The sequence below is a fragment of the Delftia sp. BGA-UO-ETr-SB1 genome (assembly GCF_059567865.1).
Map to the genome: position 1 here is coordinate 2399146 of NZ_JCAQOW010000006.1, position 57671 is coordinate 2456816.

General features: G+C 63.9%; 29 protein-coding genes (2 of these 29 only partly in view). 14 read left to right on the forward strand and 15 right to left on the reverse strand.

Features of this window, described 5'->3' with window-relative positions; all coding sequences use genetic code 11:
- The 3 genes in view from AC57B5_RS29505 to AC57B5_RS29515 are tightly spaced (at most 20 nt apart) and all read right to left on the reverse strand, a layout consistent with a single transcriptional unit that may run on beyond the window.
- Positions 1-825: the 5' portion of a Bug family tripartite tricarboxylate transporter substrate binding protein gene (locus AC57B5_RS29505; protein ID WP_496400842.1), read on the reverse strand. 192 nt of this gene lie to the left of the window's left edge; only the first 825 of its 1017 coding nucleotides appear in the window; it begins with the start codon at positions 823-825; the stop codon falls past the left edge of the window.
- A gap of 20 nt (positions 826-845) precedes the next feature.
- The gene (locus AC57B5_RS29510) at positions 846-1649 is read right to left on the reverse strand and encodes a hypothetical protein (protein ID WP_496400843.1); all 804 of its coding nucleotides are present in this window, start codon (positions 1647-1649) and stop codon (positions 846-848) included.
- On the reverse strand, positions 1646-2701 hold the full coding sequence (locus AC57B5_RS29515) for a zinc-dependent alcohol dehydrogenase (RefSeq protein WP_123695119.1): 1056 nt from the start codon (positions 2699-2701) through the stop codon (positions 1646-1648). The genes AC57B5_RS29510 and AC57B5_RS29515 overlap by 4 nt, the downstream gene beginning before the upstream one ends.
- Before the next feature lie 129 nt (positions 2702-2830).
- Here AC57B5_RS29515 and AC57B5_RS29520 point away from each other — a divergent pair, with 129 nt between their 5' ends.
- On the forward strand, positions 2831-3751 hold the full coding sequence (locus tag AC57B5_RS29520; RefSeq protein ID WP_192366534.1) for a LysR substrate-binding domain-containing protein: 921 nt from the start codon (positions 2831-2833) through the stop codon (positions 3749-3751).
- Between the two features lie 47 nt (positions 3752-3798).
- Here AC57B5_RS29520 and AC57B5_RS29525 read toward each other — a convergent pair whose 3' ends face one another.
- The gene (locus AC57B5_RS29525) at positions 3799-4119 is read right to left on the reverse strand and encodes a hypothetical protein (protein WP_496400844.1); all 321 of its coding nucleotides are present in this window, start codon (positions 4117-4119) and stop codon (positions 3799-3801) included.
- 417 nt (positions 4120-4536) lie between these two features.
- On the opposite strand from AC57B5_RS29525, the gene AC57B5_RS29530 reads away from it, so the two are divergent.
- The 8 genes from AC57B5_RS29530 (at position 4537) to AC57B5_RS29565 (ending at position 39489) form a co-directional block, all read left to right on the forward strand.
- Complete coding sequence (locus tag AC57B5_RS29530) at positions 4537-4983, forward strand: hypothetical protein (protein WP_157059697.1); 447 nt, start codon at positions 4537-4539, stop codon at positions 4981-4983.
- Between the two features lie 65 nt (positions 4984-5048).
- Positions 5049-22244: a CARDB domain-containing protein gene (locus AC57B5_RS29535; RefSeq protein WP_496400845.1), complete on the forward strand. Its 17196-nt coding sequence runs from the start codon at positions 5049-5051 to the stop codon at positions 22242-22244.
- Entirely contained in the window at positions 22244-33082 is a 10839-nt protein-coding gene (locus AC57B5_RS29540) for an RHS repeat-associated core domain-containing protein (protein WP_496400846.1), read from the forward strand. Before AC57B5_RS29535 ends, AC57B5_RS29540 begins: the two co-directional genes overlap by 1 nt.
- Positions 33070-33546, forward strand: a complete 477-nt coding sequence (locus AC57B5_RS29545) for a hypothetical protein (protein WP_496400847.1) — start codon at positions 33070-33072, stop codon at positions 33544-33546. Before AC57B5_RS29540 ends, AC57B5_RS29545 begins: the two co-directional genes overlap by 13 nt.
- Before the next feature lie 272 nt (positions 33547-33818).
- Entirely contained in the window at positions 33819-34910 is a 1092-nt protein-coding gene (locus AC57B5_RS29550) for an RHS repeat-associated core domain-containing protein (protein ID WP_496400848.1), read from the forward strand.
- Between the two features lie 306 nt (positions 34911-35216).
- Positions 35217-35657 (forward strand): hypothetical protein, encoded by a 441-nt coding sequence (locus tag AC57B5_RS29555; RefSeq protein WP_496400849.1) that lies wholly within the window; start codon positions 35217-35219, stop codon positions 35655-35657.
- Between the two features lies 1 nt (position 35658).
- A complete protein-coding gene (locus AC57B5_RS29560; protein WP_496400850.1) occupies positions 35659-36063 on the forward strand; it encodes a hypothetical protein in 405 nt (134 codons plus the stop codon).
- Between the two features lie 567 nt (positions 36064-36630).
- Positions 36631-39489: a midcut-by-XrtH protein gene (locus AC57B5_RS29565; protein WP_496400851.1), complete on the forward strand. Its 2859-nt coding sequence runs from the start codon at positions 36631-36633 to the stop codon at positions 39487-39489.
- A gap of 236 nt (positions 39490-39725) precedes the next feature.
- Here AC57B5_RS29565 and AC57B5_RS29570 read toward each other — a convergent pair whose 3' ends face one another.
- The 5 genes from AC57B5_RS29570 to AC57B5_RS29590 all read right to left on the reverse strand — a co-directional run bounded on the left by AC57B5_RS29570 (position 39726) and on the right by AC57B5_RS29590 (position 45781).
- Positions 39726-40994 carry a ferritin-like domain-containing protein gene (locus AC57B5_RS29570; protein ID WP_496400852.1) on the reverse strand — a complete coding sequence of 423 codons (1269 nt, stop codon included), beginning with the start codon at positions 40992-40994 and terminating at the stop codon, positions 39726-39728.
- Positions 40995-41002: 8 nt separating this feature from the next.
- Positions 41003-41869: a phosphate/phosphite/phosphonate ABC transporter substrate-binding protein gene (locus tag AC57B5_RS29575; protein WP_207443897.1), complete on the reverse strand. Its 867-nt coding sequence runs from the start codon at positions 41867-41869 to the stop codon at positions 41003-41005.
- 63 nt (positions 41870-41932) lie between these two features.
- Positions 41933-43042, reverse strand: coding sequence for an acyl-CoA dehydrogenase family protein (locus AC57B5_RS29580; RefSeq protein WP_012206305.1), 1110 nt, complete (start codon positions 43040-43042; stop codon positions 41933-41935).
- Between the two features lie 297 nt (positions 43043-43339).
- Positions 43340-44569 carry a sensor domain-containing phosphodiesterase gene (locus AC57B5_RS29585; protein ID WP_013801771.1) on the reverse strand — a complete coding sequence of 410 codons (1230 nt, stop codon included), beginning with the start codon at positions 44567-44569 and terminating at the stop codon, positions 43340-43342.
- Positions 44570-44986: 417 nt separating this feature from the next.
- Positions 44987-45781, reverse strand: a complete 795-nt coding sequence (locus tag AC57B5_RS29590) for a helix-turn-helix domain-containing protein (protein WP_496400853.1) — start codon at positions 45779-45781, stop codon at positions 44987-44989.
- Positions 45782-45876: 95 nt separating this feature from the next.
- Between AC57B5_RS29590 and AC57B5_RS29595 the strand changes: the two genes are divergently transcribed.
- On the forward strand, positions 45877-46593 hold the full coding sequence (locus AC57B5_RS29595; RefSeq protein ID WP_496400854.1) for an aspartate/glutamate racemase family protein: 717 nt from the start codon (positions 45877-45879) through the stop codon (positions 46591-46593).
- A 124-nt stretch (positions 46594-46717) separates the two neighbouring features.
- Here AC57B5_RS29595 and AC57B5_RS29600 read toward each other — a convergent pair whose 3' ends face one another.
- A complete protein-coding gene (locus AC57B5_RS29600; protein ID WP_496400855.1) occupies positions 46718-48100 on the reverse strand; it encodes an aminotransferase-like domain-containing protein in 1383 nt (460 codons plus the stop codon).
- Positions 48101-48275: 175 nt separating this feature from the next.
- Between AC57B5_RS29600 and AC57B5_RS29605 the strand changes: the two genes are divergently transcribed.
- Positions 48276-48509: a hypothetical protein gene (locus tag AC57B5_RS29605; protein ID WP_012206300.1), complete on the forward strand. Its 234-nt coding sequence runs from the start codon at positions 48276-48278 to the stop codon at positions 48507-48509.
- A 73-nt stretch (positions 48510-48582) separates the two neighbouring features.
- Here AC57B5_RS29605 and AC57B5_RS29610 read toward each other — a convergent pair whose 3' ends face one another.
- From AC57B5_RS29610 to AC57B5_RS29620, 3 genes are all read right to left on the reverse strand, one after another.
- Positions 48583-49809: a PQQ-dependent sugar dehydrogenase gene (locus tag AC57B5_RS29610; protein WP_310636603.1), complete on the reverse strand. Its 1227-nt coding sequence runs from the start codon at positions 49807-49809 to the stop codon at positions 48583-48585.
- A 126-nt stretch (positions 49810-49935) separates the two neighbouring features.
- The gene (locus AC57B5_RS29615; protein WP_496400856.1) at positions 49936-50349 is read right to left on the reverse strand and encodes a VOC family protein; all 414 of its coding nucleotides are present in this window, start codon (positions 50347-50349) and stop codon (positions 49936-49938) included.
- Positions 50350-50445: 96 nt separating this feature from the next.
- Positions 50446-50835, reverse strand: coding sequence for a MerR family transcriptional regulator (locus AC57B5_RS29620; RefSeq protein WP_496400857.1), 390 nt, complete (start codon positions 50833-50835; stop codon positions 50446-50448).
- A gap of 74 nt (positions 50836-50909) precedes the next feature.
- Here AC57B5_RS29620 and AC57B5_RS29625 point away from each other — a divergent pair, with 74 nt between their 5' ends.
- Together AC57B5_RS29625 and AC57B5_RS29630 are read left to right on the forward strand one after the other, a co-directional pair.
- Positions 50910-52019 (forward strand): SDR family oxidoreductase, encoded by a 1110-nt coding sequence (locus AC57B5_RS29625; RefSeq protein ID WP_496400858.1) that lies wholly within the window; start codon positions 50910-50912, stop codon positions 52017-52019.
- Positions 52020-52031: 12 nt separating this feature from the next.
- On the forward strand, positions 52032-52976 hold the full coding sequence (locus AC57B5_RS29630) for an oxidoreductase (protein ID WP_225613960.1): 945 nt from the start codon (positions 52032-52034) through the stop codon (positions 52974-52976).
- 46 nt (positions 52977-53022) lie between these two features.
- Here the strand turns inward: AC57B5_RS29630 and AC57B5_RS29635 are convergent, their stop codons facing one another.
- Both AC57B5_RS29635 and AC57B5_RS29640 read right to left on the reverse strand, forming a co-directional pair.
- Positions 53023-54471 carry a DUF1501 domain-containing protein gene (locus tag AC57B5_RS29635; RefSeq protein ID WP_063325694.1) on the reverse strand — a complete coding sequence of 483 codons (1449 nt, stop codon included), beginning with the start codon at positions 54469-54471 and terminating at the stop codon, positions 53023-53025.
- A 31-nt stretch (positions 54472-54502) separates the two neighbouring features.
- A complete protein-coding gene (locus AC57B5_RS29640; RefSeq protein ID WP_496400859.1) occupies positions 54503-56407 on the reverse strand; it encodes a DUF1800 domain-containing protein in 1905 nt (634 codons plus the stop codon).
- A gap of 356 nt (positions 56408-56763) precedes the next feature.
- On the opposite strand from AC57B5_RS29640, the gene dbpA reads away from it, so the two are divergent.
- On the forward strand, positions 56764-57671 hold the 5' portion of the coding sequence (dbpA, locus tag AC57B5_RS29645) for an ATP-dependent RNA helicase DbpA (RefSeq protein ID WP_034395575.1). It continues 493 nt past the right edge of the window; only the first 908 of its 1401 coding nucleotides appear in the window; the start codon lies at positions 56764-56766; the stop codon falls past the right edge of the window.

The window sequence follows — 57671 nt, forward strand, 5'->3', positions numbered from 1 at the left end:
CATGGAGGCCGGCGCCATCACGGCATTCCACACCTCGATGTCCACCGCGCCCGCACCGATCTCGCGCATGGACGGCACGCCGGGCGCCAGCGGGCTGCGTTCGCTGGAGGTCACGGCCAGCGCCGCCAGCTTGCCCGACTGCACCAGCGGCATCACGGTGGAGGCCGGCAGCAGCGCCATCTGTACCTGGTCGCCCAGCAGGGCGTTCACCACGGCCGGGCCGCCGTTGTAGGGCACATGGGCCAGTCGCAGGCCCATGGATTCCTTGATCAGCTCGGCCCCCAGGTGCGTGCCCGAGCCCTTGCCGACCGAGCCGAAGTTGAACTGCCCGTTCTCGGAACGCAGGGACTGCAGGTAGGCCGCCGTATCGGTGGCGGCGGCGCGCGGCGCCACCCAGACCAGCGGCGCCGATCCGATCATGGCGATGGGCGCAAAGTCCCGCCCCGGGTCGTAGGGCAGCCGGGCGTAAAGGTATTTGGAACTGGTCAGCGGGCCATTGCCGATCACGCCCAGCGTATGGCCGTCGCTGGCCTTGGCCACGGCATCGGCGCCGATGTTGCCGCTGGCGCCGCCCTTGTTCTCCACCACCACGGGCTGGCCCAGGGCGCGGCCCAATGGCTCGGCCAGCAGGCGCGCCTGCACGTCGGGCGAGGAGCCGCTGGCATAGCCCACGATCAAGCGCAGCGGGCGCGTGGGCCACGCATCCTTGTCGCCTGAGGCATGGGCGGGGAAGACCGGTGAGAGCGCGGCAGCGCACCACAGCAGGGCGGCACGGCGCGTTGACGGCTGCAGCAGTGGCTGCCTGCTTGTCTGGGGCTTGTTCATGTTCTTGTCTCCTGGAATGTTCATCTGCAATCTGGCTTCAGCGCGAAAAATACCGGTCCATGGGTCCCAGGCGCGGCGGCAATCGGGAGTGCGGGCGCTGTGACACATCCGCAGGCAGGTCCCCCGCGCACCACCTGGCTTTGCAGCACAAAGGATTCGGCCTGCGCGCCCGGCAGGCTCCAGGGCGCAAGCCGCTCCAGCAGCCACTGCGCACCCTGGCGCGCGCCCTCGGCCGTGCAATGCTCGGCCAGCAGCACCACCGTGGTCTGGCCGGCCACGGCCTGGGCAATGCGTTCGCCGCCCACGGGGTAGGCCAGGTCCAGCGCGGGCGGCACGGCGCCCGCGCTGGCGCGCACCAGCAGGGCGCTGTCCTCGGCCTCGGCCAGCGCCTGCGTGGCTGCGGCGGACCAGCCGGGCAGGTCGGCGGTGGTGGCGCGCACCGCCACCAGGTGCGCGGCGGTGGAGGCGCCTGCCGTTGCCACCAGCGCGCAGGGCCGGCGCACAAAGGCGCTCAACCGGGGCCGCATGCGGGCGGACCAGGGCGTGGGATGGGCGACCACATCGGCATACTGCGCCGTCTGCAGCGCATCCAGCCCCTGCAATCCATAGACCGTGAAGTAGCTGCTGCCTGCGGCAGATGGCGCACCGCCTGCATCCGAGCCGCCTGCATCCGAACCGCGTACATAGCGGCGCCCCCACAGAAATCCCGGCAGGCCCACGCGCTCGGGCACATGTTCCATGGCGTGCCAGGCCTCGTATTCCTCACGCGCATCGCTGCGGTCCAGTCCGTTCCACAGCGCAAGAAAGGCGTTGCTGCCACTCATGCCTGGTGCTCCGGCTGCACCAGCACCTTGCTGGCATGGCGCGCGCGCGCCAGCGCAAAGCCTTCCTCGGCACGCGACAGCGGCACGCGGTGCGTGATCATCTGGCGCAGCAGGGGCTGGTGCTCCTGCATGAAGCGCACGACCTCGGGCCAGGCGCTCTCGGGCGCGCGGTAGGAGCCGCGCAGTTCCTGATGGTTGCGCACCAGCGCCGTCAGGTCGATGGGCACGGGCGCTGCATGGATTCCCGTGATCACCAGCACGCCATGCACCTTGAGCGCGCGCAGCGCCGGCGCAATCACGGCGGCCGCGCCCGTGGCCTCGATCACGGCATCGAACCGGCCCCGGGCCAGATAGGGGGCAAGGGCCGCATCCATATCGCTGCCCTCGAAGTCCAGCACATCGTCAAAGCCCATGGCGCGCAACACCGCCAGGCGCGGCGCATCGCCATGCCCGGCCACCACCACCTGGGCGGCGCCTGCGGCCCGCGCAAACAGCGCAATGCCCTGGCCGATGTTGCCCGGCCCCAGCACCAGCACGCGGTGGCCGGGGCGCACGCCGGCCGTGCGCACGGCCTCATGGCTCACGGTCAGCGGCTCGGCCAGCGCGGCCACGTCGCCCTGCACACCAGGCGGGACCGGCACGCAGTTGCGCAGCGGCACGGCGGCCCAGGGTGCAAAGCCGCCATTGCGCAGCACGCCAATGCCGCGCCGCGTGGTGCAGCCATCGAAGTTGCCGCTGGTGCAGGCCGCGCAGCGGCCGCAGGTGACCGAGGGCCGCACGGCCACCATCTGGCCCACGGTCAGGCCCGGGGCCAGGTTCCCGGCACCTTCGCCCAGCGCGGCAATCTCGCCGCTGAACTCGTGGCCGATCGTCACGGGCAGGGCTGGGGTCAGGAAGTGGTAGCTGCGGGTCCATTCGGCAATGTGCAGATCGGTGCCGCACACACCGGCCGAATGCACGCGCAGCAGCACTTCGCCAGGGCCGGGCGCGGGCATGTCCGCTTGGGTCAGTGTCAGGCCGTGGCTCGGCTCGGTCTTGCGCAGTGCTTGCATGGCGTGGGGGCCGCTGGCCCGTTGGAAATTGGCGATGGCGGCAGTGTCTCCATACGCCAGAGGTATGTCCAAGACTGAATTAGTATCTGAAGCATACGAAGCAAGTATGTTTTCAAAGGGTGAACACCTATGGAATTGCGCCACCTGCGCTATTTCGTCGCCGTGGCCGAGCAGGGCAACGTCAGCCGCGCCGCTCGCAAGCTTTTCATTGCCCAGCCGCCGCTGTCGGCCCAGCTCAAGCAGCTGGAGGAAGAGGTGGGCGCAGCCCTGTTCACACGGCTGCCGCGCGGCGTGCGGCTCACGCCTGCGGGAGAGTCCCTGCTGGAGGACGCGCGCGCCATTCTTGCGCGCGCCCAGCAGGCCCCGCTTCGCGCCCGCGAACGCCAGCAAAGCCGCCAGGGCGTGGTTCGCCTGGGCCTGGTTCCGTCGGCCATGCACTCGGTGCTGCCCGGCCTGCTGCGCCGCATTGCCGACGCCGGCTGGAACCTGCGCGTGGAAGCCCGCGAGATGATCACCTCGCAGCAACTGCGCGCCCTGCGCGCCGGAGAGCTGGACCTGGGCTTCGGGCGCCCCGGCAAGGGCGAGCCACTGGCCGAGGAAGTGGCCGGCATGGACGATCCCTACTGCCTGGCCATGGCGCCGTCCCACCCGCTGGCGGCTGGCGAAGGCGCGCTACCGCTGCAGTCGGCTGCGCATGAGCCCTTCGTGGGCTTTGCGCGCTACGAGGACGCCGACTACTTCGACCGCACCGTGGCCCTGTGCCTGGACGCGGGCTTCACCCCTTCCATACGCCACGAGGCTGGCCAGTTCGTCAACGTGCTCGCCCTGGTGGCCTGCGGCCTGGGCGTGGCCATCGTCCCCTCGTCCTTTGCCTCGCTGTACCGGGGCAAGCTGGTGTTCAGGCCGCTGCAGGAATCGCGCTACCAGAGCCGGCTGGCGGTGCTGGCCGTGGCCGGGTCGGCTGACGGCGAAAGCGATGCAGGACGCGTGGCGCAGGCTGCCGCGCTGGAGTTGAAGCAGTTCGGGCGGAGATTGGCGCGGCTGCGATAGCAGGGTGCAGATGTCTTGATGGGCATGCTGTGCGCAGTCTGATGCTTTCACTGAGGAGACAGGGCGGGGCGGTAAAAAGCGGCACGGTGGCTCTGTTCGACCTTGCTGCAATAAAGATAGCTGTCGAGCCCGTTCGGCAAACCCCAGCGAGTCCATTGCACTGGATAGACAATCAATGAGCCACCGGATTTTTGATGAATTTGGTCACTTCGCCCGAGCTGCCCAAGCCAATGGCCTGAAGATTGTTCTGGTGGAATTGCATAACTCGATGGTATGCTTGCATACAAAGCGTTACGAAAGACGCGCTTTGTGCTTCCAATACAAGATTTTCGTAAACCCATGGATTGAGCCCTTGAGGCGATTTCCATGGGTTTGCGCGTTTCAGACTTATGTACATCGCCACAGGCATGCCAGGGATGGGGGCTTGCCGATCTTGGCGGATGGCCTGATGTGAACGTCCTTTTGACGTGTATGCGCCTCCAGTGAGAGGGATGGCGCTGCATGCGCGTAAATGGGTCCGGTCATGCGCATGGGCTGTTGGGATTTATCGAGGGTTTCGATGGATGGATTCTTGAGCCAAGGGCTCAAGTGGTGCGCTGCTGTGCAAGAAGCTTTGGCAGCGCACATCAAAGAAATTTAACGACAGTCAGGTTTTTTGATTAGTAAGCTAGCCAAAAAAAGGCGCCGGGGAGGAGAGGATGGGAAATATCAAGAGAGGCATTCCAGCCATTTTTTCGCTGGCAATGCCTGGGCCATCGTGGGCCCGTGGAGATGTGTGGCCAGGCATGGCTGCAGTAGTCAGGGGTATTGCAGTTACGGCTGCGCAGATGCTGATCGCGCTCGCAGTATTTGCCCTGCCGCTGATCTCCACGGCCCAGACCGGGCAGCAAGATGGGTCTGCCGCCGCCCGGGATCGTTGGCGCTGGGCGACAGCAGATCAGGCCGAGTTGCAGGTGGTTGCGCTGGATGCGCGGCGCCAGCAGGTCGTGGTCAAGGCAGCTGGAGCGGAACTGGCCATACTCCGGCAAGGCGCCCAGGTTCCCCGTCTGTCTGTGTCGCTGGAGTCCGTATCCGGCAACACTGCCGTGTTCCGTCCCATGAACGTGCCCGGGCGTGAGTCTGTCGAGCGTATCGAGATCACTTCGACCGATGGCCGCCAGATGACCCGGAAAATCCAATCAGCGGCCCCTGCGCGGTCCATGACAAGTGGATGGATGGTTGTGTCGCCATGATGCGGGCGGCAGTGGAGAGCCTCCTGGCTGCAAGGGCCCCCTGCGGGCAAATGGACCAACGGGTGATGCAGTGGCTGCGCAATGCAGCGGCACTGCTCCTTCTGGTACTGCTGGCAGGCTTTTTACAGACCGCGGCCGCGTCGTCGCAGCATCAGCAGGCTTCTGCCACTGTCCGGAAATCTTCGACCGATGAGCCGGGCATTGCGCGCTTCCTGCGCGATGACAAGGGTGTCAGCATCATCGAATTTTCCGGCAAATACGGTATTGACCTGCCTGCACCCGCCGAAACGGTGGGAAAGGAATTCTTTCGCACGCATGCCGATGTCTATGACTTCCTTGTGGTGTTTTCGAGCTTCGAATACCCCACTGGCTCAGCCGACGGAGAGAACGCGCTGGCTTTTCACCGGGGCGTGCGCAACGACACCGCTGGCATAGGCATCAAGCAATTTGACAACTCACAGGCGTATGGCAGCAAGGGCGTGTTGCAAAGCTATATCGACATGGCAGCGACCTCCCGCTGGACAAGCGCAACGTCCAGTGCCGACTATGAATCCATGTTGTCCACATTCGCGCATGAGATGCAGCACCGATGGGCAAGCCATGTCAAATTCCGGGACTGGAATGGGCAGATCAGTTCGGGGCTGCTCGGCAAGGATGGCTCCCATTGGAGCTACCTGTTGGAAAGCCATGGTTCGGTTCTTTACGGTGCGAGTTGGCGTGACAACGGCGATGGCTCTTTCACGGCGACGGATGCCGAAAGCACCTTCAGCCCGCTGGATCTGTACCTGGCCGGATTGATCGACAAGACGAAGGTGCCTCCCTTTTTTCTCATCGAGGCTCCCGACATCGATGCCAATGCACTGCCCCCTCCAGTGGGAACCACCATCCGGGGCACCAAGCGCATCGTCACGATAGACGACATCATCGCGGCCGAAGGGCCGCGCGTTCCCTCTGCCGATGTTTCACAAAAGACGTTCCGGTTCGGCTTCATTTATCTGGTCAGGCCCGGTGAAACCATCAATCCCGCAGACCTGGACGTGGTGGTGCAGGCCCGCAGGCAAGTCGGCATGCGCTACAACGCACTTACCCATGGCCTGGGAACCGCCAACGTCTTTGCTGAACCGCCGAACACCACCTCGCCAGGCGTGCCCGGCACCACCTTGCCTCCGGGTGTTCCGGGAACGGGCAATCCCGGCAACAATGCGGCCGGCCTGTCCTGGCTGAAAGCCCAGCAACGGTCCGATGGATCTTTCATGGACGCAGCGGGACTTGCGCCGCGTGACACGCTGCTGGCCCGCGCGTACCTGCGAACCGCCGACCCCGCTCACAGCGGACTGGGGCCGGCCGGAGCCTGGATAGCGGCCCGCCAACTGGGCAACACCGATTTTCTGGCCCGAAGGCTGATAGAGAGCACCGCCGGCGAGCGCCGGGCCGAGGATGTCTCTGCCCTGCTGGCAGCGCGCAATGGCGATGGCGGATGGGGTCTGGGCGAACGCCTTCGCAGCAACCCGCTGGACACGGCGCTGGCCATACAGGCCCTGCGCCTGGCCAACGCCGATGAGGGCGTGATCCGGCCTGCCGTGGACCTTTTGCTGTCATGGCAGAACCTGGACGGCGGCTGGGGCAATGCGGCCGCAAGCCCCAGCCGTGTCCATGTCTCGGCGCAGGCGCTCAAGGCCCTGGCCGGCCTGGCCAATGCCCAGCCGTCCATCGCCAAGGTCCGTCCTTTTCTCAAAAGCCGGCAGAACGCCGACGGCGGCTTTGGCGACGGCGCCAGCTCCATTCACGACACGGCCCATGCCTCCATGGCCATGGGCGCCGCCGGCTTCGGCTCGGAGATCGACCTGTCCGCAGCGCAGCGCTTCGTTGCCGAGAACCAGCGGATGGATGGAAGCTGGCAGGGCAGCGTCTACAACACCGTGCTGGCACTGCAAATGCTGCGCAGCGCGGCCACCGCCAATCTGGCGATCGGAAACCTGCAGGCTTCTCCGCTGCCGATTTTCGATGGACAGCGGGTCACCCTGTCCGCCAGGGTCGTCAACGCGGGCTCCCTGCAGTCCCAGGCCAGCACGGTGCGCTTCTTTGATGGCGACCCCGCCGCAGGCGGTGTGGCCATCGGCGCACCCATCCCCATTGCGGCCCTGGTCGGTGGAGATGGCACCACTGTGCAAGCCACCTGGAACACGACATCGCGTGCCGGACCACGCACGGTCTTCGCTGTCGTGGATTTCGAGCAGCTGACCGCCGACCTGAGCCGGCAGGACAACATCACCTCCTTGCAGCTGATGGTGGAAAGCGCCAACCCACTAGCGGACCTGCTGCTGGGTGATGGCGATGTGCTGGCCACTCCTTCGACGGTGACCACCCTGCCGGCTACGATCCAGATCGATGCGCTGGTCAGCAACGCCGGCATGGCCGCCGTGAGACAGGCCAAGGCCGTGCTGTGGAGCGGTACCGGGGCCACCCGCGTGCGTGTTGCCGAAACCACTTTCGATCTGGCCGCACGCGCCACGACGGCACTGCAGTTCAAACCCACGCTGTCCGAGCCCGGCACCACGGTCTATACCGTGGAGCTGGACCCCGATGGGCTGCTCAAGGAAGCCTCGCGCGCCAACAACAGCAGTTCCGCCACGGTCAGGACGGCAGGCGGCGTCTCGCTCGCCGTGAGCAAGGCGGACATCTCGCTGAACCCGGTCGCGCCACGGCCCGGCGCAGACGCCATGTTTGCCGTGCGCCTGCGCAATGCCGGCACGCTGGACTCGGCGTCCTTCAATGTGCGCTACAGCATCAGGTCCGGTGCAGGCACCACGGCGCTGATGACCAATGTGGTGCAGATCGCCGCAGGCAGCGCCGTGGAGCAGCAGATCCCCTGGCGCGCAGGTCCGGGCGGCGACTACAGCTTCATCGTCGAAATGGATTCCGAGAAGAAGAGCGGCGACAGCGATGCCTCGGACAACACCGCAGTGCTGGACTTCAAGGTGGCCGCGAAGGCCGGCCTGAATCTGGCGGTCAGCTACAGGGACCTGGCGTTTTCGCCGAGCCCGGCGCTGGAAGGCTCGATCATGGCGCTCAATGCGCTGGTGCGCAACGTGGGCGACGTGGATGCCTCCGGATTTGAAGTGGAGTTCTTCGACGGCGATCCAGCCGCTGGAGGTATTTCCGTCGGCGCCACGCGGGTGGCATCTCTTGCTGCCGGTGCCAGCACCAGTGCGACCGTGAACTGGGAAGTTCCCACGGCCAGCGAACGCCTGATTTTTGCCGCGGTCGATCCGAAGCGCTCGCAGCCCGAGGAGATCACGCTCGACGATAACGTGGCCTTCACCTCCTTGAAGGTGTTGACACTGCCGGATTTTACGGTTTCGCAGGGCGCGTTGACCTTGAGTCCAGCCCAGCCTCAGTCCGGCGAAGCCACCCGCCTTGCCGTGATCGTCTCCAACCTGGGTGAACAGTTGGCCTCCGACGTGGTTTTTAGCCTCTTCAACGGCAACCGGGACCAGGGAATCAAGCTGGCGCCGGATGTGGTATTGCCCAGGCTGGCTGGCAAGGCCACCGCAACGGTGCAGTTCGCATTCAATGCCCCTGCCATGGCGGATACAGCGTCCTTCACCGTGGTGGTGAACCCCGATTTCGCCATCAAGGAGCGGGTGCGGGACAACAACGTTGCGACCATCACCCTAGGCGCCCAGAGTGGAAACTTCTCGTTGTCGGAAAAAATCATCTCGCCCAATGGAGACGGTACCAAGGACAGCACCGTGATGACCTATCGCCTGCCCACGGCGATGCCGGTGACCGTGCAGGTCATGGATGACAAGGGTAGAGCGCTGCGCACCGGCCGGCCGCGGGATTCCGGGCCTATCGGTTCATGGCAATGGGACGGCCTGGACGACGACGGGCGGCTGGTTCAGGACGGCATGTATGAACTGACAGTGCGCAATGCAGACGGCATGGCTCTGGGTAGCGACACCGTAGAGGTGGACACCAATCGCAGCCCGTTGCTCGCGGCCATCGGCACGCCTATGGGCATGAGCGCGGCTTTGACCTGTGGAATTTGGCAGATGCCAACCGATCTTGTTCCCATAGGCAATGGTGAAGGTTTTTTCCTGGCATATCCCTGGGATTGGGAAACGGATCGTCCAGCTGGCATCTATCGATCGGATGAGTGGGGGCATAACCTGCGCTTGGTCATGAGAGGGCTAAGCGACAGCAATGGCACTATGTGGGGAAAATTCGTTTCCAATGCTCAGGGAACAAAAATAGTCGGTCAGAATTTAGTTGCTTCCCCTCAATTGGTCATTTTAGGTGGAGAAGGGGAGGGTTTAAGAGGTATTCCCACTGATGACGTCTTCGGCCTCAAGGGACTCGTCAATAACGACAGCGAAGTGCTTGTCGAGACAAGTCGTGATGGCCTGGCGACGATTGATATTGTCAATGGACGGCGAACCTTGGTGATTCCCGGTGCGAAAGAAGCAAGGGTGTCGCCTGACAGGATGAGGTTCATCGCGCTGGGGAATGAGATTAGCCTGGCTAATCTTTCGAATCATACAGTTAGGGAATTGCCGCCTGCGGAAAACTATTACTGGTCTCCCAATGGATTATTTCTCATGGGGAACACGGAAAAATCCTGGTTGATATTCGATGCGAATGGTAATTTCTTCAATGAAATTAAGATTCCAGAGGATATTGGGTTAACGGTGGGGTGGGATAGGCGGCTAATGAATGTTTGGGCAGAAGATTCTTCAGAATTCTATATTCCGACTGCCGCAAGATGCAGGGATCTGGGAGATGGTTATTCTGTAGAATGCGAGGCCACGATCCAGCGTGTGAATGCTTCTTCAGGTAAAAGATCGGAGATAGCTTCTTTCAAAAATGTATTTGATTCACGCAATGAGCAGCTTGTTATATCTTTCGTGTACCGTGTCATACCTGGGCGATATGAATTGCTAGTGTCTGTTTTCACGCCTGGTGATGAGAGGAAAGATAATGATAAAACCTACATAGTTGATTTGCGAAGCCCTCATGCAGTTTCTGAGATGATATTTGATGGGAATCCGTATAGACCCAATTGGCAGGATCAGCCTCCAGATTTCAACTGGAAGGATAATTGGTTCGTGGAGCAAGGAAGGGCTATCAGTTACGAAGGCAGCCTTCCTGCTTCATGCAATCGTTATGGAGGGGGCCGTAAAGTCTTCCGCTCGATGGCCAATCTGCAGACAGATCTGGTGTTGTCGCGGCGTGGCGATGGCGTATCAGTCAAGATTCAGGGAGGTGTCGCCGACAAAAACTTCGCGCGGTACTGGCTGGAGTACGCCAGTGATGAGGCACCTGACGTCTGGCATCCCATCATTCCTCCCAGCACCACGGCAGTTTGGGACAAGGATCTTGCAATCTGGGTCACACCGGGTTCTGGCCGGTATACCGTACGCCTGACAGCCGAGGACCTTGCCGGCAACCGCAGGCAGAAGCTGCGTCGCATTGCGATTTCCCAGTCGGGCCCCCCCATCACCAATATATTGCGTGAGCCAGATTTCATTTCACCCAATGGTGACGGCGTCAGGGACGAGATGAAGCTCAGTTACCGCGTGCTGGAGTCCGTGAACCTGGAGTTCCGCATCTTCAATCGCCAGGGTACCCTGGTGCGATCGATATCCCGAAACCATCCGGCCGGTGGCATGGACGCTGCACTGTTCTGGGATGGCCGTGACGATAATGGTCTTGTGGTAATTGATGGGGAATACAGGATAAATGTTGCTGGTTTTGATTTCTTTGTGAATGTGGACAATTCGGCTCCCGTCATCCATGTGCTGAAAAGTGGTCCTCCGTTTTATACTCACAATATACCTCCGGCGCGCTCTACCGAACTGCGATGGTCGGTATCCGATACCAATATGGAATCGATTCAGCTGGAGGTCGGTAATGGGGCGTCTCCCACCCACTGGAGTCCTTATCAGGGCGATCAGAAGATAATCTCCAATCTCAATGGTGGTGGCGCAGTCTATTTGTCGCTGGCTGATTATGTGGGAAGGCGCTACCGGTTGGCTGTTGTAGATCTGGCGGGAAATCGTACGGTGGCTCAGTTCGATCCGCCACAGCCTGATGTGAAATTACTATTGGCAGGTGGAATCCTGGGCCGGGATCTTGAGGACGATGAGGACCCGCCTTCTCCCACGATGCATGGGGTGATGGAAAACCGGCAACTTCTGGATCTCCGACCTTCAGCGGGGGTCGCCATGATATTTGCCGAAACCCTTAACGAACCGATAGTGGCGGTTTCTGTGCAGTTTAACGAGGACGTCCTGGCTCAAAAGGGGGAGTGGCTTGAAAAAGCCGTTGACAAGGTCTATCCCATCAATAATGGGCAGCAGGTACCTTATGTTCATAATAATGGTTTGGATGGGAATGAATTAAAGGTATTTTGGGTGGCCGATCGTTCGGAATTGGATTCCAATGTTGGCATTCCGCAGAATTATGGATTGGTTGGGTTTTTCAATAAAAATATCGCTTCAGATAGGGGAATGCGTCTGCGGCTCAAGCTGACAGGTAAAAGTGGTTCCCAATATTTGACAAATGAGATTGTTGTCCAGGATACGCATTCCATTGGAATGGATGGATCCATCAGTGATGATTCAATGCTGGCGGGTGGGGTTTACTTGAAAACATCGCGTGCAGCCCGCAAGCTAGAGGTATTTGTTTCAAGCTTAAATGATCCTTATTTCTCTGTAGAGCGCCGTATCTACACACAGGAACTGAATTCGATCGTCCCGGATGGCAGCGTATTTTCGTTTTCCCGTGAGGGACGGTATGTTTCCTGCGCCAACTACAAGCTACGCGCTGTGGCTACGCTGGACAATGGGCAGGAACTCGGTGCCACCCGTGTGGTGAGCAGCTGCGGGGGCGTTGAGTTCAAGGCGCGGCCTGATTTTTCTACTTGCGGAAAAAATGCTCCCCATCGTATGCAGGGATTTGCTACGCCCATACCAGGAAAATCGAGTGATGTACCGTTGCTTTCCATGGAGGTCTATGCGGAGCACTCCAACGGAAGCCGCCAGTTGATTTTCAATGTGGTCAATCCGACCTATCAGGACTACGAATTCACTTTTGACCATGGCGCCTTGCCGGAGGGGCAAGTCACGTTGAAGGGCATCACCACTGATAGAGATGGCATCAAGCGCAGCGGCTTCTTTGTGGTTCCGGTCGACCATACGCCCGCCACTCTGAGGATCACTTATCCCCAGCAGAATCAACGCGTATGCGCAGTCCCCGAACTGCACAAGCGTGGTGTTGGCATTGCGGATACCATCGTCAACGCCTTGCGGCCTGTGGTGGAAATCGATGATGCGGCCGGCTTTGACTATCTGCAGGAATTCCAACCGGGCGACGGCAGCAACGAGGCCTCTTGGGAGCCTGTGGCGGGATCCCTTTCCAGCCTTGTTTTTCCGGATCCCAGGGACGATTCCAGAAGGTTCAGTGTGGCTTGGCCCTACACCTTGAAGGAGTTTGCCAAACCCTCTAATGCCCAGCAAGAGCGCCCATACATGAGTCGTCAGCGCATTGCAGGTCCGCTGGGGCCGATTGTCAATATCTCTGGCCAAGTGACAACGCGCGTGACGACATACGACTGGTCTGGCGCCATGGCGTGCAGGCAGGTCAGTTTCTATCTGGATGGAACGGTGGAGGTCGGCGCGGCTTCCGTGGACCAGCGCTTGTTTTCGCCTGGAACCTCCAGCAGTCTCGGCAGTGTGGCACTTGCCATCAATCCTATGGAGCCGCTGTCCGTGACAGTGCTCGTGCGCCGCGTCATCGTCAATGGTGACAGATGGTATCTGGAGACCGGGTCGGTACGCCGGCTGGTGGCTGGCCTTGCCGTGCCTGCAGGACAGCGGGAGTTCGTCTGGGATGGAAAGGATGATACTGGCAACCATGTTTCGGATGGCTACTACACCTTCGATATCCAGTATGAAGACAGTTGCGGCAATCTGGAGGCGCCCAGCCCCGGCAATGATCTGGATGGCCCGCGCAGCAAGTTGATGGTCGAGGTGGACAGAACTGCGCCGGAGGTGCGTCTTGACAGGCCTCTGGCAGGCGATGTCACCAGTTCTTTCCTGGACATTCTTGGCAGTACCAAGGACAAGAATCTGCGGCACTGGGTATTGGACTACAGCGTGGAGAAGGCGCCGGGCGCCTGGATGTTGCTGGCTTCCAATACACGGGGAGTGGATCCGAATATGCTGCTGGCCACTCTGAATGCCACTTCGCTGGAGGGCGTGGTGACGTTGCGCCTGCGTGCGGTGGACAAGGTGGAGCTGGAGTCCGAGTTGACCCGCGATCTGCGCCTCAAGCCCCGTACGGAATTGATCCGGAAATTCGCAGTGTCCCCCAGCCCGTTCTCGCCCAATGGCGACGGCCGCCGCGATGCCCTTCACATCGTCCAGGACATGTTCCAGCCAGCGGCTGTGGATGTGGACATCAAGCGTGATGGTGTCACGGTGCGGCATCTGCTCGCGCAGTACTCGGCGATGCCGGGTGAAAAAACTGTCACGTGGAATGGCCTGGACGATGCGTCAAAGCCCGCGCCTGACGGTGTGTACACCGTGGAACTGCGGGCCACTTCCAAGGCAGATCAGACCAATGTCCAGGTCGAGGAAAAGACGGTGCTTCTCGACGGCACGCCGCCGTTGTTCACGCTGGATTCCGTGCTGAATCCCTTCATGCCCGGCAATGCGGCATTCATTGCTTCATTGTCCGATCGATCCCTGAGTGGATATCAGGTCCACATCGAAGGGCCGCTGCCTAGCACCCGGCGCCTGTTGCTGGCCGAAGGCTCGGAAACCTTCACCAAAATGCCGCTGGGAATGCTAAGCCAGCTGGGCGTGGATGACGGCCTGTACCGTATTACGGCGCAGGCGAGCGACGAAGCGGAGAATGCCGTCAGCTTTCAGACGCCGGTTTTCGAACTCGACTCCAAGGTGCCAGCAGTTTCATTTTCCAATCCGGCGCCTGGCACCTTTGTCAGCCGCGTGCGCCCGGCTGATATCTCGGGCCTGCTGGATGATCGCAATCTGTTCAGCGCCGAACTGAAGATCGGCGACAAGAGCGTGTTCGCGCCACCAGTTTCGTCGTCGCCAGCGGTGTTGATCTTCCCCTTCGATGGCGCGGCCTTTGCAGATGGCAGCCATGCCATGCAGTTGATTGGTACGGACAAGGCGGGTAATGTGGGCTTGGCCAATGCCGGCATCAATGTGGACAACACGCCGCCCGTGGCCCTGATCACCTCGCCTGCGGCCAATGCCCCGATCGGCACAATGGTGCCGGTGGTGGGAACCGCGAGCGATGCCAATATGGAGTCGTGGAAGCTCGAGCTGGGCAGCGGCGTGGGCCAGAACCTGCAAAGCCTGACGATCATCGGTAGGGGGGCTGGCAATCTCGTCAATGCCGAACTGGCACGGTTGGCGGGCCTGCCGCCAGACGGGCCGGCCACGCTGCGTCTCACGGTGGTGGACAAGGGCGGCAATGCAACCGTTGCCGATGTCCCCCTGCAGATCGATGCGACACCGCCCCAGGCGCCTGTGCTGGCAGGCCAGCGTGAGCAGCGCAATGCCGTGCGTCTGAGCTGGTTGCCTGTCGGCGACGCCGCACGCATCGTGGGCTACCACCTGTATCGGAATGATGTCCGGGTCAATCCGCAGCCCCTGGCCAGCCTGGAACATCTGGACGCCGGCCTGGTGGATGGAACCTACTCCTATACGGTGACCGCACTGTCGCGCGGCGGTGCGGAAAGCGCGCGCTCCAACGTATTCACCATCGCGGTCAAGGCCTCGGGGCCGCTGGCGCAGATCAGCAAGCCTGCAGCCAATGCAGCGGTGGGTGGGCTGGTCTCCATCGAAGGCAGTGCCTACGCGCCCGTGAATTTCCGTGCCTATCAGGTGACTGTCGGTGAGGGTGCCTCGCCCACGGCCTGGAAGGAGCTGCGCACCTCTCCCCTGCCGGTGAGGGGCGATGTGCTCGCGACCTGGTCCACTGCAGGCCTGGCCGAAGGTGCCGCCTACAGGCTCCGCCTCTTCGCAGAAGATATCGAAGGAGGTGTTTCCACGGCCGAGGTGGATGTGACCATCGACAACCGTCCACCGGCCAAGCCCCTGGGCCTGCGTGCGCAATTGTCCGGCCTCAACGATGTGCGCCTGGACTGGACGGCCAGTACCGAAACGGACCTCGCCGGCTATCTGCTGTACCGCAACGGGCAACTGGTGAACCAGACCAACCCCAACGACAGTTCCATCCGCCCATATCTGCTCGATGGCACCACCTATCTGGACAAGGCGCTGCCGGATGGCCGCTTTGTCTACACCATGGTGGCGGTTGACAAGGCAGACAACCAGAGCAGGCCTTCCGATCCCGCCAGCGTGACGGTGGACAACCGTGCGCCCCAGGCGGTGATCGTCGAGCCGGCCAATGGAGCCAGTGTCGATGGCGTGGTGTATGTGAAGGCACAAAGCCCGGACACCGACATCGCATCGGTCCGCTTCCAGTTCAAGGCAGCGGCCGAGGCGGCCTGGACCGACATCGGCAGCGCCAGCACCAAGCTGCCCTACAGCGTTGACTGGGATACCAAGGCGCTGGCCAACGGCGACTATCAGTTGCGCGCGGTGGCTACTGACTTGGGCGGCCGGACCGATGCCGCTCCTCCTGCCATCACGGTGCTGCGCAAGAACCTGCGCAGGCCCGAAGCGCCTTCCGAACTCACCACAAGGGTCGACGGCGGCGATGTGCACCTGAACTGGAAGGCCAGTGCCAGCAGCGATGTGCGCGGCTACCATGTCGAACGCATCGACCCCAAGGCGACGCAGGAGCAGGACCGCGTCACGCGCCTGACCACGGCACCCGTCGCGGTGACCACCTTCATGGATGCCGACAGGCCTGACGGCAGCCACCAGTACCAGGTGCTGGCGGTGAACCAGGATGACAACGCGTCAGACCCATCGGCGGCTGCCACGGCCCGCGTCTATACCCCGCTGCTGAAGCAGCCTTACACGCCGGTGGCGCGGGCGCAATCGCGCCTGGCCGGTTCCTCTTCCCATGGCTCGGGGCCCGTGGAGTTGGTGGTGGAGACGCAGGCAGGAGAGCGCACCAGCCTGTCCCTGACGCCCGATGCACAAGGCAAATTCGGCGTGGACGCCGTGCCGCTGGCAATGGGGGTCAACACTCTGTCTGCCAGGCAGACCGACGCTGCAGGCAACCGCAGCAAGGCCGCAAGCGCCCGCGTGGCGCGGGGCGACCTGCCTGCCGCTCCAGCCACCGTCACGGCGGTGGCGTCCGGGAGCGTGTACCAGGCCACCTGGGCTGCCAGCACCAGCGCTGATGTGGCGGGCTATGTGGGCCAGCTCGATGGCAAGCCCGCAGCGAAACCATTGGAGTTCGTCCGCGCAACGGCCAGTACCAGCGAAGACTCCTACTATGTCCCGGACCTGGCCCTTGATTCGGATGAAGCAACTGCATGGAAGCCTTACAGGCTTGACCTTCGTCCGAGCATGGAGCTGGAATTGGCGCAAAAGCAGTTGCTGTCCCAGGTGTCCGTCGTCTGGAATGGCAGTGCGGGCATGGAGCCTCCAGCCTACTACGCGATAGAAGCCTGGGATGGCTTTGTCTGGGCTCCGCTGAAGGAGGAGACGGCCAACACGTCCAGAAGCCTGCAGCTCGTGCTGGACCCTCCTTACTACACGGATCGCCTTCGGATTGTTCTGGCCGCAGTGTCAGATGCCGGCAGTGCAGGCTCCAGGTCGGTGAGTGACGTGAAAGCCATGTCGCTGCCTGTGGTGCCGGGCACTTCAGCCGAGGTGGCTGCACCTGACGGCGTGCATACGGTCTCCGTGCGGACCCTCAGCACCCTGGGCCTGCTGGGCGAGCCCACCAGGGCCAGCCCCGGCGGTATCGGGGATTTCACGCCCCCGCCGCCCGTGATGGCCAGCGTGGATCTGACGGGCAACCTGGCAACGGTCAGCTGGACCGAGAGCGTGGCCGCCGACCTGGCCAGCTATGAGGTGCTGCGCAATGGGGTGGTGATCGCCACCGTGCCTGCCGGCGAGCCTCTCCGCCTTGTGGACGGTCCGCTGGACAACGGACGCTACGCCTACACCGTGCGTCCGCTGGACCAGACCGGCAACGTGGGCCAGCTGTCCAACGAAGCCGTGGCCGTGGTGAGCGTCGAGCAGCCTGGCACGCCTGTGCAACTGTCGCTGGAGGTTTCCGCAGGCGGTGGCGAGCTGCGCCTGAAATGGCTGGCGCCTTCCTCGGGCCCGGGCCCTGTCTCCTATACGGTTTACCGTTCCACCACGGCACATGGCCCATACAGCCTGCTGGGTATGACGGAGGTCGGCACCCTGGCGTATGCCGATGCCACGGTCCTCCAGCGCGTGCGCTATTACTACGTGGTCCGCGCGCGCAACGCTGCGGGCATCGAAGGCGCATCCTCCAACGAGGTCAATGGCATGGTGCAGCCGCAGGCCGCCGTCATGGCACCGGTGATATTCCATCCTACGGACAGCATGCATCCGATAGAAGTAGGGCAGGACACCACCGCTGTGCGTGCATTCGGCGAGCCCGCCATGCAAATGGCCTTGAGCCGTGATGGCGTGGCCGTGGGAACGGTGACCGCATTGGCGGCCCTGAAGTCGTCGTTCATCACGACTTTCCTTTTGGACGCGCTAGTCCCTGCTCCTGGGGCAGACCTGGTGGCGACAGTGGGCAACGAAAAAATGACCATTTTGCGTGCCACGCCAGGGCTGGATGGCCGCATATCTGCGGTCGCGCAGCAAGTGGTGCCTGGGGTGCGCTCCTGGTCCGGGCTGGTTTGGTCACCCGATGCAAGCCACATTGCGTTGATCAATTCCTCCGAGCGAACAAGGGTCGTGCGGGTGGCGGACGGCAGCAGCGCCGACAGCGCTTTCGACGCCCCTGTCTCGGCGCTGGCATGGCACCCCGATGGAGGGCGCTGGATTGCCAGTGTCAACGGAGGGCGGGAGTTGGTCGAAGTGGATGCGGGCTCAGGGGCCAGCCGCACCATCGCCACGGCGTCCAGCGGTTTCAGCAGGCTTGCCATATCGCCGGAAGGTCGCCATGTCGCAGTCTTGGATGGCGACAATCTGCTGCTGCTGTCATTGGCCGATGGACAGGTCGCGCCGCTGGGGCGCGGGGCAGGCCCTTTGGCATGGGCGGCCGATGGCCAGTCGCTCTACTTCCTGGGCTGGGACGCGGCTTCTTCGCTCAACCAGGTCTACCGGCAGCAATTGGGGCAGCCTTTGCCTGTTGCGGTGACATCCCAGGCGGACAGTGTTGGGGACTTCGCGCTCTCCCCCGGCGGGACGCTGGCTTTTTTCAGCGGCACCCAGCTGCATGTGCAGGATACCCAGGGCGAGGTTTCCTCGGTTGGCGATGTTCCGTCCCTCGCACTTGGGATGCAATGGGCCGCTTCCGGCGCGGTGCTGGTCAATGGAACAGCGGGTGCCAGGGCGCTTGTATTGCCCGGCACGGCCATCTTCCCGCCCGTCCAGCTCAAATCTGGCCTGAACCTGTTGCGGGCCCAGTCCACCGATGCATCCGGCAGGACCGGACCCCCATCCCAGGCCATCAGCGTGACCTACGGTGCGGCACCTGTCGCCAGGCCCGATTTCTCGGTGCAGGTGGGCGACCTCAGCGTGCTGCCCCAGGTGCCCAGGGTCGGCGCGCCGGCCCGCATCACCCTGGTCGTCAACAACACCGGGAAGGCCGTTGCGCCGGGCGCTTCCGTGCGCATGCTCGCCACGTCGCCCGGAGGCTCGCGCATCGAACTGCTGAATACCCGTACCGCAGTCATGTCGGAAGGCGGCAGCCAGGTCTTCAGGGCCGATGCCGTGTTCAACGCCGCTGGTGACTGGCAGGTGAGCGTGGTGGTCGATGCAGAGGACGAAGTGTCCGAGGTGTCCGAGGACAACAACGTGCTGGTGCTGCCGGTGCGCGTCGTGGATGCGACCTCCGAGCGCAGTCTGAGCATCGGCGTCTCCGAGTCTGTCTACCAGGTGGGCTCCGTCCTGGCAGGCCGCGTGCAGCTCTTCAACGGACAGGGCGATGCGGCCGGGCAGCTCAAGCTGACCATCGAAGACGGGCAGGGCTATGTCGTCGCCTCCCTGCCTGTGCTCAACCAGACGCCGCTGTCCTATGGAGAAAGCCGTGACGTGGACTTCAACTGGACCATCCCTGGGGTTTTCGATGCGCCCTACAAGGTGCGTGCGGTCTGGACCGATGGCGGCAAGACCCTGGCCCAGGCCACTGCAGGCTTCCTGGTCAAGCCCCGCGTGCAGATCAGCGCCCGGATCAACAGCGACAGCTCCAGCTACCCGTCGGGCACGGCGGCCCGCATCGTCGCCCAGATCGACCCTGCCGGGACATCGCCGACCGCCAGCACGGCGCAAGCGTCGATGCATGTGCTCGATGCCGGTGGCGCGGCCGTGTTGGAGGTGACTGACAGCATCGGCCTGGTCTCGGCCACGCAACTGGTCAAGACGCTGGGCACGGCTGGCCTGGCCATTGGTGCCTACAAGGCCGAACTGCGGGTCAGCGTGGACAAACGGGAGATGGCTTATGCCAGCACCGTGTTCGAAATCACCGCCGCAGCCGATCCCATTGCCGCCTTGGCGGGTGACATCGTGCTCGACCGCACCAGTGCGCCGTACACAGGCACTGTCTCAGGTACGGCCGTGCTGACCAACACAGGGGAAACCGATCTGGGCAACCTGCGGTACGAGGTGACGGTGATCGACCCTCGCACGAACACGGTGCTGGCGCGCTCGGCGAAGGACATCGCATCGCTGGCGCGGGGCGCGCAGGCGCGCGAGGGCTTCAGCTTCCCCGCGACCGGCATGCCCATGGGCACGCTGTGGATCCAGCTGCGCACGTCCTGGGTCGCTGCCCGGGGCATGGGCTTGAACGCGCAAAGCGATCTGCAGCCCACCTTGCTCAGGCAGCGCGAGGTCTCCCTGTTCGAGCTGGATCCGCCGACGGTGGTGATCCAGCAGCCGGCCAGTGGCGCCTATCTGCGCGCCGCGCAGTCGGTGCTGGCCGGGGCGACCGATCTGTTGTCGGGCGTCCGCAATGTCGAATTCCAGCTCGATGGCCGCGCATGGCAGGGCATGACGCTGTCCGATCCGGTCAGCGCCGGCTATGCCGGCGTGCTGCCGGCCTTGGCCGACGGTGCCCATCAGCTTTCTGTGCGTGCCACCGACCATTCCGGCAACGTGTCGCAACCCGTGCAGCGCAGCTTTGTTGTGGACAGCCTGCCCCCGGCCATCGCCATTTCCGGCGTTGCGCAGAGCGCCTATGCGTCCCCCGTGACACCCTCCATCGTGGTGACCGACCTGAACCTGTCCGTCACGCACATCCGCCTCGATGGATCGCCCTATGTGTCGGGAACACCGGTTTCCCAGACGGGCTCCCACGTTCTCCAGGTGGATGCCATCGACCTGGCTGGCAACACCGCCAGCCGGACGGTGCGCTTCAGCATCCAGTCCACTGCCGGTGACACCACGGCACCTGTGATCGACATCAGGACACCGCTGGCCGGCGCCTACCTGCGGCGTGCCACCACCGGACTGACCGCTGCCATCGTGGATGCGGAATCCGCTGTGGCAGAGGCGCAGTTCAGCATCGACGGTGGAACTTTCGCGCCCCTGGCAGTCGACGCCAGCCAGAGCAATGCCAACCTGTATGCGGCCTCGCTGGACGCGCTGGCCGATGGCGTGCACAGCGTCGTAGTCCGCGCCCGGGATACACAGGGCAACGAGGCCACCACCGATGCGCGCAGCTTCACCGTGGACAACACGCCTCCCGTGATCACCATCTCCGGTGTCGCCGCAGGGCAGTACGCTGCGGCGGTGACGCCTGTGATCGGCATCACCGATCTGGCACTGCTGGGCAGCTCCATCACCCTCAATGGTTCTGCGTACGCCAGCGGCGCGCCTGTGGCCGCCAATGGCGACTACACCCTGAGTGTCGAGGCCGTGGACAAGGCGGGCAACGGCGCCACGGCCTCGCTGCAGTTCTCCATCCGCCTGCCCGTGGCTGACACCACGCCGCCTGCCGTCTTCATCGATCAGCCGGCCGAGGGTGCGCATGTGCGCCGTGCGGCGATACTGAGCGTTGCGGCCACGGACAGCGGCTCCGGCGTGTCTTCGGTGGAGTACAGGTTGGACGGACAGCCGCAATGGAGCAGCCTGGCCCTGTCGCCCACCACCGGCAAGCACACACTGGACGTGGGCGACCTGCCCGATGGTGCACACGCCGCATCGGTGCGTGCCACCGACAACGCCGGCAACGTTTCGGACGTGCAGGTACGCCGCTTCACCGTGGACAACACGGCGCCCCAGGTCGTTGTCACGGGCGTGGCTGAAGACGGCCGGTATACCGGCTCTGCCAGCGCCGCTATCGCGGTCAGCGACACCCACCTGGCCAACAGCTCCATCATGCTCAATGGGCAGTCCTACGTATCCGGCAGCCCCGTCGGCACGCCCGGCACCTATGTCCTGACCGCTGCAGCGCGCGATATCGCGGGGAATGAAACCGTCGTGACGATCAGGTTCCAGGTGACTGCAGGCAGCGGGGGCGCGCCTGCTGTCACCATCACGGCGCCAGCGGCCAATGCCGTGGTCCGATCCGGAGTGCCTGTGCTGGCCACGGTTGTGCCTGCCGCGAATATCAGCCGCCTGGAGATGGCCCTTGCTGCCGGTGCCTCCTACACCGCCATGGCATCGCGTGGCAGTGGAGCCCATGAGGCAATTCTTGCCCAACTGGCCGATGGCCCTGTCCTGCTGCGCGTGCGTGCTGTCGACAGCCAGGGGGTCAGCCATCCCGACGTGGTCCGCACGGTGACGGTGGACAACACGCCGCCTGCCATCGAGCAACTCAGCGTGGCCGATGGCGGCCGCTATCCCGCCGGCCAGACCATCTCGTTCAAGGTCGTGGACGCGCACCTGGAAAGCGTTGCCAGCACCCTGGACGGGCAGCCGTTCAGCCAGGGCCAGCGCGTGAGCCGTCCGGGCTCCCATGTGCTGCAGATCACCGCTCGCGACCGTGCAGGCAACCAGGCACAGCGGACCGTCGTTTTCACGGTCCTTGGCACCGCAGTGCAGGAGCCTGTTGCAGTGCCTGCCTGGCCCTCGGACCGGGCCATGCTGGTACTGATGTGCCTGGCCATGGCATTCGTTGCCCATCGCGCTCTCGTAAAAACACGAAAAAAATGATGTCTCCAGTCTTCTTCCCCGCCCGTGTCAAGACCTCGGCCTGGCTGCGCCACCTTTGGGCCGCCATGGTGTTGGCCACCTTGCTCGTGGAGAGCGCGCCGGCTCGGGCTGAGCAGCCATCGACTCCTGCGCCCGTGACGCAGGAGGACGTGATCAACGCCATCTCGGCAGGCCGCGATGCCTCGGCCCTGCTGCGCAGCGTGGACAACCGGTCAGGCGGGGGCATTGCCGCGCGCAACACCACGGGCAAGCAACTGGCCCAGGCCTTTGAGGCCATGGCCGAAGCCGTGGCCACCGGGGATGTGGCCCGCATCCGGCAGGCCCATGAGCGCGTTCGTGCGAGTGCCATGCTGGCTCAGGAAGACAGCTTGGATCTCAAGGGCCGGCTTGCCGACCCGTCGCTGCCCGCAGCCTTTGAAGCGCGCCGTGCTTCCGTGCAGGCGCAGATCGACCAACTGCTGCAGAAACTGGCCGCCGCCATGCCAGGGCTGGATGGCGACAGGCAGCAAAAAGCACAGGCCATGGGGGCGCTGCGCGAGGCGCTTCAGGCGACCAGCCACGCCCAAGTCAATGCTCCGGTACTTCGCGCCGCGATGCTGCCCGTACGGCCGCTGGGCCTGGCTGTGCGTGCGCCGGTGAACGCCCCGGCCATCCTGCCCAGCTACGAGGCGGGGCAGGAGGTTTCCGCCACGCCGGAGGACGTAGCCGATGCACCGGAAGCACCGCTGAGCGAGGAAATCCTCGCCAAGGCCAAGGAACTCGACTACGACTATGTCCGCATCTACGAGTACGTGCGCAACGGCATTCGCAGCGAGTGGTACAGCGGCAGCACCAAGGGTGCCCTGGGTACCTTGCGCACGGGCGCGGGCAATGCAGTGGACCAGGCCTCGCTGCTGATCGCCATGCTGCGTGCCGCAGGTGCGCCCGCCCGCTATGTGCAGGGCGTGGCCGAGATCGGCGTGGACGGCATTGCCAGCGCCGCCGGCCTGGGCGATCCCGGCCAGGTGCCTGAAATGCTGGCCAAGGCCGGCATTGCCTACTCGCCCGTTGTGCAGGGTGGGCGCGTTGCGATGGTTCGCATCGAACATACCTGGGTGGCCGTGCAGGTCCCCTACACCAACTATCGCGGCATCGTGCTCGATGCCTCCGGCAAGACCTGGTTGCCGCTGGATGTGTTCCACAAGGCCCTGCAGCCCAAATCCGCCAGCGTGGGCCTGGCAGGTCTGGGCCTGGATCTCCAGGAGCTTGCCAGCCAGTACCGCTCCAAGGTGCAGGCGGTGGACTTCGGCACCTTCATGCGCGAGCGCGTTGATGCGGCACTGCAACTGAAATCCTCCAGCTACGAGGCCGCCGTGGCGCCTGCGCCCATCAGGCTCCAGACGCTGGGCTTGCTGCCCAACACCCTGGCCTTCACGGTAATGGCCACCACGGCGGAATCCTCTGCGTTGCCAAGCGCGGTTCGTTCCACGGCCCGCCTGCGCCTGTTCAATGACGCTGCGGGAGCCGGGGAGGCCGGCCTGGATATCAGCCTGCCCGTACACGACCTGTTCAACCAGCGTGCCACCATCAACTACATCCCGGCAGAGCTGGCCGACCATCGCGCCATTTTGTTGGCAGGCGGCCTGGACCTGGCGCCGGTCTACCTCTATCAGCTGCGCCCGGAACTGCGTCTGGACGGCTACCAGCACAAGGTGGGCCTGACACCCCTGGCGGGCGGCAGCCAGGTCAAGTTCCGCCTGGATATCCAGACACCGGCGAACACGCAGACCGTGGAGCAGAACTTCCTTGTCGGTGCCTATCACGCCATCGGCGTGGGGCAGTCCGGCGTGGCCCGCAGCCCTACACCTTCGGCGCGCGATGGCGAATATGATGCCGCCCGCCTGCTGGATGGCATCGTCCAGCGCTACGAATCGCAGTGGAGCGCCTTCGAGGCCGGCGCCGCTGCGCTGAGCGGCGCCGCCGTCGTGCACCCGGCGCCGTCGGTGACCATTGTCAGCAATGCCCTGAACGCCTACAGCATCAATGGCGTGCCGTACACGCTGGAGTGGAAGGGCGTCACCATGGACGCCGCAGCACACCCCACCGAGGTCATCGCCGCCGATGCGGCCGGTGCGCGCAGGCTGCAGGCCGCCATAGGACTGGCTGGTTCTTCGCTGGAGCACAGCGTGTTCCAGTCGCAGTTCGGCGCCGAGTCCGTGTCCGCGGACAAGCTCATCGCCCTGGCACGGGCCCAGAACGCCACCGTGCTCACGCTCACATCGCCCAATGCGCCTGAACTGGCCACGCTGCCGTTGGCGCAGGCCACCCGGGCCGAACTGCGCTCCTGGCTGCAGTCGGGCTACAGCGTGGAGATTCCCGCGCAGAGCATCGCCCATGCCGCATGGCGCGGCATGGGCTGGATCGTCAGCGACCCTGCCACGGGAGCCAGCGGCTACTTCCTCTCGGGCGGCATTGCCGGCGGGGCCACGGCGCAGAGCCCCTGGACGCTCCAGTTCCTGGCCGATGCCCTGGCAGGCGCCCATACCGATGCGGCCAACAACGACCCGTCTTCGGGTGCCAGCGTCGAGATGCTCAATGCAGGCGCGGATCTGGAAGGCACCGCGGGCCGCGCCCGGGCTGGGCAATCGATGAGCGTGCGCGTGCGCGACCGCGACGGGAGGCCCGTCAAGGGCGCCAGCGTCAGCTTCCTGGCCGTGCGCGGCGGCGGCAGCGTGAGTCCGGCCACCGCCACCACCAATGCACTGGGTGTGGCCTCCACCACCATCACGCTGGGCCAGTCCACGTCGATATCCCCCATCTATGTCCTGCGCAAAAGCACGGACAAGTACGTCACGCAGGCCGGCTTGAACATCTTCGATGCCTCCGTTGCATCGGCTTCGGGCATGCTCAAGCCGCTGTTCCCTCTGCGGGCGCTTGCGCTGCCCGATGTGCCGGCCAAGCTCAACGCCAAACTGTTGTATGAAGCCGATGCCATGCCTGGCATGGCCACCCTGGCCAGCAAGTTCTCCATCGAAGTGCTGGACAAATTTGCCAATCCCGTCGCCAACATGCGCATCACGGGGACGGGACTGGCGGCAACTGCCAGCTGCGATCCGGCTGTCCGGCCTGAGCCCGCTACCGTGGACAGTCCGCAAGACAGCAACACCTATGGCATCGCCTTCCTGTCCGTCACGCCAGGGCCGACCAACGGCACGGTGTCTCCTGTGCAGGTTTCCGCAGGTGAGCTTTCCACCACCGTCCAGGTACGGGTGGATAGATCCTGTACCACGCCACCACAGATATTCCCTTTGGTCAGCGCCTTTGTCGACAAGGACGGCGTTGCCAATGCGGCGACTGGTTTGGGCATGCGCTATGCGGCCCCCTTTCGCCTGACACTTTTGCAGGAGCGGGCCGGCGTGAGCCGCAATGTTTCCGGGCTCTGTGTCTTCGATGGGGCTCGCCGGTTCGAGCCATTTACGAAGGCCTCTGTCCAGCCGCAGGTTTCATCGGGCGGAAGTGCTCTGGACCTGGTCACGGAAGAGCCAGGGGTCTGGCGGACCCACCTGCTGACCGGCCTCGGCCCCGCTCTCAACCAGCTGACTTGGGGCGTGAACGCGAGCTATACCGTCGATCGGGTCATTACCCAGCCGGCCGGTTGCAGAACGGAGCCGATCCCGCAGAGGTTGGCCATCAACCTCACCAGTGAAGGCAGCGCCGTATTCGGCGTGCGCGCCCGCATCAGCTCCATCACCTCGGCCGATACCGACGCCAACACCGACCCCAACCGCTTGTACCTGTCGGATGCAGGTCTGAACGTCTACCCCATCAAGGTGGGCTTCACACTGGAGCCGCAAGCCTACAAGGCGCCCTCCGTCGATGTCCGCCTCTTCGAGAACGGTGAAATCATCGCCTGGCGCCCTTCGAGCAGCAAACAGCAGCAAGGCGATGTACAGATCGAGCGCGGCAACCGCTTCGACATCGTCAAAACCTACCAGGCCGACGCCTACGTCAGCGACGACATCATCTCCGAGAAGATGGAGCTGCCCTTCAGGCAGCGCATCGTCACCAGCTACGACCGCGTGCTGCGCCTGATGCGCGACGTGGATATTGCCAATGACCGCTTCTGCGCCCAGGGCAGTGCGCTCAACTTCATCCTGAGCCAGAACGCCAGGATCACGCTGGAGGCCACCCGCCTCAGCGATGACGACAATCCGGTGCCCACGGGCAGCCCCGTGCGCCTGGTCGATGGCCAGGCATTTGCCATGGGCGCCAACAGCATCACGCTGGCGCCCGATGCCCTGCTTCCTGCCAGGAACGGCTACGCCTTCACCCTCACCGCCGTCAGCGACAAGGACGGATCGGTCGAGCCCAACCAGGGCATGGTCATCTCCAAACTGATGCTCAACGACGCACTGCCGGTGGGCAACATCCTCATTCAGGGCGTCAATGTCAAATCCGGCCGCATCAACCTGTCCGGCATGGGAATGGGCGTGGCCGCACGCGGGCCGCAGCTGGCGCTGCGCCCGTCCTACTCTTCCGGGGGCTCGGGCAGCGTCGGCGTGCTGGGCGTGAACTGGGGGCACAACTTCGATGCCTCCCTGTCCACCACGGCCTGCGGCGACATCCTGGTCAATGCCGGAGACGGCGGCTTCATCCGCTTCCTGCCCCAGGGCAATGGCACGCTCACACCGGCCAAGGGCTACCACGGCACTCTGATCGCCAACAACGGCGACCGCAGCTACGACTTCTATTCCAAGGATGGCACGCGCTACCACTTCGGCTTCATCGGCGGCAAGCGCCAGTGGGCCCTGCAGTCCATCACCGACACCAACGGCAACGCGCTGACCCTCACCTATGACATCGGCGTGGATGCGCCCTTGTTGCAGGTACAGAACGCCTATGGGCAGTCCCTGCAATTCTTCTACCAGACCCGGGCCTTCGTGGGCTCGGGCGCTGCGGTCAACGTCCTGCAAAAAGTGCAGGGCCCCGAGGACATGGGGCTGGCGTTCGAGTACGACGCCGCAGGCAACCTTGTTAAGATCACCCGCACCGACGCGCCGGAGGCCACCGAGAGCTATAGCTACAGCGACCACACCGGCCCGTTGGGCATGTCCAACCTGCTGCTCAGCCACACCAACGCGCTGGGCCAGGCCACGCAGTTCAAATACCACTCCGGTCCCGTCCTGCGCCAATTCGGCAATGGCCAGATCCCTTCGTTCGAATCCACCGTCATCGGCGTCACCGCCGCCGATGGTGCCCACACCGCCTTCGCCTACAACGCCAAGCCGGAGGAACCGGCCACCGATGTCACCGACGCCCGTGGCAAGCTGACCCGCTACGCCTTCAACAAATACGGCAACCCGCTCAGCATTGCCGGCCCAGCGGGCACCACGTCCATGACCTGGGCCGTGAACGACGTGCTCATGCTGAGCAAGACCGATGCCAACGGCGTCGTCACCAGCTACACCTATGACGCCAACGGCAACCAGACCAGCGAGCAGGTGAGCGGTAGCGGCGGCACCCAGGCCGTCTCCACATCGCAGACCTGGCTGGCTCAGACTGCGCCGCCCTTCATCAAGAACAAGCGCCTGAGTTTCACGGACCGCCGTGGACTGACCTCCACAGCCAGCTTCGATGCGCGCGGCAACCTGACCGGCGAGCAAATGCCCGATGGCAGCCGCATCAGCCACAGCGTAGCCGCCAACGGAGACCGCCAAAGCACCACCGATGTGCGCGGCAATGTCACCCACATGCGCTACGACGCACGCGGCATGCGCAACGCCGTCATTGACGCCCTGGGCGGCACCACCGCTGTGCGCCACGACAACCGGGGCCGGCAGATCGCCGTGGTCGATGCCGAAGGTCGCACCAGCGAAATGCAATACAACACCCTGGACCAGCTGACCCATATCACGCTGGCCGCAGGCACGGCCGAAGCAGGCCAGCGCATCCAGACCTGGGATGCGGCGGGCAACAAGCTCAGCGAAACCGACGAAGAAGGCCGCACCACCAGCTACCAGTACGACGCCATGGGCCGCGTGCTGCGCAAGAGCCTGCCCTCGGGCGCCATCGTCACCACCTACGATCTGCTGGGCAACAAAACCAGCGAGACCAATCTGCGTGGAGACAAGACCACCTACGCCTACGACGACGCCAACCGCCTGGTCCTGCGCACCGAGCCTGCAACCCCGCCCAAGACCACCGGCTATGCCTATGACGGCGTGGGCAACATCACCACGGAAACCGACGCGCTCGGCCGGCAGACCACGCATACCTACAACCATCTCAACCAGCGCACGGCAACCAAATTTGCCGACGACACCACCAGCACTGCCGTCCATGACGGCAACGGCAACAAGACCAGCGAGACCGATGCGCTGGGCCGCGTCACCACCTATGTCCATGACGCGCTGAACCGGCTGCTCAGCCAGACCATCGCGGGCCGCAGCAAGCGCAGCATGGTCTATGACGCAAGCGGCAACCTCCTCAGCCGCACGGATGCCAACGGCAACACCAGTGCCTTCGCCTACGATGCCCTCAACCGTGTGGTGGCGGAGACCGATGCCCTGGGCCGTGTCACCCACACCGACTACGACAAGGTGGGCAACAAGCTGCAGGTCACCAACCCGCTGCGCCAGACACAGAAATGGCAGTACAACGCGCGCAACTGGATCGTGGCGCAGCAGGACGGCGAAGGCCACCAGACCCGGTACGGCCACGACAAGGTCGGCAACCGCGTGACGGAAACCTGGCCCAACGGCAACATCGTCAACTTCGAGTACGACGCGCTCAACCGGCTCATCCGCAGCGAGGACTCCATCGGCCTGCTCGGTACCACGGCCTATGACGCCGACGGCCACATCACCAGCCAGAGCGATGCGCGCGGCAACGCCACCACCTTCACCTGGGATGCCATCGGCCGGCAGCTCAGCCGCAGCCAGCCTACAGCTGCGGGCAATGCCGTCACCTCCACCGTTTACGACGCAGCCGGCAACATCGTCAGCGTGACTGCGCCCGGCGGCAACGTCATCACCACGAAATACGACAACCGCAACCGCCCCATCGAGGTCCGTGACAACCTGGGCATCGCCAGCGCCACCACCTATGACGCGGTCGGAAACCCCCTGACCCAGACCGACGGACGGGGCAGGGTGCTGACCCACCAGTACAACGACTTCAACCTGCGCACGGCTACCAGCGACGGGCTGGGCCAGGTCGGCACGGTCGAATATGACCTGCACGGCAACAAGACCGGCGAAACCGACGCCAACGGCCACGCCACCAGCTACCAGTACGACGCGCTCCACCGCGTCATCGCCACCACCCGCGCCGGCATCCAGCTGCAAAAGACCGAATACGACGAAGCCGGTCGCATCCAGTTTGAAACCGATGCGCGTGGCAACAAGGTCGGCTACGAATACGACAAGCGCGGCCTGCTCGTCAAAACCAACCGCAGCCTGGGCGCCATCGACCTGTTGCAGCGCGACAGCATGGGCGACGTCACCCTGGCCACCGACTCCGAAGGCCGTACCACAACCACCGGCTACGACAAGCGCCGCCGCGCCATCAGCGTGGCAGACGGCCTGGGCAACACCACCCACAGCATGTTCGACCTGGCAGGCAACCTCACCGAGGCCAAGGCACCCAACGGTGCCACCGTCAGCTACGCCTACGACCCGGCCAACCGCCTGGCCACCATCACCCAGGCCCTGGACAACGGCCAGGCACAGGCCACCATCACCTACGACACCAGCGGCAACCTGCTTGAACAACGCGACCTCAACGGCCAAAGCACCCGCCATGCCTACGATGCCCGAAACCGCCGCATCCGCACCACCCTGCCAGCCACCCAGGCCGGCGAAGCCGTACAGACCAATGGCTACGACAACGCAGACGGCCTGACCGAACACACCGACGCCAACGGCAACCGTTTCCTCCACACCCTGGACATCCGCGGGCGGCGCACTCAGACCGTCACCACGGCCAGCCAGGGCAACGGCCCGGGTAGCGTGCTGCAGACCACCTTCGGCTATGACGCCAACGGCAACCTGACCAGCACCGCCCAGACCGACAGCCAGGGCACGCGTACCGAAACCACCACCTACGACGCCTTCAACCGGCCCGTCAAGGCCACTGACGCCTGGGGCAACAGCCTCACGCACAGCTACGACCCCCAGGGCAACCGCATCGGCACCACGGCCGCCACCGCATCCGCCCCGGGCGGCAGCGTCACCACCATCGAATACGACGCCCTGAACCGCCGCACCAGCCAGAGCGGGGCAGGCGGCACCACCCGCATCAGCTACGACAAATCCGGCCGTGTCATCCAGTTGCTGCACCCCGATGGCAGCAGCACCAGCACCCGCTACGACAAGGCAGGCCGCGTGGCTGGCGAAACCAGCAGCACCCAGGCCACGGCAGGCGCAGGCAACACCCTGCTGGACGTTGCCTACACCTACGACGTCAACGGCAACCGCATCGGCAGCAGCAGAACGGAATCCCTGTCTGCCGCCAACCGCAGCGCGGCCCTCAGCGCCCATCTGCCCGGTGGCAGCAACAGCGCCAGCCACAACCGCACCCGCGTGGAAAGTTGGACCTACGACGCCCAGGACCGCCTGACCAGCCACACCACGCCCGAGCGCCGCACCACTTGGCAGCTGGATGCGGGAGGCCGGCGCATCCAGCAGAACGTGGTCGCCACCGTCGGTGCCACGGGTCCGCCTGTCGGCAGCCCCAACGGACTGGAAACGGGTGCCTCGGCACCCGAAGGCACGCTGGACTACCACTACAACGGCCGTGACCAGCTCGTGCAGATCAGCGGCGCGGCCAGCGCCAGCTACACCTACGACGCCAACGGCAACCGCCTCACGCAGGCGCAGACAAAGGGTGCCGTCACCTCCACCAACAGCTACCACTGGAACGCCCAGGACCAGCTCGTCCGCGTGGACCAGGACCAAGGCAGCGGCGCACAGACCCTGGCCCAGTACCGCTACAACGCAGGCAACCTGCGCGCAGAAAAATTCCTCAGCAACGCGGGCCTGAACAAGGCCACGCAAGGCAGTGCGGCCACCTACAGCCCACTGGCCTACGAACGCATCCAGTGGGATGGCCTGCACGCCCGGCGCAGCTTCGAGATCAGCGGCGCCGACAGCCGGCAGACCCTGCATAGCGACACCGACGCAGCCGTGCTGGCCGGCAACACCGCCCCCTGGCTGTTCAACCGCACGCAATACGCCAACGGCCTGGGCAGCACCAGTAGTACCACGCAGCTGCATGCCGACAGCAACGGCAACCTGGTGGCCACTGTTGCCAGCGAAGGCGGCATGGCCAAGGCAGACAGCCTGCTGCTGTATAGCGCCTACGGCAGCGTGGACAGCGAAGCCGGCGGCAACGCGGGTACTGGAATCCGCAGCAACGGCCACAGCTTCGGCAGCTACTACGCAGACCCCGAGACGGGCCTGCTGTACGCCAGGGCACGCTACTACGACCCGGCCAGCGGCCAGTTCATCAGCCGTGACCCGGTGGAGGGTGAGGCGAGGCTGCCGATTACCTGGGGTGCTTACCAGTACGGCAGGTACAACCCGTATCGGTATGTTGATCCGAATGGGGAGCAGTCGACCTCCACCCTGATCGACAACGCTGCAGAAGGATGTGGCCGCTTCACCTGCGCCCTCTACGCCCTGGGCAAAGGCCTATACGTGGCCTCCACGCTGGGCTTTGCCAGCGTGCACGACCCCATGCGAGATGCCTACGACGAAGGCAAGATCAGCCAAGGCCAGTATTGGGGTGCAGGCGTGGGCGGCGGCCTGGCCGTAGCGGGACTGAACGTGGCTACTGGAGCTGCTGGAGGTGCCTTGGTGGGCGCAGCCAGCAGCACCGCAGGACGTGTAGCAGTGGCTGCCGTTGTAGGAGCCAGCAGCGGCGCGGCAGGCGATGCCGCCACGCAGGCGGCGCACATGGGTGGTGGCATCCAGAGCGGCTATGACCTGCAGCAAACGGCCACGTCAGCGGGCGTGGGTGGTGCGTTGGGGGCCGGATCGGTACCTCTGGCAAATGCCATCAAAAGCAGCCTGGATCGGAGGACAGTAGCAAGAGCACTGGCAAAGGAGCTCCAAACCACAGAGCCTGTGCTGGCGGCGAAGACGCCGACCATAGAAGCGGCAAGAGTCCGGCCAGAGGTGAGCGACACAACGCCGACACTGGTAGCCGAAGGGCCCAGGCTTCGGGCGGCTGGGGAATGGAAGTCGGTGAGCAAGACTGCTCAGGCTGTGAGGAATGATGCTCGGACACACAGCTCAGCAAGCGAAGTGCCCTCAAACACAGAGGTTCCAACAGTCAGCCTTTTTGGCTTTCGAGGTGCAGGCTCTACTAGAGATTTGATGGCTCTAGATGCGCCTCATCCTTATGTTGTAACCGGGCATGTTGGTTATTCATTTGATGGAGGAAAAACCATTTATGGATTTGGGCCAAAAATGCCTGATGGCATCTCTGCTTTTGAAGCGGTGCAGTCGCTAAGAAATGGTGCAAGTTATCCCGGAGTTATCACGGATGACACGGCTATTTTCCGATCAATTGCTAACAGCAGCGCTGCTAGCCGAGGTGGTGTTCCTCAGGCGGTAATAGAACATAGGATTTCTATGTCTCATGAGCAATTTGATATGATAAAATTAGCGCATAATGCAATCGGAATAAATAGTCCGATGAATAATGCTATGTATGGTTTCCCCGGGAAAAATTCATGCACATTCAATTGTGCGACATTTCCAATGAGTATTGGTATACCTATACCAGAGGCGACGGGTAATATGAGAAACTACATGCCATTATTGGAGAAATTGGGTATGCCATGGAAGCCATAATGAAAAATCAGGATTTTTTGGTAAGTAAGGTAAAAAAGCATGATGTCATAGTGGCTCGTGTTATCAGTTCCCCAGAGCCTCAAGTATTGAAGGCGATAGTGGTGGAGATATTATCGACGCAGAAAGGAATTGATTTATCTGCTTTAGGAAGGGAAATTGATTTTGTCTGCTCTCCTGGGACGTGGGGGGATGCCCAATTGTCTATTGGGGATGAGGCTATTATATTCATCTCTCTGATTTCAAATAGGCTATATGAGGATGCTTGGCGTGGCCACATGTTAATTGAGGATATTGAAGGGGAAAAATATGCTATATATCCACATCGAGAACTCTGGCTTAACGAGGAGATTCCCTCTTTAATTAGAGAAAACTCAAAACAGGATCCAAAGCGACCTTTTGCAACAGCCATACATTTCGTTGCTATGGAAAAATATTTGAAGGAATTAATTGAAATTCATGGCTAGGATGCACTGATATTCAGTGAACGAGATGCGGCGATACCGCAGTCACTGCCTGTGCCCCGGGTGGCAGCAGCACCACCGTCCAGTACGACGCCCTCAATCGCCGCACCAGCCAGAGCGGGGCAGTCGAAACCAGCAGCACCGAGATCAGCGACGCAGCCAGCGCCAGCTACACCTACGACGCCAACGGCAACCGCCTCACGCAGGCGCAGACAAAGGGTGCCGTCACCTCCACCAACAGCTACCACTGGAACGCCCAGGACCAGCTCGTCCGCGTGGACCAGGACCAAGGCAGCGGCGCACAGACCCTGGCCCAGTACCGCTACAACGCAGGCAACCTGCGCGCAGAAAAATTCCTCAGCAACGCGGGCCTGAACAAGGCCACGCAAGGCCGCACGGCCACCTACAGCCCGCTGGCCTATGAACGCATCCAGTGGGACGGCCTGCACGCCCGCCGCAGCTTCGAGATTCGCGGGACAGACAACACCCAGACCCTGCACAGCGACACCGACGCAGCCGTGCTGGCCGGCAATACGGCCCCCTGGCTGTTCAACCGCACGCAATACGCCAACGGCCTGGGCAGCACCAGCAGCACCACGCAGCTGCATGCGGACAGCAACGGCAACCTGGTGGCCACTGTTGCCAGCGAAGGCGGCACGGCCAAGGCCGACAGCCTGCTGCTGTACGGCGCCTACGGCAGCGTGGACAGCGAAGCCAGCGGCAACGCGGGCGTAGGCCTCAAGAGCAACGGCAACAGCTTCGGCAGCTACTACGCGGACCCGGAAACTGGCCTGCTGTACGCCAGGGCACGCTACTACGACCCGGCCAGCGGCCAGTTCATCAGCCGTGACCCGGTGGAGGGTGAGGCGAGGCTGCCGATCACCTGGGGTGCGTACCAGTACGGCAGGTACAACCCGTATCGGTATACAGACCCCAATGGAGAGTGCGACAGCTGGCGTGACTGCGGGACCAAGATTGCCGGTGGCCTGGTTGGCGGTATCGGGCTCACCGCCGTCAAGGCGGTGGAAGGCACGCTGGACACCGCCAGATTCATCGGTGACGGTTACCTGGGCCTGTTTGGCAGTGAAGCAGCGCAGAGAAGAAACAGTGAGCGCCTGGACCTGATCAATGGTGTCATAGACAACGCAGGCCAACTGCCGTCTGCAGTCAGGCAAGCCATCGCCAACATTGATGAAAAGGCGCAAGCGGAAGACGCCAACGGCAACACCTTCACGGCAGCGATGCTGCGCGGCAACTATGCCGGTGAAATCGGTCTGGCCATTGCAGGCCTGCCCCAAGCGGCCCGGAGTGCAGCGAGCCTGGCGGACAAGGGTTTGGCGGGGGCGGGCAACGCTGCGGCCAAGTAGCGAGTGGTTGCCAGGGCGCTTGCGAGGGAGTTGCAGGCGGCGGAGCCTGTGCTGGCGGCGAAGGCGCCAGAAGCGCCGCAAGTTCGCACCGTCGATGTGCAAAAAGACACAACGCACAGAATTCTGAAAGAACCGGATACGCTGACGTCTGCTGCAAAGATGGAAATGCAGCCGGCGAGCAAGACGGCGGGGTTCGACGGAAATGATGCGGCGCCCGATGCGAAAGATCCTATAGGCGCATCTGGTCCCAAAAATACAATAGCTACGGCTAGTTCTGGCCAGTTGGCCGAGTTGCGACCGTGAACCATGCTTTCTCGGCGTCAAGCTGAAATTCATGAGAAGTTAGCGACGCAAGCAAGTATTGGGGAATTCTCAAAGAAAAACGTCTCAATGAACGACTTGCGGGCAATTGGTCAAGTTACTGGTGATGAATATAGTATGTTCACGTTGGGCAGCAGGAGACTAGTTATAAGAGTATATGGAAATGAAATATCAGTTTCTCAAGAAATGCTAGATGGTCTTTTGGCGGGTAATTATAAGAAATGGTCGGGTCACACTCACCCGCCTGGCTATTCTATTAACCCCGCTCCAGCGGATAGACCATTTCTTCAACAGATGGGGCAGCAGCGTAGCGCTATATGGGGTGACGGCGGGCATCATACGTTCGGTCAGCTTCCATCAGACGACGCAATCATTCAGTCTGAAATTATGCGTAAGCAATGGTCAAGAATCTATGGGGGAAATTAGAGTGAAGAAAGATAATTTGACTAGTGAATTTGATAAGGCTTTTCAACTGTTCTTTGAAGGTTTTCTGAGAAGTTATCCAAAAGAGACTTGGCCTTCTTGGTTTAGAACTTCTACTAACTATGGAGGTTGCAAAAAAAGTGAAGGAGTTTGGGAATTTTGTTTTACAGGAATTCCTTCGTCAGTACTAGGCGCGGGAGACTCTTGGGAAGAGAGGAATGGTGGATATATTCTCGTCAAAACCGATCCTGATACTGGTGCGAAGCGTTATGTTATATCTAATGCGTCAAATGAAGTTTTTGTTATTTTTAAGGCTGTTGTTGACATAAATTCTGAAAATTTCTCAGTTGTTTTCAGTACCGATATTTATGAAATTGATGGTCGAGATTTGCTACCTTTGAGGAAGTAGAGGGGTAAATCGAGTGCTGGCAAAAGCCACAGAATCTGGACACCGGTGCTGCAACTACGCTGAACTATCGCGACAGCGGCCCTGACCAGCTAGTCAGCGTAGATAAGGATCACGGCAATACCGCTACAACGCAGGCAACCTTCGCGCAGAAAAATTCCTCAGCAACGCAGGCCTGAACAAGGCCACGCAAGGCCGCACGGCCACCTACAGCCCGCTGGCCTATGAGCGCATCCAGTGGGACGGCCTGCACGCCCGCCGCAGCTTCGAGATTCGCGGGACAGACAACACCCAGACCCTGCACAGCGACACCGACGCAGCCGTGCTGGCTGGCAACACCGCCCCCTGGCTGTTCAACCGCACGCAATACGCCAACGGCCTTCAAGTGGCGTGTATCAGGAGGGCTTCTCAGCTGCCAATTACCTGCTTTCAGGGATATGCGCTGCGCAGGCCGTCGTCTAGAGTAAGAAATTGTCAGCAGCGCAGTCATTTGTGGCCTGCCTGAAGGCAGTGGCGGGGACCGCTCCCCGCCTGTTCGGATCTTCGGATCTTTTCTTCCAGGCCAGACCCATGCTGCAACTTATCCAATTCCTTGCCCGTGGCACGGGGCTCGCACAGGCGTTGGGCGCCTTGGCCGTGGCCTGTGCCGTGCCGGCCGCCCAGGCCCAGAGCATTACGGTGGCACCGCTGGCAGCCGTGGCGCCGGCGGCGATTCCTGTGGACCACCCTGGCGCTCTTGCGCTGCTGGCGTTGGCCTTGGGGGCCTGCCTTGTGCGGGGTGTGCAAAAAGGGCGGATCTCCCTGGTCGGCCTGCGTGCATGGGCCATGGACGGTGCTGTTGTCGTGACCGCAGCCACGGCGGTCTGGGGCGAGCGGGTGCAGGCCCAGATTCAGGAATTGCAGGAAGCCTTCAACCAGGCCGCAGGCGAGACGCTCACCGTTCCCGTGCAGACGACAGCGGTGGGTGCCGATGGCGCACCGCAGGGATTCCTGCCCGTGGTCTATAGCAACCAGACGTCGGTGCGGCTGAAAATCACCGGCATCACGGACCCTGTGTGGAACATCTGCTTTCCGCTGGGCGTGCCCGGCGCGATTCCCACGACGGCCGCGCGTCCCGGCAGAGCCTGCGCGGTCGGCGCCACGCTGGAGGCGGGCGGCTCCTGCTGGGTGGACGTGGCGCAACTGTGCGCCGAGGCGGCGGACACCGTGCGCGGCAGCCATCCCAGCGTGCTTGCGCCCGACAGCGTGCAGGTGGACACGGCCGGGCAGCGCACGGGCAATGTGCTGTCCAACGATTCCGATGCCGATGGGGCGCTCGTGGTCGCCAGCTTCACCTATGAAGGCCAGACCGTGGCGGCCGGCAGCTCCCGGAACGTGGCGGGGCGCGGGACCTTCGCGCTGCAGGCAGACGGCAGCTTCACTTTCCAGGCGGATGCGAACTACAGCGGCGGCCATCCGCTGGCCATCGGCTACACCGTGCAGACCGGCGCGTCCAGCACGCTGAGTGTTTTCGTGAACCGGGTGCCCGTGGCCGGCAACGATACGGCCACCACCGATGCCGATACATCCGTCACCATCGCCGTGCGCGGGAACGACAGCGATGCGGATGGGGACAGCCTGACCGTTTCCGGCATCACCCAGGGCACCCACGGTTCCGTGGTCGTGGATGCCGTCACGGGCAATCCGGTCTACACGCCGAACGCCAACTTCACCGGCAGCGACAGCTTCACCTACACCATTGGCGACGGCAGGGGCGGTTCTGCCACGGCCAGCGTGTCGGTGACGGTTGCTGCTGCGCCCTCCGGCAATCAACCGCCAGTGTCTGTCTCCGATGCGATAGTGGTGGCCGAGGGCGCTGTGGCCACGGTCCTTGCCAGCGGTGCAACCAGCGTGCTGGCCAACGACACGGACCCTGACGGCAATCCGCTCGTCGCGGTGCTGGTGACGGGTCCTGCGCATGGAACCTTGACCCTGAATGCGAATGGCACCTTCAGCTACACCCACAACGGCAGCGAGACGACTTCCGATAGCTTCACCTACCGTGCCAGCGACGGGCAGGCCATGGGAAACATCGTCACCGTTTCCATCACGGTCACTCCCGTGAACGATGCACCGGTTGCCGTGGCAGATCAATTGATGGTTGCCACGGACATCCCGCTGAGCATCAGCTTTGCCACGCTGCTGGCCAATGACACGGATGCCGACGGCGACAGCCTGACCATCACCTTGGCTCATTCGCCGGTCAATGGCAGCCTCGCATTGCAGGCGGGCGGGGTGCTGTTCACGCCCGCTGCAGGCTACGAAGGACCGGCCAGCTTTCTCTACGACGTCAGCGATGGGCGCGGCGGCACCAGTATCGGCACGGTCAATCTGTCGGTTGGAACGGCCAGCGCTCCTTCGGTCGTTGTCCTGAAGTCCCTGCTGGCCATCGCACACGGCACAGGCGGGACCAGCGTCAGGTTTCCGATAACCACGAAGCTGGTGGATACGGATGGCTCGGAAACCCTGTCGATCAGGATCAGTGGACTGCCCACCAATCTGTCCTTCAATGCGGGTACGAACCTGGGTGGTGGTGTCTGGCAATTCACCGAGGCCGACCTGCCCAATCTCATCCTGAATCTGCCTGGCAGCTACACCACGAACGCCACGTATCTCACGGTCCAGGTCACGGCGACGGAGGTCAGCGGCGGCTTCACGGCATCGACATCCACCGTGGTCACGCTCAAGGCCTCATATACGACCGTGGATATCACCACGACCGAGAGCGGCAACCATACGGGCAGCTCGGCCAACGAATACATCACCGGTGGCAACGGCGCCAACACCATCAACGCCGGCAGCGGAAACAACATCGTTTTCGGGGGCGCTGGCGACGACAACCTGTCGGCGGGCTCGGGCTCCGATGTGCTGATCGGCGGCAGCGGCAACGACACCCTCAACGCGGGATCGGGCACGGACCGGCTGATCGGAGGCTCCGGCGACGACCTGTTGATAGGCGGCGATGCGGGCGAGAACTTTGTGGATGTCTTTGTCTGGTTGCTGGGAGATCAGGGGGCGGCGGGAACGCCGGCCTTGGACCGAATCCAGAACTTCTCCACGGCGGCAGCGGGAACCAACGGCGCAGGCGGTGATGTACTGGACCTGCGCGACCTGCTGCAGGGTGAATCCGCAGGCCCCAGCAATGCCGCAGGCAACCTGGCCAACTACCTGCACTTCGAGATCACTGGAGGCGATACCTGGGTCCATGTCAGCCACACGGGCGGCTTCGGTGCAGACTCCCATGCGGTGGGTGCAGGCTACTCAGCATCGGCCGAGACACAGCAGATCATCCTGGAAGGCGTGAATCTGCAGACGCTGTATTCCGGTGCCGCCACGGATCAGCAGATCATCACGCAGCTGCTGAACAGCAATAAATTGATCGTGGATTGAGGCTGCCGTTCGGGCCTCGCCGTGCGAGAAATGCTCCCGCAGCTCAACGCCGCTCTTGCGCAGGCGCAGACTGCTCCTGGCCCGCCTTGGTCGCGCGGGGCGGCGCCACCGGCATGGGAAACCCGACAAGCGCAAGCGCCACTGCGAAAGGCAGCAGGCAGTAGAAGAGCACGCGCTTGAGCTTCATTCGCCGGAATTGAGGGTGCTTGCGCAGCCTTCAAGTGGCTGTTCCCCGGCTACATGAAATTCCTCGTATGCAACGAAGCCAGCCGCTCTGCGTGTTCCCGCTCGAACCCCAGCCGCAGCAGCTTGGAAAACCGGCCGTCGGCCATGTCGCGCATGAGCTGCTGCACGCGGGCGGCGCCGCGGGCCAGGGCTTCGGGGGTGAGGGCGCCGGCGGCGATGACGATCAGGGCGTCGAAGACTTCCTTGTTCAGGCCCGAGGTGCCAGCCAGGTTGTCGAAGCGCTGCTCCACGGCCTGGGCCAGCTGATGCTGGAAGCCGGGCTCGTGCTGCAGGCGGTACAGCAGGTGGGACATGCCCAGGGCCACATGGCGCGCCTCGTCGCGTGCGGCCAGGCGGCAGATCTGGCGTGTGAGGGGGTCGGGCGCCTCGGTCTGCAGGAACTGCAGCAGGTGCACGAAGGTGCCTTCGCCCAGCACCGACAGCAAAAAGCCCGCCACGGAAAAATCCGTCTCGTCCAGCAGGCTCTTGAGCGAGGCCTGGCCGCCCGCCGTGGACAGGGCGGGCTCGCGGCCGTGGCGGCGGATGCGGCGCGTGAAGACATCGATGTGCCGCGCCTCGTCGGCCACCTGGATGGCCAGCGCCGCCTGCAGCTCGCGGTAGTGCGGGTGCAGCTGGCCCAGAAAGCGCGCAGGCACCAGCAGGGCCGCGTTCTCGTTCTCCACCATGTAGGTCATGAGCTGGACGATGGCGTCCTCCACGGGCGCGGGCAGCTCGGGTGCATCGCACCAGTCGATATCGGTGTCGGCATTCCACTGCGCGGCCACGGCCTGGGCGTAGAGGTCGGCGGCGCTGTCGGTCCAGACCTGCAGCTTGTCGCTGAGCCGGAAATGGAAGGCCGGCGCCCCGGCTTCCACCTGCGCGCCACGCGCGGCCAGGCCCCAGAAAGGCTGGGCCTGCGCGGCCACGGCATCGCCGCCCGCGCGCGCATCGCTGCGGCCCGTCTGCGCCGCGCCGCGCCAGCGCCCGGCCTGGGCGCCGCCGCGCGCCACGATGGCCATGGCCTGTGCAGCACCCGCGCCGTCCTCCCAGCGCAGGCCGTGGCCCTGGTCGCTGCACCAGCCCGACAGCTGGGCCTGCCAGCCCGGCGCGCTGCCGGTCACGCGCAGCTGCCCGCCCACGGGCAGGGCGGCCAGCGCGTGCTTGACCAGAAGATGGGCACCGGCATCGAAGCCCAGACCCTGCAGGTCGATGACAGGCAGGGTGGAGGCGTGCAGGGTGCGGGCGTGCAGGGCGCCGCTGTCGGAATCAGGCATGGCCATGGCGCGTATCAGTAACGGTAGTCCTGCACGGTGATGCGGCCTTCGGCGTCGTAGAAGGCCTCGTCTGTCACCGCGCGCTCCAGCAGGCCGTAGCCCGTGCCGCGGCCCGGGTGCCAGACCTTCAGGCCTTCCAGTTCCAGCAGCGGGCGCACGGCCGCGTCGTCCCAGGACATGGCCAGCAGGATGTCGCGGAAGGCGGCGGCGCGTTCGGCATCGATGTGCGGGCCGGCCGTCATGTTGCAGTGGTCGAAGGCGCCCGAGGTGGCCAGCACGCGCGTGCCGCCGGCCGGCAGCGTGCCTTCGCGCGCAAAGGCCTGGTAGTTCTTGCCCACCATCCATGAAGCCTGTATCTCGCCGGTCACCATGGCTGCGGCGGCCAGGCGCTCGCCGCCGATGTGGTCGCCATGCTTGCCGCCCAGCACGTCAAAGCGGCGCGCCGTGTAGTCGCGCCCGGCCAGCAGCCCTTCCTGGCGCAGATGGTCCAGCGGGATCAGCGTGGCCTGGGGCGAATCCACGGCACCGAAGCCCACGGTCTTGCCGCGCAGGTCCTGCACGCTCTGGATGGGGCTGTCGGCGGGCACAACCAGCAGCGAATGCAGGTCCAGGTCGGTGTCGCGCATGGCGATGGATTCCACGCGCAGGCCGCGCGCGCGGGCCATGCGGTCGGCGCGCACAAAGGCCAGCGGCGAGTTCCAGGCCAGGTGCACATCGCCTGCGATCAGCGCCTCGGTCAGCGACTCGTAGTTGGAATAGAGCACGTAGTCGAAGTAGTAGCCGCGCTCGATGAAATACGCCTTGAAGCCTTCCCAGATGGTGATCACCTTGGGGGCGTAGGCCACGGCGCCGAGCTTGATCACGGGGGCGGTTGTCGTCATTCGGAAGTCCTTTGCTGGATGGGGAAGAGGATTGAGGCTATCGACAGGATCTGCGGCGCAGGTTCAGGCAGCGGCTTCGCACATGGCCTTGCCCAGCATGTCGTAGATCACGTCGGTGGTGGGCGCCATGACCGAGGCGGCGCGCGCATCGCGGAACAGGCGCTCTATGCCCAGCTCCTTGCGGAAGGCGGCGCCGCCGCACACGCGCATGGCAATGTCGGTCACTTCCAGTGCGGCTTCGGCGGCGGCGGCCTTGGTCTGCAGCAGGCGCGTGCGCGTGTCGGGGCGGGCGGCCTGCACGGCGGCCACGGTGTCGTCGCGCAGCAGGCGCGCCTGTTCCAGGCGCAGCTGGGCGCGGGCCAGGTAGGCGCGGATGGTGGGCAGGTCGGCCAGCGAGCTGCCGCTTTCCGCAAAGCGCGTGCCCGCCACATGGGCCACGGCGCGGCGCAGTGCGCCCTGCATCAGGCCGATGGAGGTGGTGGCGATCAGCGTGGGGAAAAACGGCATCAGGTGGCGGCCCTTCACGGCCTCGCCCTCGCCATCGGCGCCCAGCATGCGGGCGCGTGGAACGCCCACATCGCGCGCCTCGATGGGCGACGACGCATTGCCGCGCAGCCCCATGCCGTTGAAGCGCCCGGGAATGGACAGCCCCGGCAGTCGGCTGTCCACCAGCCACAGCGTATTGCCCTCGCCCTGCGTGGCGCGCGAGATCCAGACATAGGAATCGGCCTCGCCGGCCGAGGTGATCATGCTCTTGAGCGCATTCAGGTGGATGACATCTTCGGCAGCGGTGGCCGTGCCCGTGGGTGCCCAGATATGGCTGCGCGATCCCGCCTCGGACACGGCCAGCGTGGTGATGTGGCGGCCGGCGGCAATGTCGCGGCGCACCTCGTCATCGGCAAAGGGCTCGATCAGCGCCACGCCGCAGTAGTGCATGGTCAGCACCATGGCCGTGCAGGGGCAGTCCTGGGCAATGCGCTCAATGACCTGCACCGCCTCGGCCAGACCCTTGCCCCGGCCGCCCACCTCGCTGGCGCTGATCAGGCCCAGCAGGCCGGCTGCGGCCAGCGCATCCAGCGCAGCGCGCGGGTAGCGCGCCTGCTCGTCAATCTGCGCGGCCTGGGGCGCGATGATCTCGCGCATGAGGGGTTCGAGTTGCTGCAAAACTTCCATCTGGGTTCACCGTAGGCATGCCCATGGCCGCCTGCCAAGAGGCACTTGCTGGAAGTCTGGGGAAATGCTGGAGCGCCGCGATGGCCGCTGGGCGCGCCTGCCGCATGCAGACCTGCAATGGCGGATGGGCTGGGGGAAAGAATGCGAAAGATTATGCGCCGGGTGCGCGGCGGCCGGGCGCAATTGCCGGTGGCGCTTGATTTCGGTCAATTGGTGGCTGGGTACTGCCTTCGGCGGTTTCGGCCAACAGGCGGCGGGCAGCCAGCCAGACGAGGATGCCTGCAGGAAGATCGTGGCCTATATTGCAGCGCCCATTGCCAGCGCCTCTTGCGGCCCTATCGGCTTGGCAAAAAAGTAGCCTTGGGCCAAATCCACGCCCAGGCTCGCCAGAGTGTTGAATTCCTCGGCTGTCTCCACACCCTCGGCAACCACCACGCTTCCTATCTCGTGCGCGAAGCTCGTGAGGCCCTTGGCCAGCGCACGGCGGCTGCGGTCGGTATCGACATCGTGCGTGATGCTCATGTCCAGCTTGATCATGTCTGGCTGCAGATGCAGGATGTGCCGCATGCTGGAGTAGCCGGCCCCCGCATCGTCGACTGCCAAGGTCGCGCCCCGGCGCCGCAGCGGCGCCAGTGCATCGGCCAAAGCCCTGTAGTCATCCACGGCGGCATGCTCCGTGATTTCCAGCGTCACGCGTGAGAGATCCCGGTCCGAACCCAGAAGCCTGGGCAACTGCCCCGACTGGATCAGTTGCGGCGAGCAGTTGACGGCGAGCAGCCAGTCGGTGGGCAGGCTGCCAAGTGCGCCAAGCGCTGTGTCGATCGCATGGCGCTCCAGCTCCAGCCCCAGCCCCACCTCATGCGCTGCCTTGAACCACTGGTCGGGCGGGCGACGTGGCTCCAGGTCAAAGCGTGACAGACATTCGAAACCATGCAGCTTGCCGGTCGCGATGGTGTATACGGGCTGAAATACGGGGCGCAGCGCATTGCCTTGCATTGCAAGTCGAATTTCGTGCGTCACTTTGTCTCTTGCATGCCGGACGGCAGAAGTCGCACTGAAATGGAGTCCCAATAAATCGGAGAATGCCCGCAGCAGTGACATATCGTGCGCATTCAGCGCAGGATTGGGCTGGTGGCTGAAGCAGCACAAGGTGCCGAACAATTGGTTGTCATCCAGGCGGATGGGAACGCTCAGGTGCGAGCCGATGGGAATGGTGTGCGTTTCCGGTATCTCCTGGGCAGCGGCCAACAGGGATGTGTCGGGAATCAACTCCGGCAATTCGCCATTGACCACTTTCTGGCAATAGCCCTCGCTCAATGGAATCTTCTGATGCTGGAAAATCACCCCGGCAGTGCTCTCGTCCACATGCTCCAGCACCCGATCCTCTTCCCGGAATCGGGCCACAAAGGCGACATCCATGCCGAGATGCCGACGAACGACAGACAGAACACGGTCGACTCCATCCAGTTCAATGGCAAAAGCGAAAATTCTGCTCAAAGGTGCGAATGTGGATTTACGAAGGGTCATTTCGTTGATCTGCTCTATCAGATGTGTACGCACACTAAATTCACACGCTGCCTGCGGGCTGGCTATCCTCGGCTCTGAGTGCGATGGTCAAGCGGTGCGATATGAATTGATAAAAGGAATGAATTATCATTAACCCGCTCCATTGACCGATGCGCGGCAAATCGTGGTTGCCGCGCGATAGAAAATCCCAATCGCACCTCCGGTTGCAACCTCAGTGGCAACCCCGTTTGCAACCCAAAGCAGTAGTGAGAAGAACAGACTTAAGTATGCGCGGTTGAAGTGCGCAGGTCGAGTCCGTCTGTTCGGATTGACAATAGTTATGAAAATCCAACACGGGCAGCTGAAAGGGCCCGGCACTCCCTGGAAAGCCCTTCAAGCCCTATGTCCCGGCTGTGGCTGTCTCAGGTGCTCCATCCGTCATTGCTTGCCCGTGTGACGAATGCGGGCCAGGTACTGGCGGGGAGTCAGTCCCAGAGTCTTGCGGAAAGCGACGCCCATGTGCGACTGATGGCTGAAGCCGCAATCGTGGGCGATACCCGCCAGGGAATGGGCGTCTGCCCGCATCATGGAGCGGGCCGCCTGTACGCGGGTTTCCACAAGAAAGGCATGCGGCGTCATGCCCAGCAGCTGGGAAAACTCGCGCAGAAACTGCAGCGGCGTGCGCTGGACCATCCGGGCCAGCTGGGCAATGCTCAACGGCTGCGCAAACTCGGCCGCCATGCGCTCCAGGACAGGGCGGTACACCGGGCGCAAGGCCTCGACGCGGGCGGTGGGCGCGTGGCATTGCCCGGCCATGAAGCACAGCGCAGCCTGCTCAATGGCCAGCGTGTCCGGTTCGGTGCTCAGCAGCAGCTGGCGCAGTTGGTGCGCCATCTGCAAGGCGCTGCGCTGCCCGGGCGTCACAACGCGCCGGGCCTTGGTTGCAGACGCGCCGTCGCTGAGCCATTGTTCCCAATGCGCCTGGGTGCAGCGAACCACCAGATACTCGCCGCCCGTAGCCGATTCGGAAAATACGTCGACGCCCGGCGGCGTGCATGCCACCGTCCCGGGCCAGGTATCGAAGTCGACGCGGCGATCGCTGGCAATGGCATGCACGCCCTGCTGGCGCTCCAGCGCGATGCCCAGCGAATGCAGGCGGGTCGGGTCATGGCTGCTGTAGGGCGTGCGGCCCAGCAGCTGCACCTCGAATCCCGGTGGTTCGTGATCTGTCATCGCTGTATTGCCTTGTATGGCCCTTGTCTCGCCTTGCGTTCCTGAACTGAAATTTCCTGATAGACGCGAAATCGGCCGCTGCCCAAACTGCGGGCATGAACTCAAACCACAAGGAAATTCACCGCGTCATCGGTCTCATCGGTGGCATGAGCTGGGAGTCCAGCGCCGAGTACTACCGGCTCATCAATCAGGGTGTGCGTGACAGGCTGGGCCCGCTGCGCTCCGCAAAACTGCTCATGTACAGCGTGGATTTTGGCCCCATCGAGCAGGCCCAGCATGAAGGCCGATGGGACGACGCCGCCGCCTTGCTGGAGGATGCCGCGCGGCGGCTGCAGCAGGGCGGGGCGGACGGCGTGCTGCTGTGCACCAACACCATGCACAAGCTGGCAGACCGCATTGCGGCAGCGGTGCGCATCCCTTTTCTTCACATTGCCGACCCGGTAGCCGACGCAGCCCGCACACGCGGCTACCGGAAGCTGGGGCTGCTGGGCACACGCTTCACCATGGAGCAGCCCTTCATGCGCGAGCGGCTGCAGCAGCAGGGTCTGGAGGTGCTGGTGCCGCAGGAGGCAGACCGCGCCGAGGTGCACCGCATCATCTACGAGGAACTGTGCACGGGCCGGATTCTTGAAGAGTCGCGGCGCACCTATCAGCGCATCATGGCGCAGCTGGCCGGGCAGGGTGCGCAGGCCATGGTGCTGGGCTGCACGGAAATCAGCCTGCTGGTGCAGCAGGAGCATTGCCCTGTGCCCGTGCTGGATACCACCGCCCTGCATGCGCAGGCGGCGGTGGACTTCGCTCTGGAGCCTTGAGCGGCCAGCGAGCCATGCCCGGGCCTGCTTTCAAAGGCGTGCACCCCCCGGGTTGCCGGGGCGCCTTGAGCCGTTGTGGCCACCTATCGGCACAACGCCTCACGCCTCGATGCGCGCCGAACCGCTAGACCACGGCGGCGCTGAACGACTCGGGCAGGCGCGCAAGCAGATGGGACAGCCGCTGAAGTCCCGCCTGCAGGCGTCCACGGTCCTTGATGCTGCCCAGGGAGATGCGGATGGCATTCACGGATTCGCCGCCGGTGGCAAAGGCCTGTGCCGGCGTGACGGCGATGCCCTCGCTGTCGGCGGCACGCGCAAGCTGCGAGGGGCTCCAGTAACTCGGCAGCTCCAGCCATACATGCAGGCCGTCTCCCGCTCCGCTGTACCGGCCGGCCAGCACATCCCTGGCCATCCGGTGGCGCAGGCGCGCCTCCTTGCGCACGCCTTCCATCAATTTTCCGGCCGAACCGTCGAGGATCCACTGCGTGGCCAGGGCGGCCGTCAGCGGCGTGGCCATCAGCGCAAACGATCTCAGCGCGACCAGGAAACGCTGGCGCTCGTGCGGGTCAGGCAGGAGCACGAAAGCCACCCGCAAACCGGGCGTCAGGCATTTGGAGAGGGTGGAGATGTAGTACACCTGCTCCGGGGCAAACCTGGCGATCGGCGGCGGCGGGGCATCGGCCAGCAGCCAGTAGGGATCGTCCTCGACGATGCGCACATGGCAGCGCTTTGCGATGCTGGCGATCTCTTGGCGCCGGTCCTCGGCGAGCGTGATGGCGGTCGGGTTCTGCAGTGTCGGGTTCAGGTAGACCAGCCCGGGCCTGTGCTGTCGGCATGCCTGCTCAAGCCGCTCGGGCATGATCCCCTGGCTGTCCGCTTGCACCGCAATGATGCGACGGCCGAACTGGGCCGCTGCGGCACGCAGGCCGGGATAGCTGGTGGGCTCGGTCAGGATCACATCGCCAGGCTCCGTCAGCGCAAGCACCAGGGCGGCAATCGCCGCCTGCGCGCCCGGGCAGACCACCAGCTGCCGGGCATCCACATCTCCGAACATGGGCTGCAGCCACTTGGCGCCCGCCTTGCGGTCGGAGTCGCTTCCCCCGCCCAGGTGGTAGGTCATCAGCAACTGGGCATCCGCACCCATCAGCACTTGCGACAGGCCCTGCTTCAACATGTCGTCCAGGTCCACGCCAGCCGGCGGTGGCGGGGTGTTCATGCTCAGGTCCAGCACGGCGTTCAGCTCCACCTTGGGCGCCGCGACATAGGTGCCTCTGGCGCCGCGTCCCTCCAGCAGCTGGCGGCGCCTGGCTTCGTCGTAGGCGCGCGTGACCGTCGTCAGGTCCACTTCCAGCTGGGCCGCCAGCCGGCGTTGTGGGGGCAGGCGGTCACCGGGCTTCAGCGATCCGTCTGCCACCGCTGCCTGCAAGGCATCGGCGATCTGCAGGAATCGGGGGCCGCCCTGCACGGCCAGTTGCGGCAACCATAGGGGCAATGGCTCATCTTGCATGGATTTAAGCGGCGACGTATGGGCTCATGTATGGAAATTGCTTTTGGGTAGTATGCGCCACAAGGTGTGGCAGCACCGTGCTTGCATGGCCGTCGCTGACGCTCTCGCCTCCCATGTCCGGGAGGGAGGCTCCCCACCATGGACAGTGCCAAGTCATTGGCTGGAAGCTCTCAAAATGATCGATTGGGTCCCCATAGTCTTCGTCACCTTCAAGGTGCTCGTGTTCGGCACGGCCATGTTCTTCGCCATCAAGTGGCATTACGACCAGGGCAAGAAGAAGGGGGCGAGCCGGCGTGAGCTGCTCATTGCCAGCGGCAAGATCGTTGCCGTCTTCACGCTGCTGCTGCTGTGCGTGCTGCTCTTCACCTTCGGCCTGGCCACCATGCTGGGCATGGACCTGAGCCTTTGATGGCAGGTGGCGCTGCCAGCGCCGGGCCTGTGCCCGCAGGCCGTGCCCAGCGCGGCAACCATCCCCCAGCTGCCTACTTCGGTGTGAGCCGATACAGACCGCCCTTGCGGTCGTCCTCGATCAGCCACAGCGCACCATCCGGCGCCTGCGCCACGTCGCGGACGCGAAAGCCTACCGTCCAGTGCTCGGCAGGCGTGGCGCTCGCACCGTTCACCTCGATCCGGTGCAGGGCGCGGGTCAGCAGGCCGGACGCAAACGCTGAGCCCTTCCACTGCGGAAACATCTCGCCGCTGTAGAACATCAGGCTGCCCGGCGCGAAGACAGGCGTCCAGTAGATCACGGGCTTGGTGAGGTCCGTTCGCGTATCCGGGCTGGCAATGGGCACGCCGTTGTAGTTCACCGCATAGGAGACCAGCGGCCAGCCATAGTTCTTGCCCGGCTCGATCAGGTTGAGCTCATCGCCGCCGCGCGGCCCATGCTCAAGCTCCCAAAGACGCCCATCCGGCGCGAACGCCAGGCCGTAGGGCGTGCGATGCCCCGTGGACCAGGTCTCGGACGGCGTCAGATTCGGACCGTCAAAGACAAACGTGCGCAACACCGGCGCGGTCTTGGCGGCCTCGGTGTCCTTGGGCGGATCGATCACCGGAACCGACGTTGCGCCGGTCTGCCCCTGCATCGGATTGCCGGGCGCGGGCTTGCCGTCCAAGGTCAGCCGCAGGATCTTGCCGGCCGGCTGATTCGGGTCCTGGGCAGGCGTGAAGCGCTGCCGGTCCCCTGCCGTGAGGAACAGAAACTTCTGGTCCGGCGAAAAAGCCACGGCGGCACCCACCTGCCCACCCTTGCCCTTGACGGGGTCGCGCCAGATCACTTTCAGGTCTTCCAGCGCAGCGGTGCCGGCACCGATCCTGAGCGTGGCGCGCGCGAGCGCCAGGCTCGACGTGCCGCGGATTTCTCCGGGCTCCGAATAGGTCAGGTAGATGGCCCCGTCGCTCGCATACGAAGGGGCCAGGTAGACACCGAGCAGGCCGTTCTGGTTTTCATGCAGCACGGGCGGCACGCCGGTGACTTCGAGCTTTTGCCCGTCCTGGGCCGCGAGAAACAGCTTGCCAACCTTCTCGGTGACCAGCATGCGCCCGTCCGGCAGGAAGGCGATGCGCCAGGGCAGATCGAATTGCGCGACCTTGCTGACCTTGAACGGAGGCGATGCAGTGGCAGGCAGGGTTCCCGCATTGATCTGCGCCAACACAGGGGTTGCAACCATGAGCAACCAGGGAATGAGTCCAGACTTCGGCAATCGCATGCTTTGCTCCGCAGTGGGGGACGGGACAGTATCCGCGCATCACCGCCGCACCGCAGAATGCACCGCCGAATTCCGGGCTATCTGCGCGGCAAGCCTGAAGTGGCGTCCAGCCGCGTTCAGGCTCGCTCACCCAGCGGATGCAGGCATGGCCGCCGGGTCCATCCACAGTGCCGCCCACATGTGTCCATCAGGATCGGCCAGATCGCGCGTGTACATGAAGCCGTGGTCCTCCATCGGATTCACGTCGGCCTGCCCGCCATGGGCCGCGGCGGCCTCGTTCATCGCATCCACGGCGGCGCGGCTCTCAAGGGCCAGGGACAGCATCAACCCGCAGGAGCCGGCCGGCGGCAGCGGGCGCTGGGTGAAGGTGCGCCACTTGGCATGCGTGACCAGCATGACCTGGATCGCCTCGCTCCAGACCATGGCGGAACCATCCTCACTGCTGAACTGCGGGTTCTGGCTGAAGCCCAGCGCCTTGTAGAAGGCGGTGGAGGCGCCGAGGTCGGTCACGGGGAGACTGATGAAGAGGGGCTTGGTCATGCTTGGCTCCGTGGGTTGGGCTGCAGTTCTGGTGGGTGCAGGACGGCTCGGTCAGGACATCCATCATGCAGCACCTGCACTCCGGATGCTGCCCCGTTAACTGGAAGAGCCATTGAGTTGCTGAAGCTCAAGTTGCCTGGCCGCACTGGCTTCAAGGTTTGCGCGCTCCGCATCCAAATACCGATAAATGCTTTTGAGGTCAGTGATTTTCTTTCTGATTTCCGCCATCTTCTTTTCAATCAGTCTTGCACCCCCGGCGCAATCTATTGACTTGTTTCTCTGAGCATTCAGAATTTCGCCTATTTCCCCAAGAGAAAATCCCATGCTTTGTGCCCGCTGGATAAAGTCCAGGTCTTGCAGGGTTTGCGGTGTGTAAACGCGATAGTTGTTGGTTCGCCGCAAGGGTGAAATAAGGCCGATTTTCTCGTAATAGCGCAAGGTATGGCGCGTGGCGCCGCTGCGGATCTCAAGTTCTCCGATATTCATGGAAAAATCGCTTGACTGTAGAGTTGAGTCGACAGTCTACACTTGGTTTTTTCATCGTGCCAAGGAGTAGAAAAATGAGCGTGGAGTGCTTTGTTACGGGAGGGACGGGCTTCATCGGCCAGCATTTGCTGTCGTACCTGAGCGCGAAAGGTCACACCATTCGGGTACTGATGCGTCGCCCGGAGCGCCTCGCTGAACTGCGCCAGCAGGTCGATGGTTTGGGTGGCGTTGCAGCCCGCGTCTTTGCCGTAGCCGGCGATCTGGAGCAAGAAAACCTTGGTCTGAGCCCTGCGGATAGAGAGGTCCTGCGGCAGGCCGAGGTCGTATTCCATCTGGGAGCCCACTTCGCCTGGGGCCTTTCGATGGAGCAGGCACGTGCAGTGAATGTGGAAGGGGCAAGGCGCGTGGCGCAGTTGGCGGCCGAGCAAGAGAGCCGGTTGGTGATGATTGGCGGCTACATGCTGAAAAACAATGAACATCTGCAACGCATCGGGATTGATCCCGGCCATCCGGAGCTGACGGATTGGCCTGCCATCTATCGCCAAGTCGGTGCTTACGAGGCGAGCAAACTGGAGGCGCATTTCGCGACCCTCGGCTTCATGAATGCCAAGGATGGAGAGATGACCGTTGTACACCCCGCCACGGTTTGCGGACATAGCCGCACGGGGCATATCGCGGATGGCCAGCCGCTGGTGGATCTGATACGCAATCTGGTGCAGGGAAAGCTGGCTGCAGTACCCGGTACTGCCGCGCACTGGTTGCCACTGGTCACTGTGGATTATCTGGTCGAGTTGGTGGCGGCTTGCGCCTTTGATCCTTCCATGGTGGGCCAGGAACTGCTGGCCCTCGATGCCCAGAGCCCTGGCTTGCAGGAACTTCTCACGCAGGTGGCACAACCTCTTGGGCTGAAGGCGCCCGGGCATCATATTCCGCTGCGATTGCTGAAATGGCTTCTGGGTATTCGTCCCATTGCGAGGTTTTTGAATACCAGCGCCGAGGCCCTGGATTTTATCCAGACAACCCGTTTTGACACGACGGAAGTGGAGCAATTTGCCCAAAGGCACGGAATCAAAAAGCCGGATATGCGCCAGTCGTTGAGGAATACTGCAATATATGTCAACTCATATTGCATTCCAAAAGGCAAGGCCCGCCGACTTGCCCCTCCATTGCGCAGAACATCATAATCACCGCTTTCAATGGTGCCCGGGTTGCCGCTGCGCACCAATATCAAGGAGCTCGTTTCAGTGAATCAACCAACCCATCCACGCATCGCGGTGCTGGGGCCCGGGGCAATCGGGACAACGGTTGCTGCTGCGCTGCATGAAGTCGGTCGCACGCCGTTGCTGTGCGGTCGTACGCCGCGCGACAGCCTGACGCTGCACGGCAGCGGTCTTCGCATCGTGGTTCCCGGCCCGGTCAGAACGGATCCGGCCCAGGTCGAAGGTCCGGCGGATCTCGTTTTTCTCGCGGTCAAGGCGACTCAAACTGCTGCGGTTGCGCATTGGCTGGCGGCGTTGAGCGGTCCGCAAACCGTCGTGTGTGTCCTGCAAAACGGGGTTGAGCAGGTGGAGAGTGTCACCCCGCTGTGCCCGCAGGGGCGAATCGTTCCCGCAGTCGTGTGGTTCCCTGCACAGGCGCAACCCGACGGGTCGGTGCTACTGCGCAGCGACGCCCGGATCAGCCTGCCTGACGAGGCCGCTGCCCTCGTGGTCGCGCAGGCACTGCAAGGCACCCGATGCTCGGTAGACCTGGTTTCGAATTTCAAATCCCTGGCGTGGCAAAAGCTGCTGCAGAACGCAGCGGCCGGGCTCATGGCACTCACGCATCGCCGCTCAGGCATGTTCGGCCGGCACGACATCTCTAAGCTCACTCTGGACTATTTGAGGGAGTGCCTGGCCGTGGCACGCGCCGAAGGTGCTGAACTGGGCGATGAGGTCCCGCAGGCGATCCTCGACAAGTTCCAGGCATTTCCGGCCGACCTGGGCACGTCCATACTGGCGGATCGCGAAGCAGGCCGGCCGCTCGAATGGGATATCCGCAACGGTGTCATCGCGCGCCGCGGCCGGGCGCGCGGAGTTCCGACACCGATTGGTGATGTCCTGGTGCCGCTTCTCGCCGCAGCGAGCGACGGCCCCGGCTGATCATTCGTGCCTTGACCACAAAGCCCGCGATCGCAAAAGCAAGGCTTCAGCCCATGAACCCCAGATCGATGGGATACGCCGAGCCGCCGAAGTTGCCGATGTGCGGCAGCACCCCCGCCAGCTCGGTATTGGCCACGCCGAACCAGCGCGCCAGGGTGGCGGCGTACTGGTCCACGGCGGTGCTGGGCAACAGGCGCCCCTGGCCGACATGCCACTGGTCTTCGCTGCCGCTGCCGTTGCCCACGCTGATGGGCGGTGGCGCGCCGTAGAAGGACGCGCCACGCACCGCGCCGCCCACGACGAAGTGGTGGCTGCCCCAGCCATGGTCAGAGCCGTCGCCGTTGGAAGTCAGCGTGCGGCCGAAGTCCGACGCGGTGAAGGCCGTGACCTTGTCGGCCACGCCGAGTTCGGCCGTGGCGTTGTAGAAGGCCGTCATGGCACTGCTCACCTTGTCGAGCAGCTGCGGCTGGTTGGCGATCAGGTTGTCGTGCAGGTCGAACCCGCCCAGCGAGACGAAGAACACCTGCCGGCGCGTGCCCAGCGCGTTGCGTCCTGCGATGAGCCGGGCCACCACCTTGAGCTGGTCGGCCAGCGGGTTGCTGGCAGGGAAGGCGGTGGACAGGCTGCCGCTGGAGAGGGCTGAAGAAATCTGCCCCTCGGCGCTGATGGAGCGCTGCGTGACGCGGGCGTACTCGGCCTCCATCGCGTGGCTGCCGGCCGTCTGCACCAGCTCGCTCAGCAGGCCGCGCACGGCGGTCGATCCATAGACGTTGGCGCCCTTGACGGCGTTGATGGGCACGGCGCCGCCCGGGCTGATCTGGTACTGCAGCGCCTGGTCGCCCGAGAGAAACACGGCGTTGCCCGTGGCCGAGATGCAGGTGAAGAGCGATGTGGCGTTGGACGACAGCGCCAGGTCGCCCAGGTTGCCTCCCCAGCCCACGGTGGAGCCTTCGGCGCCCTGCGACTGCCAGACCGACTGCTGGTCGTTGTGCGAGAAAAGCTTGGGCGGCAGCGGGTAGCTGCGCCGGTCGCCGGTGGCATATTGGGCCCGCGTGAGCGGCACCAGCAGCGGGCCGACGTTCAGCTGCACCGCCGCGCGGCCCGCGTTGAAGAGGCCGGCCAGGCCCGTCATGGACGGGTGCAGCGCGTACTGCATGCCACCGGCCAGCGCCGTGCGCGGCTGCAGCAGCGTATTGCCCAGCGCGGCGCGGGCCAGGGCAATGCCACCGGCCGTGCCATCGCTGTTGCCGCCGCGGATGGCGGAGTACTGCCCGTAGCGGGTGCTGTCGTAGGGCACGACGGTGTTGGCGTAGTCGCAGCCGCCGTAGAGGAAGACGCAGACCAGCGCCTTGTAGTCGTTCGCCTCGAAGGCGGCGGCCTCGCCCAGCGCGGCAAGGTTCAGGGCGAAGGGCAGGGCGGTGCCGGCGGCGGCCAGTTGCGTGCTGCGGCGCAGGAATGCGCGGCGCGTGTGGCGGGCGGGGTCGATGAAATTCATGGCGATATCGCTTTGCTTTGCAGACGTTCGGTCACTTCTGCACCAGATATTCGGGACTGGCCATCACCAGCAGCACGGCGGCTGCCACGCGGTTGAGCTGGGTGGCGGCGTTGCTGGTGGCCGTCACCGGCGTGGCATTGAGCGCTGCCACGATGCGCGCCTGTGTGGCGGCCGATACCTGCCCTGCCGACAGCAGCAGTGCCACCTTGCGCACCAGCGCGGCGGCGTCGGCCACCAGGGGCAGCAGGTTGGCGTAGCTGCAGGTGATGTCGAAGCCGTTGGCCGCGCTGCTGCCGCCCTGGGGCAAGTCTGGCGCGTTCACGTAGTAGCCGAAGCGGATCACGTTCTGCATGAAGTTCAGGTAGCCGCTCACGCTGGTTTCGGTGACGATCTGGAACTCCGGCGCCACCTGGCCCGTCGTGGCCAGGGGCGTGGAGGGCGGCACGTAGCCCGGGCGGAAGAAGTTGAACACCGAGCCCGAGCGCAGCGGGCTCTGGCCCAGGCGGGTGGCCGGGTCGCTCAGGTTGTCGATCTTCCAGGTGCCGCGTGCCGACCGCAGCCCGAAGGTGCGGCCCCATTGCACGAAGCGCACCATGGGCTCGCGCAGGCGGCCGTACTGGGGGCTGGCAAGCCCTGCCGCGCCGCGCGCCTCCGGGTCCAGCAGCACGGTGGCGATCACGGCGCGCAGGTCGCCCCGCGTGCCGCTGCCGTTGTCGGCGAAGGCGGCGGCCACGCGCCCCACATAGGCGGGGCTGGGGTTGCTGGTGACCAGGCGCTGGATCAGCTGGCGCCCGATGAAGGGCCCGACGTTGGGGTGGTTGAACAGCGTGTCCAGCGCCGCCTTCAGCGCCGCTGGCCCCGACGTGCCCGCAGCCACGGTGGTGCCCAGGAAAGTGGCGGCCAGCGTGGAATGGCGCGCGGCGTTGAAGGCCATGGGCAGCAGCGCCTGCTGCAGCCCCGTCACCGTGCTGCCGCTCAGGTTGGTGGGCTGGTTCTTGCTGGTGTCGTAGTCGTAGCCGGTGAAGACGCGCGCCAGATTGCTCACATCGGCTGCCGAATAGGTGTCGATGCGGTTGCCGCTGCCGTCGCGCTGCTCGGTGCCGTCGGGGTTCAGGCGGTAGAGGCCGATGGTGAACAGCTGCATCACCTCGCGGGCGTAGTTCTCGTCGGGCTGGCGGCCGCTGCGGGCGTCTTCCTTCTGGTTGCCGCGCGTGCTCAGGTAGATGCCCATGGCCGGGCTGAGCGTGACGGCCTCCAGCAGCGTGCGGAAATTGCCGAAGGCGTGCTGGTTCAGCAGATCCCAGTAGCCGGAGGCCAGGAAGATGCTCCAGGGCTGCTCCAGCCCGGTGGTGGAGACCACCATGATCTCCGACAGCGCCAATGCCACACGCTTGCGCACGGCGTCGCGCTCCGTGAAAAGCTGGCTCCAGAGCATGAAGTCGGAGGGGTACGAAACGTTGTCGTAGCGCGTGCCGGCCTCTGCCACGCCGTAGCCGCGCTGCATCAGCCAGGCCGTGCCCGTGGTGTCCACGGGCAGCGCGAACTGCTCGGCCAGCCAGGGGCCGTAGCCCTTGGCGCGCAGCGCTGCGATCTCCTCGTCGGTGGCCGAGAACTGCGCCTGCAGCAGGAAACGCGCGGCTTCTTCGTCGCTGGCAGGGGTGGCCGTGGTGCCCGTACCGGTACCGGTTCCGCCACCAGGGCCGGTGCCCGTGCCGCCGTTGCCTCCATTGCCGGTACCGGGTGCCGTATCGCCCCCGCCGCCTCCGCAGGCCACCAGCAGCGCGGCCGCCAGGGAGGAGGCCAGGGCGGGGGGGATCAAGGAACTCTTGGCTTCATGGCCGAGGTGGCCGGGCTCTGCGCAGGCAGGCAAGGAGTTCGCGGGCGCGCGGTCGGGCGGCTGCAGCGTGGAGGCTGCAGCCTGTGGTGTGGGGTGCATTGCGGGCTTTCAGGCGGCGGCCGGGGCGGGGTGACGGACTGCCCCGCTCCTCGGCACGTGGCGCAGAGTGTTCCAAGGATTTCGGATGTGAGCGGACACTTTTCAGTCCTAAAGCGTGTCAAGATGTTATGCGTTGCAGGGGCGGCATGCAGAAACACGGCGTTGGGCCAAGACGCATGGGTCTCGCCCGGGGGCCGTCGCCGGTTGACGCGTCTTTTGCCATCCATGGCTTCAACCCCCCCCCCCGCTGGCCGTCCTCTCGCACATGCTGGCAATGGCCCAGCATGCCTCCTGTTCTTTTTCAGTGACCAACCTGTGCGCTGCGGTCTTGAAATCGCCAACTTTAAAATGCCCCCATGACTCCTCCCTCGGCTTCCCCCAATTCCTTCGACAAACTTGCGCTTTCGCCGGCAACGCTCGCCAATCTTGAGCGGCTCGGCTACCTTGAAATGACGGCGATCCAGCTCGCCAGCCTGCCCCCTGCGCTTGAAGGCAAGGATGTGATCGCTCAGGCCAAGACCGGCAGCGGCAAGACTGCAGCCTTTGCACTGGCGCTGCTGGCGAAGCTGGATACGCGCAATTTCTCGGTGCAAGGCCTGGTGCTCTGCCCCACCCGCGAGCTGGCCGATCAGGTGACGACCGAGATTCGCCGCCTGGCGCGTGCGGAAGACAACGTCAAGGTGGTGACCCTGTCCGGCGGCGTTCCGCTGCGCGGCCAGAACGCGAGCCTGGAGAACGGCGCGCACGTGATCGTGGGCACGCCCGGCCGTGTGATCGATCACCTGGACCGGGGCAATCTGAACCTTGATTCGCTGAATACCTTGGTGCTTGATGAAGCGGATCGTATGCTCGACATGGGTTTCGTCGATGACATCGCCAAAGTCGCCAAGCAGTGCCCCCCGCAGCGCCAGACCTTGCTGTTCTCCGCCACCTACCCTGAAGGCATCGCCAAGCTGGCCGCGCGATTCATGCGTGACCCGGTCACGGTCAAGGTCGCCGCGCAGCACAGCGGCGAGCAGATCGAGCAGCGCTGGTACGAGGTGGACAAGGAAGAGCGCTTGCCCTCGGTGGCTCGCCTGCTGGAGCATTTCCGGCCCGAGAGCACGCTGGCCTTCTGCAATACCAAGGCGCGCTGCCGGGCCCTTGCCGAGCTGCTGCAGGCCCAGGGCTACAGCGCGCTGGAGCTGCACGGCGATCTGGAGCAGCGTGATCGTGACCAGGTGCTGGTGCGCTTCGTGAACGGCAGTTGTTCCGTGCTGGTCGC

Coding starts and splice junctions, on each gene's coding strand:
- AC57B5_RS29580 (WP_012206305.1), bottom strand. CDS start 43,042: ATGGAAGTTTTGCAGCAACTCGAACCCCTCATGCGCGAGATCATCGCG.
- AC57B5_RS29585 (WP_013801771.1), bottom strand. CDS start 44,569: ATGACCCTTCGTAAATCCACATTCGCACCTTTGAGCAGAATTTTCGCT.
- AC57B5_RS29605 (WP_012206300.1), top strand. CDS start 48,276: ATGATCGATTGGGTCCCCATAGTCTTCGTCACCTTCAAGGTGCTCGTG.
- AC57B5_RS29595 (WP_496400854.1), top strand. CDS start 45,877: ATGAACTCAAACCACAAGGAAATTCACCGCGTCATCGGTCTCATCGGT.
- AC57B5_RS29555 (WP_496400849.1), top strand. CDS start 35,217: ATGCTTTCTCGGCGTCAAGCTGAAATTCATGAGAAGTTAGCGACGCAA.
- AC57B5_RS29520 (WP_192366534.1), top strand. CDS start 2,831: ATGGAATTGCGCCACCTGCGCTATTTCGTCGCCGTGGCCGAGCAGGGC.
- AC57B5_RS29530 (WP_157059697.1), top strand. CDS start 4,537: ATGGCTGCAGTAGTCAGGGGTATTGCAGTTACGGCTGCGCAGATGCTG.
- AC57B5_RS29590 (WP_496400853.1), bottom strand. CDS start 45,781: ATGACAGATCACGAACCACCGGGATTCGAGGTGCAGCTGCTGGGCCGC.
- AC57B5_RS29515 (WP_123695119.1), bottom strand. CDS start 2,701: ATGCAAGCACTGCGCAAGACCGAGCCGAGCCACGGCCTGACACTGACC.
- AC57B5_RS29640 (WP_496400859.1), bottom strand. CDS start 56,407: ATGCACCCCACACCACAGGCTGCAGCCTCCACGCTGCAGCCGCCCGAC.
- AC57B5_RS29600 (WP_496400855.1), bottom strand. CDS start 48,100: ATGCAAGATGAGCCATTGCCCCTATGGTTGCCGCAACTGGCCGTGCAG.
- AC57B5_RS29535 (WP_496400845.1), top strand. CDS start 5,049: ATGCAGTGGCTGCGCAATGCAGCGGCACTGCTCCTTCTGGTACTGCTG.
- AC57B5_RS29610 (WP_310636603.1), bottom strand. CDS start 49,809: ATGCGATTGCCGAAGTCTGGACTCATTCCCTGGTTGCTCATGGTTGCA.
- AC57B5_RS29545 (WP_496400847.1), top strand. CDS start 33,070: ATGGAAGCCATAATGAAAAATCAGGATTTTTTGGTAAGTAAGGTAAAA.
- AC57B5_RS29565 (WP_496400851.1), top strand. CDS start 36,631: ATGCTGCAACTTATCCAATTCCTTGCCCGTGGCACGGGGCTCGCACAG.
- AC57B5_RS29525 (WP_496400844.1), bottom strand. CDS start 4,119: ATGGAAATCGCCTCAAGGGCTCAATCCATGGGTTTACGAAAATCTTGT.
- AC57B5_RS29630 (WP_225613960.1), top strand. CDS start 52,032: ATGGTGCCCGGGTTGCCGCTGCGCACCAATATCAAGGAGCTCGTTTCA.
- AC57B5_RS29575 (WP_207443897.1), bottom strand. CDS start 41,869: ATGACGACAACCGCCCCCGTGATCAAGCTCGGCGCCGTGGCCTACGCC.
- AC57B5_RS29620 (WP_496400857.1), bottom strand. CDS start 50,835: ATGAATATCGGAGAACTTGAGATCCGCAGCGGCGCCACGCGCCATACC.
- AC57B5_RS29615 (WP_496400856.1), bottom strand. CDS start 50,349: ATGACCAAGCCCCTCTTCATCAGTCTCCCCGTGACCGACCTCGGCGCC.
- AC57B5_RS29570 (WP_496400852.1), bottom strand. CDS start 40,994: ATGGCCATGCCTGATTCCGACAGCGGCGCCCTGCACGCCCGCACCCTG.
- AC57B5_RS29625 (WP_496400858.1), top strand. CDS start 50,910: ATGAGCGTGGAGTGCTTTGTTACGGGAGGGACGGGCTTCATCGGCCAG.
- AC57B5_RS29635 (WP_063325694.1), bottom strand. CDS start 54,471: ATGAATTTCATCGACCCCGCCCGCCACACGCGCCGCGCATTCCTGCGC.
- AC57B5_RS29510 (WP_496400843.1), bottom strand. CDS start 1,649: ATGAGTGGCAGCAACGCCTTTCTTGCGCTGTGGAACGGACTGGACCGC.
- AC57B5_RS29540 (WP_496400846.1), top strand. CDS start 22,244: ATGTCTCCAGTCTTCTTCCCCGCCCGTGTCAAGACCTCGGCCTGGCTG.